The following is a 55,871-nucleotide window of genomic DNA, read 5'->3' as shown; positions in this document are numbered from 1 at the left end:
AGCCAGATGATGGGGGAGCTGAGGTTTTGCAGCTGCAGGTTCATGGCCTGCAGAAGAATCAGTGCCAGTGCCAGCAGCACCCTGCCGCTGAGAAAGGCCTGCCACAGGCGCACGAAGGGGGCGTTGAGACTGGCATCCGCGCGTTTGCTGATGGCGGTATCCAGCGGTATGGCTGTGTGCTGCCAGGGGGAGGCGGAGTTTTCCATACGTGCTCAGTGAGAGGCGCTGCTTTGCGGGCCCATGCGCTGATGCTGCGCACAGCAAAAAACATGGCCAGATGTGCTTGTGACGGCGTCAGCCAGCGGCAGATGGAGGCCGCAATGAGCGCAGGCGACCATGGCCTGTGGGTTTTTGAGAGCAGCCGCAGGTCGGGTGCGCGCAGTTGTCGCAGCCACAGCTCGGCGCTTGCTGCGCCAGATGCCGAAGGCAATGACTACAACCAGCAGGACGAGCAGGTATTTCATGCAACGCGCTCCAGCAGCACTTCAATCACAAAGCGGGAGCCGACATAGGCCAGCAGCAGAAAGATGGCACCGATGTAGAGCACGCGCACAGCGCTTTGTCCGCGCCAGCCGAACCGCTTGCGGCCAAACAGCAAGACTGCGAAGGCCAGCCAGGACAGCAGCGAGAACACGGACTTGTGGCTCCATACCCAGGCGCGACCATAAATTTGCTCGCCAAATAGCCAGCCGGCGGCCAAGGTAGCGGTGAGCAGGACGAAGCCAGCGCCTACAAAGCGGAAAGTCAGCCTCTCTAGGGTCAGCAGGGGCAGACCGCCCTCATGCTCCGATCCCAGTCGCATCTGTCGCTCGGCATGGCTCATCAGGGCGGCATGAACTACGGCTGCGGCAAACAGGCCGTAGGATGCAATTCCCAAGGCCAGATGCAGCGGTAGCCAGGGTGAGGCACTGATGTGCAAGGGAGTACCGGGAAATACCACGGCCAAAAGCACGGCGACACTGCCAAGTATGGACAGCGGCCAGCGTGAGCGCAGTTGTGGATAAAGCTGCTGCTCTACTGCATAAACAGTCAAGACCAGCCAGGCAGTGATGGAAAGAGCCGGTGCAAAACCGAAGTGGGGTGTACTACCCAGCAGGCCCCATGCCAGCAACAAGGCATGCAAGGCCCAGGCCAGACGCAGGCAACGGCGTGCCCCCGCCTCTTGCAGGCGCTGCTGCGTGGCAAGTGCGGGGAGGGCATAGGCAATGGCTGCCGCAATGGCCAGAATCCAGCCTATGGAGCTGGCTGCGGTGAGCGGTTGGGAAAGCATGCTTTCTATGATAGTGCCGCTGGCTGACACTCGCCCTCTGTGGGGTGCTGTCCTTCGTCAATTTTGCGCATAAAGCGCAGCCTGAACCTGATTGCGTCCTTGAGACTTGGCTTTGTAGAGCAGCTCGTCCACTTTCTGCAGCCAGTCTTCAAAGGCGTCCGGCGCAGGCTGGGTAATGGTCAGAACGCCACAGCTGACAGTTAGGTGTGCAGCCGTTCCAGACGAGGCATGGGCTATCCCCAGTCCGGCAATGCTGGAGCGAAGCTGCTCCACCAGCGCCTGCAGCTCAGTATGACCGGGCAGGATGAGGGCAAATTCCTCGCCGCCAAAGCGGGCTGCGATGTCAAACGAACGCCGCGCATGGAGCGCTAGCGCTGCTGCGACAGATTTAAGAGCTTCATCCCCTTGAATATGGCCGTAGTAATCGTTGTACTGCTTGAAGTGATCGATATCTATCAGTGCCAGACTCAGGGCTTCGCCCGTGCGCATGCAGCGGCGGCTGGTGCGTTGCAGCATGTCATCAAAATGGCGCCGGTTGGAGAGCCGGGTTAGACCATCGACATGGGCCAGTTTCTCCAGCGCACGACGCTGTTGGGCCATTTGAATCTGGTTGCGCACGCGCACACTTACTACGGCGGGACGTATGGGCTTGGAGACATAGTCCGCAGCGCCCAGGCGCAAGCCGTACTCCTCGGCTGCTGCATCGCTTTGCCCGGTGATGAAGATGATGGCGATGCCTGCCGTGGCTTCGTTGTTGCGCAACTGAGCCAGGACTTCGTAGCCGTCCATGCCCGGCATGCTGACATCGAGCAGGATCAGCATCAGTCGGTGAGCTTCACGGTTGGCAATCGTCAGGGCGCTGGGACCATCCTTGGCCAGCAGAACCCGGTATTGCTGTCCCAGCAGTTCGGCCAGCATGGTGCGGTTGAGGCGCTCATCGTCCACGATGAGCAAAGAGGGCAGGTCTTGTTCCAGTTCTTCCAACATCAATGGCGCTTCACAGGTAGAGGGACAGGCGACAAGCGGCTGCAACAGGGTGTGCTCTAGGACAGTTGCTGACGAAGTTGATCAAGGTCATGAAGTGCGGCATCGGCCTCCAGGTCTTCTATGTTTTTGCGAATGCGCTGTAACTGTGCGCCATGTTGACGTTGCTCCAGCAGGCGCTGGAGCTGATCGAACACTCCAAGGGCCGCGTAATTGCCATCGGCAATCAACTGGCGTAGCTCTTGAATGATGGACTCAATGTCCGCAAGGCTGTGCGCTGGTACAGGCGTCCCGGACTCGCTCACGGCCTTAAGGGCGGTCGGCAACTGATTCAGTAGCTGCTGCAGATGTTCGGCAAAGACAGGCACTTGCTGCTGCAGGTGATGCAAGGCCTGCGGTGGCAGGCTCATGATTCCGTGAGGCGTGCGGCACGAGGCTTCCAGTTGGGCGGCCTGCTCCATGAGCGCGGGTGCACCCAGGTAGCCCAGAGAGCCTTTGAGCGAATGGGCCAGCATGCCCAAGTCTTGCCAGCGGCTCTGGGCCAGGTACTCTCGCAGCTGTGCAGGCGCTGGGGAAAAGTCGCGTACAAAACCATGAAGGACGCGGTTGATCAGAGGTGCGTTGTAGCGAAAGCGGCGCTGCATTTCCCGGAGGTCAAAAGCAGCTTCGCTTTTCGGCTGGGCATTGGATTGAGGGGGAGTGGGCGCTCTGGGCGCAGCACAGTCGCCTGCGCACATCCACTGGCACAGCGTCTCATAGAGCAGTTGGTCGTCAATGGGTTTGCTCAGGTGTGCATTCATGCCTGCGGCCTCAATGGCATCGCGGTCTTCGGTACGGGCCTGGGCGGTCAGAGCAATCACAGGCAAGCGACTCAGCGCGGGTTGCGCCCGTATGGCGCGAGTGGCCTGCATGCCATCCATATTGGGCATGTGCACATCCATCAGTACCAGATCAAAGGGCTGCCTGCTCAGGGCGTTCAAGGCTTGTACACCGTCGGCGGCCAGCTCCACCTTGATGCCGACCAGCTCAAGGAAGTCAGCTGCAACCTCGCGGTTCAGTGCGTTGTCATCGACCACCAGCACGCGCTTGCCTTTGAGTTGCGGGTAATGGCTGGCCGAGTCCTGTATCTGGCCCTGCGCATGCGCAGGACTTGGAGCCTGTGTCTGCAAGATCTCCAGAATCGAGTTGAACAGCACGGACTCGGTCACCGGCTTGGTGAGCAGCCCCTGCAGGCCCAACTGCTCTGCCTGTCTTTGTACTTCGTCGCGGCCGTAGGCTGTGACCATGAGCACTGCGGGAATGGACGCCAAATGCTCGACTTCGCGAATGCGGCGGGCCGTCTCCAGCCCATCCATGCCTGGCATACGCCAGTCCATCAGCACAAGGCTGTAGGGGTTGCCGCTTTGGGAGGCAGTATGCAGCGCTGCCAGCGCCTTGGCACCGCTGTCCACGGCATCGGTGCGCATGCCAAAACTAGTCACCATGGTGCTGAGAATATCGCGTGCACTGGCGTTGTCATCGACGATGAGAACCCTGTCGACTGCACCCACCCGGTAGATCTGAGGTCGTTTGACGGGCTGCTGGGCAACCTGCATTTCCACCGTGAAGCGGAAGGTGCTGCCACGACCAGGGGTGCTTAGCACATCGAACTGGCCATTCATCAGCTGGACCAGCCGGTTGCAGATGGCCAACCCCAGGCCGGTGCCGCCATAGCGGCGCGTGGTCTGGCTGTCGGCCTGAGAGAAGGGGCGAAACAGTTGCTGAACCTGAGCCTGATTCATGCCGATGCCGGTATCGCGCACAGAAATGAGCAGGGTTTGTGGCTCGTTTGCATCCGCATCGCTGCGGGCGATGGCTGGACGCTCTTTTTCAATGGACACCACCACTTCCCCCTGATGGGTGAACTTGATGGCATTGCTCACCAGATTGTTGAGGATCTGGCTCAGGCGCAAAGAGTCGCCACGCAGTTGACGCGGCACTTCCGGTGAAACCGAATAGATGACTTCAATCCCTTTTTCCTCTGCACGCAAGGTGGTGACGGCCGAGACGGTTTCCAGAATATCGTCGAGGGCAAAGTCCACACTCTCCAGTTTGAGCATGCCGGCTTCGATCTTGGAGTAGTCAAGAATGTCATTGATGATGGACAGCAGGGCATTGGCCGAGAGCTCCACCTTTTCCAGGTAGTTGCGCTGCTTGGGGGACAGTAAGGTCTGCTGCACCAGACGTGTCATGCCGATCACCGTGTTCATGGGCGTGCGGATTTCATGGCTCATGGTGGCCAGAAACTCGGACTTGGTGCGCTCGGCGGCTTCGGCGGCTTCCTTGGCGGCCTGCAGTGCCTGCTCCGCCTCGTATTCTTGGGTCACATCAAGCATGATGCCATCCCAGGTGGTACGGCAGCCCTCGCCGTCCATGCGCCTGGGGGCTGAGCGGCAATGCAGCCAGCGGATGCGGCCATTGGGCTGGATGATGCGAAAGCGGTGGTCAAACATGCCGCGTGACAGGTGCACGGCTTGGGCGTGGGCCAGGTAGCCAGACCGGTCTTCCGGATGGATGGCATTTAGGTAGACATTGCGGTCCGCCATGATGGCGGCGGCGCTGATGCCTATGAGCTTTTCTATACCTGCACTCACGTAGGACATCCGGATGTCCTCGGCCTCACCTTCAATGCTGTAGATCGCTCCGTTGGGGAGGTTATCGGCCAGGGCTTCAAGTCTGCGCTTGGCATTCACGCGCTCGGAGAGATCCTGGACGGTGCCGCTGATGCTTACGATGCGGCCACTGGCATCCCGGTCTGCCTGACCCAGAATGCAGGCAGGAAAGCTGCCGCGCTCTTTGGTGGAATGGGTAACGTCGAGTGAGTAGGACTGGCCGGTCTGGGCACAAAGATTGATGGCTTCCACGACCCGGGCGTGATCGTGGGCAGGCATCAGGCGGCCCAGATCATCCGGTGTCAGCTGCGGACCCTGGGGGTCGGCACCGTTCATTTCGTACATCATCGCGGACGCCCAGAACTCTCCGGTGTCCAGGCTTAGGCGCCAGCTGCCGATGCGCGAGAGCTTTTCTGCCCGCTGAAGAGATTCGTAGCTTGCGCGCAGCTCTTGCTCTGCCTGCCGCTGTGCGGTGATGTCGCGGGCAATGCCCAGCAAGCCGATGACCTCGCCGTGTTCATTCTTGTAGGGGCTTTTGATGGACTGGAAAAGCACCTTTTTTCCGGCCACCATGGCGTAGCTCTCCGCAATGACGGGCTGGCTGCTCTGCATGGCCAGGGCGTCGTCGTCGGAAAAGTTGTTTTTTCCTCCCCAGATCTCGCGGTCGGTCTTGCCGATGACTTCACCTGCGGGCAGTCCTGCGATGCGATCCGCAGCCGGGTTGGAGAAAAGATAGCGTCCTTTAAGGTCCTTGACGAAGACGATGTCGGAAGTACCCCGCATGACCGAGTTGAGCAGCAGGGTGGAGTCTTTCCAGCGGCGCTCCAGCTCGGTGTTGAGCTGGCGAATCTCTTCTTCGCGGCGCATGCGCTCCGAGATGTCTCTGGCCATGGTGTAGAAGAGCTTGCGTCCCTCCACCTGCTGGCAGGAGATCTTGATCTCGACAGGGAGTGCCGCACCGCTTTGGTGGCGGTGCAGGCTTTCCACCATGGTGTTGACGCCTGGCGCGATGCTGCCCCATAGCGCCAGCAACTGAGGCTCGTCATGGCTCAGAACGAAGTCTTGAACCTTGCACTTCAGCAGTTCAGTACGGCTGAAGCCCAGTGAGTCGCAGGCCTGGGTATTGACATCCAGCAGCAGTCCCTGATCGTCGTGCAGGAAGAATGCATCGGCAAAGTGATCGAGGAAATTCCGGAACAACAACTGGTCAGACATGGAGTGCCTTGGAAAAGGTGGAGGCCGCTGTCAATTCGGCCCTCTTGGAAGCCGCACGATGTTTTCATGTTACCTGTGTAGCCACTAGTAGCAAGCTCGTCACAACCCTGCGAAAGTGTGCTTTTGGGTGTCTCTCATGGCCCCCGCTTTGCGGGCCAGCACTGCACAAGCGGCAGAGCAAGCCGGCAACAAGCTTCGGATAAGGCTAGCGGGTAAAATGGCAGGTTCACGCAGCCTGAATGGCCAATGACGATGGGCACTTGGTCATCTATGCTGGCATGCGTGGGGAGCCACATGGCTGGCTCGCGTATGTCCTTGTCTGTCCAACTTCGAATGCTTTTTGCTTATGGCCTCCGCACTGACCGATAAACTTTCGCGCCTCGTCAAGGAGATGCGTGGCCAGGCCCGCATTACCGAATCCAACGTGCAGGACATGCTGCGTGAAGTGCGCATGGCCTTGCTGGAAGCCGACGTGGCTCTGCCTGTGGTGCGTGACTTCATTGCCCGCGTCAAGGAAAAAGCGCTGGGTCAGGAAGTCATCAGCTCGCTGCAGCCCGGCCAGGTACTGGTCTCCATCGTCAACAAGGAGTTGGCGGCGACCATGGGCGAAGGCATTGCGGACATCAATCTCAATGCCCAGCCGCCCGCCGTCATTCTGATGGCGGGTCTGCAGGGTGCGGGTAAGACCACCACCACGGCCAAGCTGGCCAAGCACCTGATCGAAAAGCGCAAGAAGAAGGTGTTGACCGTGTCGGGCGACGTGTATCGCCCTGCGGCCATCGAGCAGCTCAAGACCGTGACCGCGCAGGCCGGTGCCGAGTGGTTCCCTTCCTCGCCCGACCAGAAGCCCCACGACATCGCCGTGGCCGCGATTGATTACGCCAAAAAGCATTTCTTTGATGTGCTGCTGGTGGACACGGCCGGCCGTCTGGCCATCGACGAGTTGCTGATGGCCGAAATCAAAGATTTGCACGCCACACTCAAGCCCGTCGAAACCCTGTTCGTGGTCGATGCCATGCAGGGTCAGGACGCGGTGAATACCGCCAAGGCCTTCAAGGAAGCACTGCCGCTCACGGGTATCGTGCTGACCAAGCTCGACGGCGACTCGCGCGGTGGTGCGGCGCTGTCCGTGCGCCAGATCACGGGTGCGCCCATCAAGTTTGCTGGTGTTTCGGAAAAGATCGATGGTCTGGAGGTCTTTGACGCGGACCGCCACGCACAGCGCGTGCTGGGCATGGGCGACATCGTGGCCCTGGTCGAGCAGGTCACCAAAGGCGTGGACATGGAAGCCGCGCAGAAGATGGCCGAGAAGCTCAAAAGCGGCGACGGCTTTGATCTGAACGACTTCCTGGCGCAGCTGCAGCAGATGAAGCAGATGGGCGGTCTTTCCCAGCTGATGGACAAGCTGCCTGCCGAGCTGGCAGGCAAGGCCGGTCAGGTCGATATGGACAAGGCCGAGCGTGAGATCAAGCGCAAGGAAGGCATCATCTGCTCCATGACGCTCAAGGAGCGCAAGCACCCCGCCCTCATCAAGGCCACGCGCAAGAAGCGCATTGCCGACGGCGCTGGCGTGCAGGTGCAGGAAGTCAACCGCCTGCTCAAGGAGTTCGAGCAGATGCAGACCATGATGAAAAAGTTCAAGGGCGGCGGTCTGATGAAGATGATGAAGAAGATGGGCGGCATGAAAGCCATGAAGGGGATGATGGGCGGCGGGATGCCAAAGTTGCCCTTTTAACTCCCCCTGAGGCGCTGCGCGCCTTCCCCCTCTCTCTTCGGGAGGGGGACGACAGCATCGCTGCGGGACGTCCCTTGCTTGCTGTCCCTGAGTTGAGGTCTGCTTGGTTTGAGATCAGTGATCTATAAAAAGTGAGCTGCTTGCGTTTGTTGCTGATGGATTTGGATGCGAAATGCATCTGAAGCCAAGGTTTCATGAGCGCAAGCAGCTCACTTTTTTGTAAGAAAGCGCAGAAGGGCAGGGCTAAAGGTAGATGCGCCACGGGCTTTCTGAGAACATGCTGCCTCATGAAGCGAGAAGACAGGACTTTGGTCGAGGCAGGTCGGCCTCTTGATCTGGAGCGCCGCGGTGCGCTGTTGCTGGCGGGTTCTCTGATGGCGGTGCTGGCCGGCTGTTCCACCACCCGGCACAAACCCAAACCTGCTGCGCAAAGCGGCACCGGGGCCAATTCCGCGAGTGCGCTGAGCCTGGATGGCGAGTTGCGCGAGTCCCTGCTGGCGCGCACCATGCTGGTGGTCAACACGCCTTACACCTATGGTGGCAATTCCCCCGAGGGCGGCTTTGACTGCAGCGGCCTGATTCAGTGGGCGGTGGGCGGCATTACCGAGCAGCGCTTGCCACGCACCACGGCGCAATGGGCCAAGGCCAGCAATCCGGTGGGCAGACGCGATCTGATGCGCGGCGATTTTGTGTTTTTCAACACGCTGGGCGGGCGCTATTCGCACATGGGGATTTTTGTGGGCAACGGCCAGTTTGTGCATGCGCCGTCCAGCGGCGGCACCGTACAACGCGTGCGCATGGACAACGTGTACTTTGCCAAGCGATTTACCGAGGCTCGCAGCATTTTTGCCTGAGCGGCATGGCGTCGATAAAAAAGGGACTGCTAGGCAGTCCCTTTGTTTTTGATAGCGGCAAGCGCTTTATGCGCGCTTAGGCAGCAGCCATTTTTGCTGTCGAATTAGAGGAGGCTGCCTCTGGCGCATCCAGTGGCAGATTCCAGTCCATCGCATGCCATGGGTGCTGCTCTTCGGTCACCCATTGCGCGACTTCCTCGGCGGTAAAGCCGATGCCCAGCACATCACTGCGTCCGGTGGCGGTCCATTGCGCCCGGCCCTGGGCATAGGCCTGGCCAAAGGCCAGCCAGCTGTCAAAGCATTGCTGGGCACGCTGGGCGTTGAGCATCAGCACCTGCCACTGTGCTTCTTCATCAATCCAGTCCAGCAGGCGGGCGCAGCGCACAAAGAAGGTCACACGGGCACAGGCAAAGGCCATGGCGGCACGCGGATCGTCGCTGCGCTGCAGGCGTTGCAGGTCCAGCATGAACCAGCGCTGGCGCAGGGCGTCAGGCAATTGCTGGCGCACCTGCTCGTCGCCGAGGTCGGTGCGCAGGCCCAGGTGGTGCAGGATCATGGGGCGCAGCTGTTTGGCCAGCGCATCAGAGGCACCATCGAGGTCGCTGGCAAAGCCGCCCTGCATGGCGTGATAGGCCATGGGGTGGGCCAGGGCCAGTGCCCAGTTGTGCTCTGGGCTGCCGGCCTGGTAACTGACCATGTCGCCACGGGCTTTGGCGGCGTTGATGCGCTTGAGGCTGCTGCGCACAATCCAGAAGAGCAGCGCCACCGCTATGGCCAGCTTGGTCCAGCCATTCCAGATCAGCGTGAGCACGAGGATCAGCATCAACCAGCTGCTCATATCCTGCTCCTGGTGCGGGCGGGCCGCTTGCGGGCCAGCTGCAAGGTTTGCTCAAGGGCGCTTGACTTGGGCATGCGCTCGATCACTTCACTGCCCAGCGACTCCTTGCGGGCGGCGGCCATCCATTGCATCAGTGGCGACTTCAGCTCGAGCTGGGCCAGCAGGCTAGGGTGCTGCTGCATCAGCCACAGCTGCTCGGCATCGCTTTGAAGCTCCTGCACCGAGCACCATGGCGTCAGTTCTGGATGGGCCTGCAGCACATCGGCAGGGCGGCGCACAATGCCCATGGCAATGGCGTCGCTGGGGACTTCGTCGTTGAGCGGCAGGTGGTTGAGCAAGGCCACCACATCGGGCGCATAGCGTGCAATGGGGGGACGGTTTTGCTTGCCCTTGATCTGTTCGATCTGCAAAGCGCCGTCTTTTTGCACATAGGCGTTGACGGTGATGCGCGGCTGGGCCGTGCCCGTGCGGTAGCTGAACAGGCGCATGCGGCCCGCTTCCAGGCCTTCTGCGTAATGCTCGCCATAACCGCCGCTGAAGGATTTGCGATTGGCAAACTGCCCCACGCAGTGGCCCATCATCTGGCTCTCATAGGCCATTTCCTGGCGCACTTGTGGGCTTTTGCCATCAAACTCCACAAAGGTGCCGTGCTGGCCGCGCAGCAGTCCGTGCACGGCTTCCTTGCTGTGCTCCACGCGGCCGCTGCTTTGCTTTTTCTCGAAGGCCAGGTGCTCCAGCGTCCAGCGTGCCAGTGCCTGCGGGGCATTCACACGCTGCAGCTTGCCTTCCAGCGAGGTGCCCTTGCGGGTGGAGAGAAACTCCACAAGGCGCGTCTCCAGCGCCAGCACGGCGGCGCTGTCGGGTTGTACCCACCAGAGGTCGGGCAGCTCAAACCCGGCGCGCTGGCGGGCCAGGCGCTCCAGTGCCCAGGCGGGTGGCTCCTGGCGGCCCAGCAGCTCCTGCAATTGCTGTGCATCGGCAATGCGCTGTACCGCAGGCTCGTCGGCCTGCAGGTTGCCCACTACATGGCGATAGAAATGGTTGCCCAGCCAGGCGGCGACATCGGGGGCGTCTTCGCGCGCGGCGCTACGCTCTTTGATGCGCTGCTTGATCGCCGGGGCGTTGACCACATCACGTGCCTTGTACGCGGGGGCAGGCTGGGATTTGTCGACGGTCTGATTCACCAGAATTTCCACCAGGGTTTGCGGCCGGATGCAGGAGCGCTGGCCGCTGCATCGCGCTCGGCAATTTTGCGCTGGGCGCGCTCAACGCCTTGTGCGGTCATGCGTCGCTCGTCTTCGTCATCATCCTTGTCCAGATAGCTTTGGGCCTGCTGATGGAGGGCGAGGGACTCTTCCAGCAGTTCGGGGTAGGCTTCCAGCGCACAGGCCAGGCGGCGCAGCGGGTAGCAGTCGCGCAAGGCGATGACTTCATCCTGGTGCGCACGCAGGCGCGGCAATACCAGCTCGGGTCGGGTGCTGGAGAAAAAGTCCAGCATGGACATCAGGGATGCCAGGTAGTTGCGTCGGTTGTCGGGTTGTTCGTCTTCATCGAGGTCGTTGAACCACTGATCCAGACGCTCCATCCAGATGCTGATCTCGTCGTCACGGTCGAGCTTGTACAGCGACAGCGCGACGGTGGAGAAGTAGGTGGTCGGCTCATGGCGGCCGTAGCCGTACTCTTGCGAAAAGTGCCACAGGCGCTCGGCCTGCGCGACGATCTCGGCATCATCGTCCTTGCCGATGGCGCACCAGAGCAAACCATCCTGATGCTCGGCAAACGGGCTGCTGTCCAGCCCCTTTTGGTGCAGCGCTGCGGCTTCGTCGTAGCGACCCATGAAGCGGTATTTGATGGCCAGGTTGTTGCAGAGCATGGAGTACACATGCAGGTCGGCATCCTTGAAGCGGCCCTGACCAGTGGCCCAGAAGTTTTCGAAGCGGCGCAGGCCTTCTTCGTAGTAACGCACCACCAGCGGGTTGCGCACTTCTTGCGAAGGCACTTTTTTCTTGCCGCCCATCAGCCGTGCCAGATCGTCCTCATCATCAAGGACGACACCTGCTGCATAGCACCAGTGGCCGCCATGGGACTCGGGGAAGGGGCGGGCCAGCGCTTCTTCCAGAGGCAAAACTGCAAAGCGGGCGGCCCACAGGGCGGGCAGCTTGTCGGTGTCGGCAAACTCGGGGTGCTGGCCTACCGACTGCTCCAGCAGCGGCAGGGCCAGTTCCATCTTGCGTTTTTGGGCCCACTTCATGCCTTCGATGGCCGCCAGCACCGGGTGCTGAGGCTGGGCGGCGCGCACCATATTCATGTAGAACTCTGGCGGGTGGGCGGCCAGCTCTTCTTGCGCCAACAGCTGGCGCATGTCTTCGTCGATGCCGCCCATGGCCAGGATCAGTGCCCAGGTGATGGAGCGAGCCGGGTCGGTATCAATACGCTGGCGGGCCAGGTGGTAGGCGGTGACGGCGACAACGGGGCGGGCGTGCAGCGTGTTTTCCAGCGCCAGATCAGCAGCTTCATCAAGGCGCCCGGCCTGCACCAGCCATTCCAGATACTGGGAGGAGAAGGGGCATCCCTGGTCATCGGTCAGGCCAAAGTGCCCTTGCGGCGCCAGTTGCAGGGCCGCTTCGATCTGGCCGGCCTGCGCACAGGCCTGCGCCTGCAGGCGCACGATCCTGACCTGGCGATGGGCCTTGACGGCCTGGGAGGGCGGCGGGTCTTCCTGGCGGCTCAGTTGCTGCTCGCACGCCATGAGCAGTGCGGGTAGGCTTTGCGGTGCCAGAGGCAGCACATGGTCTGCCAGCGTCATCCAGCGGTCAAAGTCCACGTGCTGATCGGGGGCGGCATCACGCAATGTGTTGATGGCGTTTTGCGCCAGGCTGGCGGCCTCGCTGCTGCTGCCGCCTTTGTGAGCCAGCTCTGCCTTGCGCGCCAGCAAGATGGCGTCGAGATAGGCGGCATCTTCTGCCAGATCGGGATTGCGGCGCTCTTGCTCGCGCTGCAGTTGCAGGCCGGTGGCAGCAGCTTGCCAGGCCTGCAGCTGCGAGGCCATCCAGTGCCAGCCGTGCCAGTAGTTGTCGCTATCCACCTCTTCGGGCAACTGCGCAATGGCTTGGGCCGTGGGAGCCAGCAAGGTGCGGGCACCTTCCGGGTCAAAGCCCATGCGGCTTTGAATATCGCTCAGGCTCAGGCGCAGCGCGGCCTCGTCTGTGCCCAGATCATCGGTGCCGGATACTGCGGCGTCCCTGTGTTGCTGCAGCAGGGCATTGGCGGCTTGGGGCTGCTCCAGAAACAGCCAGAAATCATGAACCCGCTCCAGCTCCAGCACATTGGCCGGTGCAAAACTTTGCTGTCCCATCAGCTCGGTGGCTGCCGCCACGCGCTCTTCCCGACTGATGTGGGTGGAGTCGTCTTCGTCGTAGTTGTTCAGCAGCTCTTGAGCCTGGTCGAGCAGGGCGTACAGTGCGTCGCCCTGAAGTGCAGCAGTTTGGTTCATGGTGTCCAGATCAAAATCCGAGGCAGCTTGGCCCCAATAGACCGCCATCCTAGCGGGGGATTGGGCCAGTTTCAGGCAAGCAACGGGGAGTCACTTCTTGTTACGCACTGCGCAGTCGGGCACAAAAAAGCCTGCCGCAGCATTGCAGGCAGGCTTGACAGGAGCCGCTATTTTGAACGGCTGCGTATTCAGTCCTTGACGAGCACTTCGCCGCGCAGGGTGTAAGCCTTGGCTTCGGTGATCTTCACATCCACCATCTGGCCAATCAGGCGCTCGTTGCCGGGGAAGTTGACCACGCGGTTGCAGAAGGTACGGCCCATCAGCTCGCTGCCGTCGCGCTTGCTCACGCCTTCGACCAGCAGGCGCTGCACCGTGCCCACGCGCTCTTCGCTGATCTCGCGCACGTTGTTGTTGATGACGGCCTGCAGCTCCTGCAGGCGGCGCAGCTTGACTTCGTGCGGCGTGTCATCGTGCAGATTGGCAGCAGGCGTGCCGGGGCGGGGGCTGAAGATAAAGCTGAAGCTGTTGTCAAAGCGCACATCGTCGATGAGTTTCATCATCTTCTGGAAGTCTTCCTCGGTCTCGCCGGGGAAGCCCACGATGAAGTCGCTGCTCATGGCCAGATCGGGGCGAATGGCGCGCAGCTTGCGGATCGTGCTCTTGTATTCCATAGCCGTGTAGCCGCGCTTCATGGCCATCAGAATCTTGTCGCTGCCGTGCTGCACGGGCAGGTGCAGGTGGCTGACCAGCTTGGGGATCTTGGCGTAAGCCTCGATCAATCGCGGCGTGAACTCGTTGGGGTGGCTGGTGGTGTAGCGAATGCGTTCGATGCCGGGAATCTCGGCCACGTATTCCAGCAGCAGCGCAAAGTCGGCCATCTCGGTGGTGTCGCCCATCTTGCCCAAGTAGGCGTTGACGTTCTGGCCCAGCAGCGTGATTTCTTTCACGCCCTGGTCGGCTAGGCCGGCGACTTCCACCAGCACGTCTTCAAACGGGCGGCTGACTTCTTCACCGCGTGTGTAGGGCACGACGCAGTAGCTGCAGTACTTGGAGCAGCCTTCCATGATGGAGACAAAGGCCGATGCACCTTCCACGCGCGCGGGCGGCAGATGGTCGAACTTTTCGATCTCGGGGAAGGAAATATCGACCTGGGGCTTGGCCTTGGCGGCGCGCTGATTTAAAAGCTCGGGCAGGCGGTGCAGGGTCTGGGGGCCGAAGACCACGTCCACAAACGGTGCGCGCTTGATGATTTCGGCGCCTTCCTGGCTGGCCACGCAGCCGCCCACGCCGATGAGCACGCCTTTTTCCTTGAGGTGGCGAATACGGCCCAGATCGCTGAACACTTTTTCCTGCGCCTTTTCGCGCACCGAGCAGGTGTTGAACAGAATCAGATCGGCCTCTTCCACGTCCTGCGTGGGCTCGTAGCCCTGGGCCGCGCCCAGCACGTCGGCCATCTTGTCCGAGTCGTACTCGTTCATCTGACAGCCAAAGGTTTTAATGAAGACTTTTTTGCTCATGGGGGGCTCTTGTATCTTGTAGGGGGTGTATGGCTTGCAGCAAGCCAGGTACAAATTCATTGCAAAGTCATAGCGGCTAGCGCTTGTCAGACTTTGATTTGGAATAGAAAAGGCATTGAAGTGCCTGCGCCACGTGCGCAAGCAGCTTTGAAATCAATAGCAATCAGCGGGGCTGAACTCAGCTGCCAAACACGCGCTGCAGCAGGGTGCGCGGCTGAATCGGCTTGTATTTTTCGATCTCGGCGGGCGTCAGAATCCAGGCCGTGTGCAGACCCTGGGTCTGCGGCTCGATCACATAGCCGACCAGCATCTTCTGGCCTGCGTAGTTGTGCGCAAAGACGACCGTGCGTTCCTGGCTGAACAGGCGAAAGCCGGGCGTGGTGCGGATGGCCGTGCCGTTGATGGCCACTTCCGGGAAGTTGGTGATGGTGAGCTCGCCAAACATCGCCGAGGGCGGAAAGTTGCGCGTGTCGTTGGATGGCAGGCCTTGGGCCAGTGTCACCTGTGCCTGCAGGCTGGCGCTGGCGGCCGCAGCCAGCAGGGCTGAGCCGAGAAGGCGGCGGCTGAGAGAGGGGCGCAGAGAAGAAGTGGTGCAGCGATTCATGGTGTATATCCAGGGGCTGGAGCCGGGATTCTACGAAGTTCTGTCGCCATCATCGCCGCACTCGACCATTTCAACTGGGATTGTCTTCGGGCAGGCGATTGCCGCAGTGCGGGCAAAAGCAGTAGTGATGGCGCTTTTCCGCCAGGGCCTGCTCTTTTTGCTCACGAATCAGCTGCAGCACGATGTCCTGGGTTTGCTCGGGCGTCAGGCCCACTTGCAAGCGAATTTCTTCGATGTGCTCTTTGTCGCTGAGCAAATCAATTTTCTGGCTGTGAAGCAGCTCCTGAAATTTCAGAAATATCTCCTGCTTGCGCGTCTCCAGCTCATTGGCAATACCGGTGGCCAAAATACCGGCCGGCAGCGCTGCCAGACCCAGGCCCAGGATGGTGATCACCGCACCCAGCGCCCGCCCCAGCGGGGTAATGGGCGTGACATCGCCATAACCCACGGTGGTCAAGGTCACCACGGCCCACCACATGGATGCGGGAATGGAGCTGTACACATCGGGCTGGGCCTGGTTCTCGACCACATAAACGCCAGCGGCGGCCATGACGATCAGGATGCTCAGGATGAAGATCACCGCCTGGAAAGAGCCTTTTTCTCTTTCAATCACGCGCAGCAGCATTTGCAGCGAGGTGAAATAGCGCGTGAGCTTGAGCAGGCGCAGCAGCCGCAAAATGCGCAGGAATCTCAGGTCGATGTGGACAAAGAAGTTGAGGTAAGCGGGCAGGATGGCCAGCAAATCAATGATGGCGCCGCCGCTGGTGACCCACTGCCAGCGTGTCTTCCAAGCGGGCTGCTGTGGCTTTTCTTCGACTACGCACCAGAAGCGCAAGATGTATTCCGTCGAAAAAATGACGATGGAAATATTCTCGAAAAGATCAAAAAACCGCTGGTTGGATTTGTAGATGTCGTTGACGGATTCCAGCAAGACCGCAATGACATTGCCAATGATCAAGGCAATCAGCAGGTAGTTGAAGGTCTTGCTGAGGCGGGTCTCGTTCTTTTCGTCGTGGAGATAGTCGTAGAAGAATTTACGCAGCGACAGCCACGGGTTCCCATGCAGATGGAGAGTCATAGGAGTTCAAGCGGTCGTGGAGGGGTTAAGAGTGTCAGGGCCGGCTGCATACAGCACCGCCTTGGGCGGGCGGCACAGGCCCCAGAAGCGCAGGCCGGTCAGCTCGGCCATGCGCACGCCCATGGCCGTGGGCGCGGAAATGGTGGCCAGCGCCGCAATGCCCACCTTGGCGCACTTGCGCACCAGCTCGTGGCTGCCGCGGCTGGACAGCACGACAAAGCCCGGCTCGCCCAGTCTGCCGGTGCGCGCCAGGCGGCCGATCAATTTATCCAGCGCGTTATGGCGGCCCACGTCTTCGAGCACATCGGTGATTTCGCCGTTCAGCGTGGCCCAGCCTGCGGCGTGAATCGCTCCGGCTTCGGCGTTCAGAATCTGGTGGGGCGGCAGGGCGTCAATGGCTTTGAGCACGGTGGCTGCATCCACGCGCTGCACCCAGTCATGGGCGGGCAGGGCATCAAACGACAGATCCAGTGCCGCAAAGCTCTCCACGCCGCAGACGCCGCAGCCCGTGCGCCCCGTCATGCTGCGGCGCTTGTCTTTGAGGCGTGCAAAGCAGCGTGAGGCAATGTCCAGCTGCACTTCCACGCCGTCCATGCCTTCGGGCAAACCTGCGGCGGCAGCGGAGACGGTGTGCGATTCGATGCCGTAGCAATCCGCAGCGCTGTCGATGATGCCTTCGGTCAGCGCAAAGCCCAGAGCAAAGTCCTGCACATCGCCGGGCGAGCCCATCATCACGGCGTGCGAGATGCCGTTGAAGACCAGCGCAATCGGCACTTCCGCAGCCAGCACGCGCTGCTGCGCCTCTGTCTGCCCACCGTTGTGAAACTCCACGGCATGGCTTTGCAGCGCTGGCAGAGGTTCAAGCGAGGGCAGAGGGCAGGCAGATTCGGTCATGGGCCGATGATAGTGATCTGTCTAAGCCAAAGCGCAAGCGCGGCTAAAACTGTCGCAGCGCATAGGCGAGTGACGTCGAGCAAGCGCCGCCGCGCAGCGAGGACGTCGTCCCCCTTAGGGGGAAGCGGCGAAGCCGCTCAGGGGGCTAATCTAGCAACGCCATACCCTTGATCTGCGCATAGACCAGCATGCCGGCCTGCAGTTGCAGGGCCTTGGCGGAATGCTGGGTGATGCGTGCCAGCAGCCGGGTGCTGCCCGCCTGCAGCGACACCATGGTCTGGCCTGGACCGTCCTCGCGCAAGGCCAGAATCTGTGCGGGCAGGATATTGAGAATGCTGCTGCCCTCGGGCTGGCTCAGGCTCAGGCTGACGTCACGAGCCTGCACGCGCAGCTGAACCTGGGTGCCGATCTCGCGGGGGCGGGCCATGACCAGTTGAAGCTGCCCGCCATCAAAGCTCAGCGTGCTCAGGTGGTCGCTTGCATCGTGGCTTTGCACTGTGGCGTGGACTACGCTGGAGGCGATGTCGCCATGGGCCAGTGGCAGATCCAGGCTGGACAGCAGCTCAGTGACCTGGCCTTGGGCCTGAACCCGGCCGGCACTGAGCAGCACCATGTGCTGCGCCAGTCGCGCGACTTCGTCCATGGAGTGGCTGACGTAGATGACGGGAATCTGCAGGTGGCGCTGCAACTGCTCCAGATAAGGCAGAACCTCGGCCTTGCGCTGGGCATCGAGCGCGGCCAGCGGCTCGTCCATCAGCAGCACTTCTGGGCTGGTGGCGAGAGCTCGGGCAATGGCTACGCGCTGGCGCTCGCCGCCCGAGAGTGTGATGGGCATGCGATCCATGAGGTGGCCTATGCCCAGCAGCTCCACCGCTTTTTCTTTGGAGACCTTGCGGCGGACGTCAGGGGTGCGCTTCAAGCCATAGTCGATGTTCTTTTGCACCGACAGGTGAGCAAACAGGCTGGCTTCCTGAAACACATAGCCGAGGGCGCGCTGATGCGTGGGCACCCATTGCCTGTGCTCGTCGTCCTGCCAGACTTGCTGGTTGACGGTAACGCGGCCCTGTGCACGCTCAAGGCCCGCCAGACTGCGCAGACAGGTGGTCTTGCCGCAGCCGGAGGGGCCGAACAAGGCAGTCACGCCATGGCCGGGCAGTTTCAGGTCGACATCGAGAGAAAAGTCGGCGCGGGTGAGTTGCAGCCGCGCTTGTATGAAGTTCAGAGTGCTCATGATTACCCGATGTTTTTGCCGCCGGGCCGCCCCAAGGCGAAAACCGGCGCAGCCGGTCGGGACCCCTTGGGGGGGGCAGCAGCTACACGCCAGTGAAGCAAGCGTGGGGGTCATTTTTTCGGCTGCAGCCAGTTCAAGGTCAGAAGAATGAGGAAGGAGAACACCACCATGCCGGCGGCCAGCAGATGGGCGTGGCCGTACTCCATGGCTTCCACGTGGTCGTAAATCTGCACCGAGACCACGCGTGTGACGCCGGGAATATTGCCGCCCAGCATCAACACCACGCCAAACTCGCCCACGGTGTGCGCAAAGGTCAGCACGGCAGCGGTGATAAAGCCAGGGCGCGCCAGCGGCACGGCCACGGTAAGAAAGCGATCCAGGGGACTGGCCCCCAGGCTGGCGGCCGCTTCCATAGGGCGAGAACCCAGGGCTTCGAATGCGCGCTGCAGTGGCTGTACGGTAAAGGGCAGGGAGTAAATCAGTGAGCCGACGACCAGTCCGGCAAAGGTAAAGGGCAGATTGCCCAGGCCCAGGGCCTGTGTGAGCTGGCCGATGGGTCCGTTGGGGCCCATGGTGACCAGCAGGTAAAAGCCGATCACGGTAGGCGGAAGTACCAGCGGCAGCGCAACGATGGCACCAATCGGACCGCGCCAGCGTGAGCGGGTGTGGGCTAGCCACCAGGCCAGCGGCGTGCACAGCAGCATGAGCAGCAGCGTGGTCACGCTCGCAAGCTTGAGCGTGAGCAGAATGGCTGCGTAGTCTTCGGCGTTCAGTTGCATGAGGTCAAAAAAATCCCTTGGTGTCCCAGCTTAGCCGAGTGGCACCAAGGGCAGAGCGGACGATTGAGACGAAAGGCTTGAAGCTAAATCAGCCTCAAACCAATGGGAAACAAGAGTTAGAAGCTATAGCCGTAGGAGCGAATGATCTCGTGCGCCTTGGGGCTGCGCAGGTACTTCATCAAGGCGGCAGCGGCTTCGTTGTCCTTGGCGCTGTTGAGCACGATGGCATCTTGACGGATGGGCTCGTGCATATTGGCAGGAACCTGCCAGGCCGAGCCTTCGCGGATCTTGCCGTTTTCCATGACTTGCGACAGCGCCACAAAGCCCAGCTGGGCATTGCCCGAGGCCGCGAACTGGTAGGTCTGGGCGATGTTCTCGCCCATGACGACCTTGGGCTGCAGCTGCGCGGTCAGGCCTTGCTTCGTTAAAACTTCCATGGCAGCCGTGCCGTAGGGGGCCAGCTTGGGGTTGGCGATGGCGATATGTTTGTAGTCGCCGGTCTTGAGCACTTCTCCCTTGTCGTCCACATACCCGGCCTTGGGGCTCCACAGCACCAGCGTGCCAATGGCGTAGGTAAAGCGCGAGTCGGCCACGCCCTTGCCTTCCTTTGCGATTTTTTCGGGTGTGGTGTCATCGGCCGCCAGCAAGATGCCGAACGGCGCGCCGTTGTTGATCTGGGCGTAGAACTTGCCAGTGGCACCAAAGGACAGCTCTGCCTTGTGGCCAGTGTCCTTTTCAAACTCGGCTGCGATCTTCTTCATGGGAGCCGTGAAATTGGCGGCCACGGCAACCGTCACTTCAGCGGCCTGGGCCTGGGTGGCCCACAGGCTCAGCACAGCCGAACTGGTCACGGTCGCAATCACGGCTACGGAGCGAACCTGTTGAAACGAAAAGCGTGTGTAACGGGCAGTGAACTGAGTCATTGAAGTCTCGTTATTCATTAATGGAATAGCGAGTGTAGCGTGAATGAACAACTGAGGTCGAGCGAGGCAATTGCTTGTCAGGGCATGATGGCGGCCTATGTCAGATACAGAAAATTTCGAACAAGAACAATTGGATATCTCCCGCGACGAAGAGGCGGCGCAGGGGAGCGGGCTGTCGTCCGATTCGGTTTCTCAGGCGCTGGGCTATGACATGGCCGACCGTCGCATCGCCATCCTGCGCGGTATTGCGCAAAGCGGCTCCATCTCCCAGGCAGCCCGTGACGTGGGGGTGAGCTACAAGGCGGCCTGGCAGGCGATTGATACTCTGACCAACCTGGCTGGGGTGCCCCTGGTCGAGCGCAGTGTGGGCGGCGCGGGAGGCGGTGGCGCACAGATCACCTCTGCGGGCGAAGAGTTGCTGTATGCCGCAGAAGCCATGATGCGGCTGCGCACGGAGCTGCTGCAGCGCATGCAGTCAGGCACGCCAGGGGGCACGCACCCCAACCTGGGTCTGATGACCAGCATGCGCAACCAGTGGCCCTGTGTGGTGCTCAAGGTGGAGTCCATCGGCGGACAGATTCGGGTCTGGCTGCGCGCGGCAAGCGATGCGGGCTCTGACTGGACCATTGCTGCGCGCATCACGCCCGAGAGTTATGAACTGCTGGGGCTTGCGCCCGGCGTCCCCGTGCTGGCGCTGTGCAAGGCCACGGCTGTCAAGGTCTGGCTGGGGCAGGAAAAGCCTGCCGCTTCAAGCCAGAGCATCAATCTCTGGCCAGCCGTGGTGCAACGTGCCACTTATGGAGCAGCACCCGCGGTGGGCGATACGAATGCTTCGGATGAGGCCATCTGCAAGCTGGGCTGGGGAGCGCAGATTGTCGGCTTTGCTCCTGCCATGAGTGGTTTGGTGGCCGACGATCAGGTCTGGCTGGAGGTGCCAGAGTCCGCTGTGGTGGTGGCCGTGGCTTCCCAGTAAAAAAAGACCGCCAGTCTTTGCAGACGGGCGGCCGAAAGGGAGTGCCCGGAAACCCCGGACTCCCACGTTGAGACGATGATTTTTCAGTCCACCTTCAGGCCGATCTCCTTGATCAGCGGCGCAAAGCGGGTGCGCTCCTTGGCATGGTGGTCCACAAACTCCTGACGGCTCATGCGGGGCTCGGGCGTGGAGCCCAGGCCTTGCAATACATCGATCACATTCTTTTGCTCCAAGGCCTTGAGCACGCTGGCGCGCACTGCATCGATCACGGGGGCGGGGGTGCCTGCAGGTGCGTAGATGCCGAACAGCGTGTCCGCATCAAAGCCGGGCAGCCCGCTTTCAGCCAGCGTGGGGACGTTGGGATATAGCGGCGAGCGCTGGGGGCTGCCAATGGCCAGCAGCTTGAGCTTGCCGGCTTCCACCTGCTTGAGGCCGGGGCCTGGATCGAACCAGTACTGGAGCTGACCGCTGAGTACGTCGGTCAAAGCCGGGCCGGCACCCTTGTAGGGGATGTGGGTGGCATTGACCTTGGCGGCACGCTTGAACATTTCACCGGCCAGGTGGGGCGAGCTGCCGGGGCCGGGCGAACCATAGGAGAGCTTGCCGGGATTGGCTTGCAAATGCTTGATGAAGTTCTGCACATTGCTCACGGGCAGGCTGGGGTTGGTCTCCAGAAAGACGTGCACCCGCGCCACCGCAGCGACAGGAATCAAGTCCTTTTCGGGGTTGAAGGGCAGCTTGCTGTAGATCATCGGATTGATGCTGATACCGCCGCCGCTGCTCAGCAGCAGCGTGTAGCCATCTTTGGGCGAGCGCACGGTCTCGGCAATGCCGATGTTGCCGTTGGCACCAGGCTTGTTGTCCACGACCACGGATTGACCCAGGACCTGGCTCATGGTGGGCGAAATCGCACGGCCCATCACATCGGCCGCACCGCCAGGGGCGAAGTTCACGATCAGGCGGATGGGGCGCTCCGGCCATTTGTCCGCTGCCGCAGCAGGCAGGGCAAAGCTGCTTGCCAGCAAAGCTGGAATGGCGGCCAGGCCGATGCGGCGCAGGCGGTTGATGGAAGGCTTGGGGGCCATGTTTGTCTCCTTGTTTATTGATGGTTGCTGACGGTGCCATGCCCCTTCAAGGGGACATCCAGCAAGAGCCGCCTCGAAGCAAAGATGTCGTTCCCTTTGGGGGAAGGCGCGAAGCGACTCAGGGGGAGCTTGTTACTCCACTTCAACTTCGACGACGATGGGGCGAGGGTGAGCAATAGCGTCTTGCAGCACCTGGGCCAGCTGTGCGGCATCTTCCACATGGATGCCGTCGCAGCCATGGCCCTTGGCCAGGGCCACAAAGTCGATGTCCGGAAGCTCTGTGCCCTCGACTTTTTCACCTTCGCGGTAGCCAAAGACCTTGGAGAAATCCTGCAGTGCCGCATAGCGGCGGTTCTTGAGAATCACAAAGGTGATGGGCAGGCGCAGATGGGCCGCACTCCACAGTGCCTGAATGGCGTACATCGCCGAGCCGTCACCGATGACTGCTATTACTTTTTTCTCAGGCTTGGCCAGGGCAACGCCCACGGCTGCAGGCATGCTGTGGCCCAGGCCACCGCTGCACATGGTGAAGAAGGTCTCGCTATGAAAGATGGGCAGATAGGTCTGGATCGTGGGGCGTGAGCTGGGGGCTTCTTCCACGATGATGCTGTGCGGGTCTCGTACGTTGGCCAGGGTGTGCATGGCGTAGGCCACGGACATGCGCTCGCCGTCTGCGGGTGCTGCAGGCACAGAAGGCGCGGGCTTGCGTGCGGGGGCCGGGCGCTCGGTGACTTTGGGGCGCTCCAGAAGCTCCTCTAGGCCCAGGCGGATATTGCCCACGGCGGCTGTGCCCACAGGAGCCCAGGCGGCAATGGCAGGATCGTCAATCAGCTGGAACAGTTCGGAACTTGTCGGGATGAAGGGACCCGCACCTTCGACGTGATAGGTGAAGGCGGCGGCACCCAGCGCAAAAATCTTGTCATAGCTGCCCAGTAGCTCGACGATGCGCTCGCGCATGGCGGGCAGAAAACCGGCAAACAGCGGGTGGTCTTCGGGGAAGCTGCAACGGCCGCTCATGGGGGCAACAAACACACGCGCTTGATGGCGCTCGGCCAGCGCCACCACGGCATCCCAGGCACCGGCGCGATCGACGGCTGCACCTACGACAAAAGCGGGAGATTGGGCTGCATCGAGCGCATCACCCATGGCCGACAGAACTTGCGGGTTGGGGCGGGCCTCGAAGCCCACCTGGCGCAGCGTGACGGGCTCGCAGGGAACATCCCAGTCATCGGCGGGAATCGAGACAAACACCGGGCCGCGTGGCTCCTGCATGGCGATGTAGTAGGCGCGGGCCAGTGCCTGGGGTACGTCTTCGGCACGTGCAGGCTCACAGCTCCACTTCACATAGGGCTTGGGCAGCTCGGTGGCATCACGTGCGTGCAAAAACGGATCGAACTGCAGCAGCGAGCGGGCTTGCTGACCTGCTGTGATGACCATGGGAGTGCGGTTTTTGAAGGCCGTGAAGATATTGGCCATGGCATGGCCGACACCGGCAGCAGAGTGCAGGTTCACAAAGCTGGCATTGCGTGTGGCCTGGGCATAACCGTCGGCCATGCCCACGACCACGGTTTCCTGCAAGCCCAGCTCGTAAGAGAAATCTTCGGGGTAGTCGCGAAACAGCGGCAGCTCGGTCGAGCCGGGGTTGCCAAAGATGCGCGTCATGCCCAGCTCGCGCAGCATGTCAATGACGGCGTGACGCACGGTGTAGTGCTCGGACGGGGTGGCGGCTTGAGAGGTAGCTTGCACGGTCTGTTTCCTTGAATGGGCACTCTTCACGGACTGGAGCGCTTCTGAAAGTCATCTTGCATGAGGGCATAATTTCCAGCAATTGAATAAATCATCTAAGAGATATTCGTTTTATGGATATATCTGGCCTGGATCTCAATCTGTTGCGTGTCTTTGATGCCGTGTTTCGCCATGGCAGCGTCAGCCGTGCTTCTCAGGAGCTGGGGCTGTCTCAGCCGGCAGCCAGTCAGGCGGTGACTCGGCTGCGGCAAGTGCTGGGTGATCCGTTGTTTGAGCGCATGCATGGCGGGGTGAGGCCTACGCCCAGAGCCGAGCGCCTTGCCATTGCCGTGCGTACCGCCATGGCAACGCTGGAAGTTGCGCTGGCCGAGGCACACACTTTTGATCCCTTACAGGCGCACAAGCGCTTTCGCATCCACCTCAGTGATATTGGAGAGGCCCGGTTTCTGCCGTCATTGATGCAGGCACTGCGTGAGCAAGCGCCCAATGTGCAGCTGGAGACCCTGCCCGTGCCCATGGGCGAGATTGCCGATGCGCTGGACCGGGGCACTCTCGACATCGCGATTGGTTTTTTGCCTGGTGTCACAGGAACGCAGCAAGAGGTGCTGCTGTCGGATCACTATGCGGTGCTGCTGCGCAAGGAGCATCCTGTGCTCAAGGGCTTGGTGGGCCCGCAGCTCAGCCACAAGCATCTGCGCCGTCTGGACTATGTGGCAGTGAGATCGCACTCGGAGACTTTGCGCATTCTGCGCACGCTGGATTTGCAGCAAAGAGTGCGCTTGTCTGCGGCCCACTTCATGGCCGTGCCCACCATCGTGCGCCAGACGGATCTGGCCGTCATCATGCCGGCCGAGATTGCCGAGACCTTTATGCGCCAGGGCGGCTATGTGATGCTGCAGGCCGATCTGCCAGAGAGTGCTTTTGATGTTTCTCTGCACTGGAGCTGGCGCTTTGCGCAGGAACCGGCCAATCAATGGCTGAGAGCTTTGGTCAGCGCAGTTTTTCAGCAGCGCTGTGAAAACTAAAAAGCGCTAGGCTTTTAAGGCTCTGGCGCTTTTATAGTCTGCGGTTGAAGCTATCTTTATTGAAGCTCTTTGCCCTTGAGTTCGGGAATCAGGAAGGCGGTTGCCAGCATGTCCAGCACATAGATGGCGGCCAGCAGGGCGATGGCGACCTGGAAGGAATAAGCCATGGCCAGCGCACCAATGACGACAGGGCCCAGACCACCCACGGCGCGGCCGATGTTGAACAACACGTTCTGTGCCGTGGCGCGGGCTTCGGTGGGGTAGGCCTCGCTGATGACGGCGCCGTAGCCGCCCATCATGCCGTTGACAAACATGCCCATGAGTGCGCCGACCCACAGCATGGCGGTGGCATCGGTGAGCTGTGAATAAGTCAGCACGGAGATGACGGAGCCGACCTGGAAAAGCAGGAACGTAGGTTTGCGACCGATGCGGTCTGCCAGCTGGCCAAAGACCCAGATGCCGATGGACATACCGACGATGGTGACGGCCGTCCACATGGAGGACTTGGTCAGGCTGAAGCCCATTTGCTTGGACAGAAAGCTGGGCATCCAGATCATGATGCCGTAGTAGCCGAAGTTCTGAACCGAGGTCAGCACGATCACGCCCAGGCTGATCTTGCGCGTGGCCTTGTCCTTCATCAGCAGCTTCAGGCAGTGCATGGCCGAAGGCTGCTCCTTCTTGCTGCGGGCCACAAATACTTCGGGCTCATGCAGCTTGTTGCGGATGACCCAGGCCACGACGGCGGGGATCACGCCGACCAGGAACATGCCGCGCCAGCCGATGTAGGGCAGCAGCAGCGGCGTCAGCAAAGCGGCACCCAGCACGCCGAGCTGCCAGCCCAGGGCGACATAGGAGGAGACGCGGGCGCGGTGGCGTGCGGGCCAGGCCTCTGCAGCCAGCGCCATGCCAATGCCGAACTCGCCGCCCAGGCCAATACCAGCGATGGTGCGGAAGATCAGCAAATCCCAGTATCCCTGAGCAAAGGCGCACAGGCCCGTGAAAACGGCAAACAGCACAATCGTCCAGGTCAGCACGCGGATGCGACCGTACTTGTCGCTGAGCATGCCGAAGACGATGCCGCCGAAGACGGCGCCGATCAGCGTCCAGGTCACCAAGGAGCCTGCCTGACCGGGTGTGAGATTGAGGTCGGCTGAAATTGCCGAAAGCATGAAGCCCAGAATCAGCAGGTCAAAGCCGTCCATGGCATAGCCGACGGCCGAGCCCATGAGTGCTTTCCAGCTGTATCCGTTGACTTCTGTTGGAGCGGCGGGCGCGGCTGTGCCTGCCACGGTGCCTGTGGTTTGTGTGGTCACGGGAGAGTCCTTGAGCGAAGACGAACTTTTGGAGCCAGTGCACCTGCTTTTGCAGAAAAAAGCAGGCCCTCGCTGGGCGTAAGACCAGCGCGCGGGCACGCAGCGTGCGTGCAGCATCCTGGGGGTGCAACGGGCACGAAAAAGTCCTTGAAGGGGAGAGTTGAGCGGCGGGAGCATGGCGCGGCGCGATCTGCGCGGGTTTCTGCAGGGCAGAAAGGGCAGGGCGGCGCAATGTGGCCTCTGTAAAAAGCGAAAACCCCAGCTGCGTGAGCAACTGGGGTTTGTATTTGGTGGTCGTAGCGGGACTCGAACCTGCGACATCAGCATTATGAATGCTGCGCTCTAACCAACTGAGCTATACGACCGACAGTCCGCTATTGTATAGGAAAAAATTACCTCGGATGCCGAACTGGGATGTTTATGCACGGTGCATGACGCATCAGGCATTTCATCGGTCCAAAGAAAAACCGCAGTGTTTTTGCAAACACTGCGGTTTTTTTGTTTGGTGGTCGTAGCGGGACTCGAACCTGCGACATCAGCATTATGAATGCTGCGCTCTAACCAACTGAGCTATACGACCGAAGACAGCGATTATATGCAAAAAATCACAGGTTCAGAGAAATTCCGGATTTTTTGCGAAAAAACCTTTGCCTGACTGCAGTGCGAATCACTGATGGGTGAACTGGGCGGGGCGCTTGTTCACAAACGCATCCATGCCTTCCTTCTGGTCTTGTGTGGCAAACAGGGCGTGGAACAGGCGACGCTCGAACATCACGCCGTCGGACAGGCCGCTTTCAAAGGCGCGGTTGACCGACTCCTTGGCGGCCATGACGGCCAGCTGAGAGAAGCCGCTGATGATGATGGCGGCGCCGAGAGCCTCATCCATCATCTTGTCAAAAGCGACAACACGGCTGACCAGGCCGGCACGCTCGGCTTCCTGGGCGTCCATCATGCGACCGGTCAAGGCCATGTCCATGGCCTTGCTCTTGCCCACTGCGCGTGGCAGGCGCTGCGTGCCACCGGCACCGGGGATCACACCCAGCTTGATTTCAGGCTGGCCGAACTTGGCATTGTCGGCGGCAATGATGAAGTCGCACATCATGGCCAGCTCGCAGCCACCGCCCAGTGCAAAGCCGCTTACGGCGGCAATCACGGGTTTGCGGATGCTGCGAATCGCTTCCCAGTTGCGGGTGATGTAGTCGTCGCCGTAGGCATCGGCAAAGCTGTACTTGGCCATGGCGCCGATATCGGCACCTGCGGCAAAGGCGCGCTCGCTGCCGGTGATGATCATGCAGCCAATGCTTTTGTCGGCGTCGAACTTCTTGAGCGCATCGCCCAGCTCGTCCATGAGCTGGTCGTTCAGGGCGTTGAGCTGCTTGGGACGGTTCAGAGTGATGACACCGACTTTTTCCGCTTCCACGCGGACTTCAATGGTTTCGTAGGCCAAGTTTGTCTCCTGCTAAAGAATGAATCGTTGTCGCCAAGAATAACCGCTGGCGCAGAGGCTGGGCTGGGCCCCTGCGACGGCGGCTGGCGTATGTGTTTAGGCGAAAGAGCCCGTCAGCCAGCGCTCTGCGGCGGCTTTGTCGCTGATTTCCAGGCCCATATTGCTGATGGTGCTGGCGCTATCTGCACCTTCGCTGGCGGCTTTGGCGAGCGGGCCTGACAGGCTCAGCGTCAGCTCCAGAATCTGTCGGTCCCGTGCCACCCAGGCTTTGATCTGCTTGGCATCGGCGGCGTACAGCGGCACATCATCCAGCTTGGTAATGCGCCAGCGCTGCTTGCCTGCTTCGACGGCCAGCCATTCGTCGCCAGCCATCATGCCGGCTTGCTCGGCGGCTCCGCCGCGCAACACGGTCTTGATCTGCACGCTATGGCTTTCCTGAACGCGCAGGCCCAGCTTCTGCGCCAGTTGCGCAGGTTCGACCTTGGCGTTGATGCCGTGCTGGGCGAGCAGCTCGCGCAGTGGCAACTCGTCCCGGCCATGCACCCAGCCATGCAATTGGTCTGCAATCTCGGCATTTCCCAGCTCGCTCACCATGGCCAGCACATCGGCTTCACTGATGGGGCCGCCATCGGTCTTGCGCCACAGCCCGCGCATCACATCGTCCAGACTGCTGCCCTTGTTGCGCAGTGCCAGATCCAGACACAGGGCCACCAGCGAGCCCTTGGTGTAGTAGCTGACCGTGTGGTTGGCCGTGTTTTCGTCCTGACGGTAGTACTTGACCCAGGCATCAAAGCTGGCCTCAGCCACGGACTGCACATGGCGGCCCGGCGTCTGCAGCACTTGATTGATGGTGCGTGTGATGAGCTTGAGGTACTGGGCGTTGTCCAGCAGGCCCGCGCGGCGCAGGAAGAGGTCGTCGTAGTAGCTGGTAAAGCCTTCAAAGAACCACAGCAGCTCGGTGTAGTTCTCCTGCTCGTAGTCATAGCGCGCGAACTCGGATGGGCGCAGGCGCTTGACGTTCCAAGTGTGAAAGTATTCGTGGCTGATCAGGCCCAGCAGGGTGTTGTAGCCCTCGGTCGCCTTGGCTTCATCCTTACGGGGCAGGTCGCGGCGGCCGCAGATCAGCGCCGTGCTGTTGCGGTGCTCCAGTCCGCCATAGTTGTCGTCCACCACATTGAGCATGAAGACATAGCGGTCCATGGGCGGCTGGCTGCCGTCGGCGTGCCAGAAGGCGATTTCGGCTTCGCAGATTTTTTTTGTATCGGCCAGCAGGCGTTCGCCATCAAAGCTGGGCGCGGCACCTGCGACCACAAACTCATGGGGTACGCCGCCAGCGGTAAAACTGCCGCGCCAGAACTGGCCCATTTCCACAGGGCAGTCCACCAGCTCGTCGTAATGGGCGGCGGTGTAGAGGCCAAAGCCGTTGGCATCGGTTTTGGCAGCCGTCAGTCCGGTCGCCACTTGCCAGCCTTGCGTGGCGGGGCTGCTCAAGACCTCCAGCGCATGGGGCTGCTCTTCCTGGCCATGCACGCGCAGGCACAGGCTGGTGCCATTGAAAAAGCCACGGCGGCGGTCCAGCCAGGCGGTACGCACCGAGGTGTCGTATGCGCAAACTTGATAGCTGATGGTGCAGGCTGTATCTGAACTGCAGCCGATTTTCCATTGATTTTTACTGCGTTGCTCCACGGTCAGGTTCTGGCCGTTCTGGGTGGCCGTCAGCCCCTGCAGGTTTTTGGAGAACTCTCGCACCAGATAGCTGCCTGGAATCCACACGGGCAGGGACAGCAATTGCTGGGCGGCAGGCTGGGCGATATGCAGCTCTACATCAAAAAGATGGGCATCGACCGCACTGGCCTGAACGATGTAGCGGATGTTTGGCTGAATGCCGGATGCGTTGAGAACAGAGGACATGGCAGCTCCAGAAATGCGGGCCGGAGCATGCGAGGCTGTCGCAGCACGACTGAAGGGCTTCAGACTCGTGCTGCTCCGGCAATAAAACAGAGATTACTTGGCAGCGGCCAGATGCTTTTCCACCTCGGCGGCCGAGATGGCGCCAGGCACGCGCACATTGTTGGAAAAAATCACAGTGGGCGTACCGGTGATCTTGTACTTGCGGCCAAATGCCAGATTGCGCTGGATGGGGGCAGGGTCGCATTGCGCGGCCGGTGCATTCTTGCTGTTCAGCATCTGATCCTGCCAGGCCTTGGCCTGGTCCTTGGCACACCAGATATTGCGCGACTTCTCGGCCGAGTCCGCGCTCAGGATGGGATAGAGGAACACGTAGATAGTGACGTTGTCCACGCTTTGCAGGTCTTTTTCAAAGCGCTTGCAGTAGCCGCAGTTGGGGTCTTCAAACACGGCCATCTTGCGCTCGCCCTTGCCGTGCACGATGGTGATGGCGTCCTTGATGGGCAACTGCTTGAAGTCCACAGCCGTCAGCTGGGTCATGCGGTCTTCGGTCAGATTGCGCTTGGCCTTGGTGTCGATCAGCTCGCCCTGAATCAGATAGTTGCCCTTGGCGTCGGTGTAGAAAATGTCGGTGCCTACACGCACTTCGTAGAGACCGCTCATGGGGGTGGAGCGCACCTCGTCGATTTTTTCGAGCTGGGGAATGCGCTCGGTCAGTGTTTTCTTGAGGTTGGCATCCTGGGCATGGACGCTCAGGCCGAAGGTCAGGCTGACAGAAGCCAGCAGGCAGGCAATAAGTTTCATGGGGGATTTGCAAGGCCGCAGCAGCGGCAAGATGAGACTATCGGTTTCCGTCATCCCGGCTGAGTCGGGGCGACAGGGCTGAGGGTTGGAGCTTTCTGGGCGCCAGGGGTTCCCTTAAAGCAGACCCATGGCTTGTCGGGCCATCCATGATTTGAGCGGGCCGCTGCGCTCAAAGCCCTTCATGCCCCAGTTGCGCAGCAGCCGAACAGGCACTTCAGGGCGGGCAAAAAGCTGCTGCAGACCGTCCATGGTCAGCCCCATGGGAGCGAGCGAGGCTTTGCGTTCGCGCTCGTACTGGCGCAGCAGCTTCAGATCGGCGGGGCTGCGCCAGTAGTCACGCTCTCGCAAAATGCGCGCCAGTGCCTGTACATCGCCCAGACCCAGGTTCAGCCCCTGGCCTGCCAAGGGGTGGACGTTGTGGGCTGCATCGCCTGCCAGCACCCAGCTTTGGCCGTTGTTGTGCGCAGATGGGCCGCACCAGCGGTCGGCCACAGCTTGCTGCAGCGGCCAGGTAGCGCGCTCGGCAATAAGTTGCAGCTGGCCCAGAGCGTTCTGGCTGATGGCTTGCAGGCGGGTGGTAAAGCTTTCTTCGTCGCTGTCGAGCCAGTCAGGGACCAGGGCTTTGTCCAGCGACCAGACCACCGCCACTTCATAGCCCTCAGGGCCGCCCATGGGCAGGAAGGCCAAAATGCCTTCGGGCGTAAACCACTGTCGGGCAATGCCGCCATGGGGCAGTTCGCAACTCAGCCGGGTGGCAATGGCGTGCTGGGGATAAGGCGTGACCGAGAAGTCCACGCCAAACTCGGAGCGTGTGCTGCTGGCGCGGCCTTCGCAGATGGCAGTGAGGGCGGCTTCCACCGGCTCCTTGACGATCTCGACCTGGGGCTGATAGCGCACAGCCTCGGACAGGCGTTGCTCCAGCGCAGGCACGTCGACAATCCAGGCCAGCGCTTCCACTTCCTGAGAGGCCGCGTCAAACTCGACTTGACCGTCGAGGTCGCCAAACACCTGCATGCCGGTGGTGGGCGTGGCATCCTCATCATCAGGCCAGCAGCGCAGCGACTGCAGCACGGCTCTAGAGCTGGTATTGAGTGCATAGGCCCGCACATCCTTGTGCTGCTGAGAGCGCGGCTGTGGCGGCGCAACCAGCGCGACACGCAGACGCTCGCGCGCGAGCAAGAGAGCCAATGTCCGGCCCACAATGCCGGCTCCACGAATACATACATCAAAGGTTTGCGCCATGCCCGGCATTGTAGGAGGCGCGGGCAGGGCCTGCGGTCATAGAGGAAACCTGGGCGTGTCTGGCTGTAGGCTGCGTGCAACTATTTTGTTGATAGCGGCCTGCGCAGGATTTATAAGGGGTTGAGGCCAAAATGACCATAAATCCTAGATCAAAGGACAGCGATGACTGACTCTCTTTACGACGTGCAAGGGCAGATTGCCGAGCTGTGGATCTATCCCGTCAAATCCTGCGCCGGCATCGCCGTGCAGCAGACAAGGCTTTCGCGCCATGGCCTGCAGTGGGACAGGCACTGGATGGTGGTGGATGCCCGTGGCGATTTCTTGACCCAGCGCAGTCATCCGCGCATGGCGCTGATTCGCCCTGAGATCACAGATGATTCTCTGCTGCTGCATTTGCCTGGACAGGACAGTCTGCAGATTCCTTTGCTAGCGCAGGGTGAGCAGTGTCGTGCCAGGGTCTGGAAGGATACGGTGGCGGCCTGGGATCTGGGGGAGTGGGCCGAGCCTGCACGCCAGTGGCTGAGCCGGGCTTTGGGTGAGGACTGCCGGCTGGTGCGCTTTGATCCTGCCCAGCCGCGCCAAGCCAGTGAGCGCTGGGTAGGTGACAAGCAGGCCCCGGTGCACTTTGCCGATGGCTACCCTTTGCTGGTGCTCAGCCAGTCAGCGGTGGATGAACTCAATCAGCGGCTGAAGCAAGCCGGCGAGGCGGTGGTGGATGCGCGACGCTTCAGGGCGAATATCGTGCTTGATGGCCTGGAGCCGCATGATGAGGACAGGGTCGATCAATTGGATGTGCTGGAGTTACCGGGGCTGAGCCTGATCCCCTGCAAGCCTTGCACGCGCTGCCCCATTCCTGACATCGACCCGGATACCGCCGTGCCGGGTGTGGCGGTGGGGCAGGCCATGGGCCGCTACCGCCAGGATGCCCGTGTCGATGGTGCTCTCACTTTTGGCATGAATGCCATTGTTCAGGGGCTGGCACCTGATCCATCCGCTTTTGCCGAGCTGCGCTTAGGCCAGCATTTGGCGGGCAATCTGCGCTTTGGTGAATAGAGGCGCAGTTGTAAGACTTTGTCTCTCAGTTGCTTGAGGTGCGCATGTAATAGTACGGTGATACACGCAGTGTCCAATAAGGGGTACTGACAGCAGCATGACAGGGAGGACCTCATGGCTGATTTCCAAGTGGGAGATTTCGTCGTTATCACGGGCAACAGCGCTTTTGCAGGAAAGATTGCCCGTCTTGCGTCTCGCGCACCTGACAAAGACTTCCGGCTGCCAGACGGGCATGGCCATATTGCCTGTCAGGCTGGCGACTGGGTGCTGGAGTTTGCGCAGAAAGTGCCTGCACTGATGCGGGGCTGCCAGACGCCCTGCATGACCAAGTACCTGTGCAGCTCGCAGGCTCAGTTTCGTCGGCTGGAGCAGACAACCGGGCTGGACTTGCTGTTTGGCCCCATGAACGCTGACCTCTCTCAGGCCATGGCCTGATCGAGCATCTATCGCAGTTCTCTGCCCATTAGCCTTGATCCAGCCTGCCTTTGTGCAGGCTTTTTGCTGAGCTATGGAAACTGCGGCGCATTCTGCCCAAGATGAGCAGAGATTGCCGGGTCATTACAATCTGTGGCTTTGCGAGCCCAGATCGCATCACCTCTTTGCTCCAGCAGAGTGCGTCTGAGCCACCTCTTCAAAAGAACACCGAACACGCCCCAATGCGGATCGGGCACTTCCATCACGCAGGTGTGGTGCCAGGCAAGTGCATTGATATCAAAGGAAATTTCCATGAGCCTCAAATGCGGCATCGTGGGTCTGCCCAACGTGGGCAAGTCCACTCTTTTCAACGCGCTGACCAAGGCTGGCATCGCCGCCGAGAACTATCCCTTGTGATGGCGTTGTAAGGAAGTCCTTACATATCAATTGGATCCGATGGGTGGAAGCATCGGCCTCCTAAAAATCAGAACAAAGATGTGACTCAGCCGCAGAGTCTAAACACTTCCACAAAGTCCTGTCCGAGGCTTTAAATGGGCCGCTGTGAGGTTTTTCAACAGAGGGGTGGGTAGAGCTAGGCAAGGGCCTATGGCTTCGCCATAGACCCTTTAAGCCATTTGCCGTTCGAGCTTCTTTAGCCGAGGATAGGGGAGCGCAGCGACCCGCATCCGACAGTGACAATAGTCCTAACCGTGGACTAGAAATTTCCATACTTTTGAGAATTTTTTGGGGGAGCGGAGCTCCCCCAGCGCAGCCGCGAAGCGGCGAGCACTCCTAACCAAAAGTTTTAGAGATTTTTCGTTGTTATGTTATGTTGTTATGGCGGAGTTGTTTTTGTAAGACATTGATTTTAATGGTGAATTTTGAATGGTGTGCCCAAGAGTTGCCCTTCTCATACACCTGATTCATGCCAGAAACTACGTGCCGGTATTCTTCAGAAGAGTCTTCAACTGAGTCATAACTGTCTTCGGATCTTTTCTTGGCTCACCGAGCGCCATAGCCAGAAGTTCGCTGAGCATTCGGCCGCTTAGGGAAGGGCCGAGGACCATGTATAGCTTCCAAAGTGCTTGGTAAGTTGCACGATGTTTTTTTACTGAGGCGGAGCGCTTTTCCCATGCCGACAGCTTGCGCTCAAAGTTCGATTGTGGGGATGGTAGGCGCTGTTTTTCCCCCTTCATCGCCTCACTTAACCGGTGAATGCGCATCTTCATATCTGAGCTTTGCAGGGCAGCCAATTGGAACTGCTGAAAGTCTGTCAGCCGCAAGCACTCCAGAACACGGTTATCCCGTTTCCATTTTTTTGCCGCGAATTCATCGCAAAGAGCAAAGTCAAATGGTGAATGGAGGTCGAAGATGTCTGCAAACTCATCGTCTTTCTCATTGATGTTGACATCTTCGTTCTGACAATAGAGCCAATGGCAGTCGATGGTGATCTGATCGCGGTGAATTTGAAAAAAGATCGGGTCGTTGAGTTTCTTTCCCGTTTGAAGCTCTTTTCGAAAAGCTGGGGCTAATCGGCGATGCGCATTGAGCTCAAAAGAGCAGAACCTATAATGGCCGCGCGATGACTTGTAATCGCCCGTAGCTTTGATCTGTTTGCAGACCGCTTCATAGTTCTCTAGAGCTTCTTCGTATTCGAACAGCGGCTGGCGGTTGGCATGATGCTCACTGATTAGATCGGTGATCGACTCCGCACCTGACATATCAAACTGTGTGCCGTCAGCCAAGGTAAGGTCAATCTCAAAATCTTCACTGATCGCATCGAGTTCGGAAGATGTTTGGGGGCGGCTGTTTTGTTCGTATGGGGATTGATGCATGCTTGCGCTATCAATAGGTTGTGAATTCACTTAGTCGGATTGCCTGGTGGTCAGCAATACCGAAAAGTAAGGGTCACGCCCCAGTATAGAAAGTGCGCTACTTAGGTATTGCTGGAAAATGAATTGCCAATACCCAAGTCTCAATTGATAGTTGATGGCTATGAGTTGCGAGTGTTTAGCGAACTGACTCTAGTGAGTAAGCGCTGAACTTGATATAGCGACCACTGCCCACCGCGCGGAGTTTTGATGCCAAGCTGGTTCAGCTCCATGGCTATAGCGCGCTGCGACAGTCCGCGATCTTGCATGGAGTGCATGGTGTAGCGCAGCCGCTCAGCAAAGGCGTCAGCAGCCTTCTGGCGCTCTTCAATATTGGGGCGTAGGTTGTCTATGCCCTTGCTTCCTAGAACGCGGCCACGTGCCTTTGCTGCCGCTAGCGCAGCCTTGGTGCGCTCACTGATACGGCGCGCCTCAAACTCCGCGAAGTTCGCCATGCTGACCAGCACCATGCGACCCTCGGCCGTTGATGGATTGACGTCCGGCAGATCAGCGAATGCGATGCTGACTTTGCAGGTGTCGATCACTTCCAAAAAGAACCGCACGTCGCGCGCCAGTCGGTCGAGCTTGCCGATGACCAGTGTGCAGCGATGCTTGCGGCAAAAGGCTAGCGCCTTCTCAAGCTCTGGTCGCCCCTTCATGCCTTTGCGGCCACTCTCAACTTCCTTGAACTCTTGCACCAAGGTGCCTCCATGCTCTTTGGCATACCGCGCTACGGCTGTCTGTTGGGCTTCAAGGCCTAGACCGCTGTGACCTTGCTTTTGTGTGCTGACGCGGAGGTAGCTGACGTATGGAGTGTTGCGTTCCTGTTGCATGACCAAATCTCAAGACGACCGTTTAATACTTTGTCAGATGCAGTATAGGAAGGAGTCGGCTTAAAAATGGCTGGTTCAGTGAAAAATTCTTTGTTTTTTGTGAATGCTCACTTTTTTGAGTGTTGTTTTCAATAGGGGTAATGGATTGAGAGGAGATGAACTTAATTTGACGCCTATGAGATGCGTATGAGATGCAACAGATTTCGCGTGTTTTTGTTGCATCGGAGTGAAGTCCTAGAAAACGAGGAAAAGCGGCTATGTGATGCATTCACAAAAATCCGCTGTCCTCAGAATGTCTTATATGTCACTCGTTTTTTGGGCATGCCTCAAACGAACCGTTGCTTCTTGGTTCCAATTGCTGACGCTGATGACCTAAAACGAACCTGTTCAAGCAAACCATCTATAACGAACCAAAGCATGTTTGTCCGCGCCTATCTCCGAGCCTCAACCCAAGAACAAGATGCAAGCCGCGCCCGTGCAGCCCTGGAGACCTTTGCTGCTGAGCGCGGCTTGGCAGTGGCTGCGTGGTATATCGAGAATGATTCAGGAGCCAGCCTGAAGCGTCCGGAGCTGTTTCGGCTGTTGAGTGACTGCAAGCCTGGAGACGTGCTGCTGATTGAGCAGGTTGACCGCCTGTCGCGGTTGAATGATGCGGACTGGGAGGCGCTGAAGAGAGAGATTGGCGCGCGCGGCGTGCGTATCGTGGCGCTAGACCTGCCCACGTCCTGGCAGAGCATCACCACCACGGACGAAACCACGGCACGCATACTGGCCGCAGTGAATGGAATGCTGCTGGATATGTTGGCCGCGATTGCACGCAAAGACTACACAGACCGCCGCCGCCGTCAGGCTGAGGGAATCGCCAAGGCAAAAAACGAAGGAGCCTACAAGGGCCGTAGGGAGGATATCCAGCGCAATACTGCCATTGTGTCTATGTTGTCTAAAGGCATGACGTGGAGCGAAATTCAGGCAGCTACAGGATGCAGTCGTAGCACCCTGAGTAGGCTGCGTGAGCGAGCGCAAACTAAAGAAATAGACTCTCCACATGTAAGACGTGGAGTGAACAGTTGAGCAGTTAAGAAAGAGAGCCGTTAAAGAAGCGGCTCTCTTTGTTAACGATATGCTTCACAGAGAGCTGTGATCTGTTGCCGTATTCTGGCAGGAGTCTCATACCGACCGTCTGTATAGACATATTTCAAGAAAAGTATCGATTGGTCAAAGTCGTTTTGATCAATCTTCCCCGCCCTGCGCAACTGCAAAAAACCGGCATAAACATCTTCGTATGGCTTTCCATTATCACGTGTTTCAGCCATCTTGAATCCAAGTAGGCCCACTGATTTACATGGAGCTGCCTCTGCGAAGCTTGTGGCAGGAATCGCCGCTATAACAAGCCCAAGCGCAATTGCTCCCTGAAATGCAAGTAGCTTCTTACCTAGACTTAATTTCATGGTTGCTATCATTAATTTTAAAAATATGTTTGTAACATAATTTTTTGTTACTAATTCTCTGCTCGCTGAGTTTCTGTAGGCAGGAAATTTGATCAAATTAAGGACATGCATCATGGCCGATCGGATGGGCTGCGCATAATTGTCGAGATTGATGAGGAGCAGCCGGCCTTTGTTCCAAAGGCATGTGACACAAGCCCTAGGCATTCGTTTAGGATTCGCCCTGTCACAGATGCTGTCAGAGTGGCGCAAAAGTGTGTGCCACCTCCCTTCATCCGCTCCACGGCCTCTCTAGTTTGCTGATTGCACAGCAGTCTGAATTCTCACTAGTTCTGCCGAAACCTCTGCTAGCTCCACAGCAACATAGTGGCGGTTGAGCGTATCTGACTTGGGCGGTGTGTGGTTGAGGATTCGACGTAGCACTGCATCCGGCATGTCTTGTGCTTTGCCGATGGATGCATGTAGCTTCCGAAGATCATGCAGCATGAATTTAGGTGCTCCGGCACGCATAGCCATTTCAGCAAGGTGCTCCACGCTGACACCCTTGAAAAGCTTTTGTGGCGCAGCTAGACCCTCGCAGCGGCGGCGCAAGATGCTCTCCATCAGTGGAGTGATAGGGAGGCTATGAGGCTTGCCGTTCTTGGTCATAGGTATCGTGATCAGCCCCTTCTCAAAATCAATCTGATCACGGGTCAGCCCCGCACATTCACTACGCCGCAGGCCGGTATAGAGCAGTAGCATCAAGCAATCCCGCTGCGGCTCTGGCAGGGTATCTACGGCACGCTTCCACGCAGGTAGGTCGCTGATCTCAAGCGTCCGCGGCCTTGGCTTGGCACGCTCAGGCATCAGCCCAGCAGCGGCCAGCTTGGTGAATGGAGTAGCCAAGTCCAAGCCATGCACCGCATTCACATACTTAATAACCGCGCCCATAACACCACGGCCAAGCTCCACCAGCGCAGCACCCTTGGTCTGTGCGAACTGGTGGCAGTGCTCGGCAAAGCTGCGGTGGCGCAGGTCGTCCACAGGCCGGTGCAGCCACTCTGCGAAGTGCGTTCGGAAGAACGAGTCATAGCGCTTGCGGCTGGCCTCTTTAAGCTTCTTGGCCGCACAGTAAGCCGGTAGCACTTCTGCAAGCGTAGGAAGGGCTTTAAACGCTTTTTCAGGGCGTTCAGGCATTACCCCGCGTCGGCAGTCTCTGAGCAGCGCCATGGCCCGATCACGGGCCTCCTCAACACTTATCAGCGGCCAGCGCCCCAAGGTGCAGCGGAACTGCTTACCGCGCACGCTGGTAGCCACTTGGAAGGTCTTGGTCCGAGCGCCGACCCGCACACAGAACCCACAAAGCACACGGTCACGCAGGATCACCCCGCACGGCAATCTGCCCCGCGCCAGCAGAGATTCGCTGATCATTACAATCGGCATAGTTTTTCGTGACAAAACGAGCACAAAACTCTGCCCATGCAGAGCGCTTGTTGTCACATCTCTTCAGAACACCGAACACGCCCCAATGCGGATCGGGCACTTCCATCACGCAGGTGTGGTGCCAGGCAAGTGCATTGATATCAAAGGAAATTTCCATGAGCCTCAAATGCGGCATCGTGGGTCTGCCCAACGTGGGCAAGTCCACTCTTTTCAACGCGCTGACCAAGGCTGGCATCGCCGCCGAGAACTATCCCTTCTGCACGATCGAGCCCAATACCGGCGTGGTGGAAGTGCCCGATCCTCGTCTGGATCAGCTCTCCGAAATCGTCAAGCCCGAGCGCGTGGTTCCTGCCATCGTGGAATTTGTGGACATCGCCGGTCTGGTGGCAGGCGCTTCCAAGGGGGAAGGTCTGGGCAATCAGTTTCTGGCCCACATCCGTGAAACCGACGCCATCGTCAACGTGGTGCGCTGCTTTGAAGACCCCAACGTGATCCACGTGGCCAACAAGGTGGACCCGATTGCCGATATCGAAGTCATCCAGACCGAGCTGTGCCTGGCTGACCTGGCGACTGTGGATAAGGCCCTCAATCGCTATAGCAAGGCCGCCAAGTCCGGAAACGACAAGGAAGCCGCCAAGCTGGTGTCCTTGCTGACGCCTATTCAGGAAGCGCTGAACCAGGGCAAGCCCGCACGCATCGTGCCTGTGTCCAAGGAAGACGCCCCTTTGCTCAAGCCTTTCTGCCTGATCACAGCCAAGCCCGCCATGTTTGTGGGCAACGTGTCGGAAGACGGTTTCGAGAACAACCCTTTGCTGGACCAGCTCAAGGCCTATGCTGAAGCCCAGGGTGCCCCTGTGGTGGCCATCTGCGCCAAGATCGAAGCTGAAATGTCCGAAATGGACGACGAAGACCGCGATATGTTCCTGCAGGAGCTGGGTCTGGAAGAGCCGGGCCTGAATCGCCTGATCCGCGCCGGCTTCAAGCTGCTGGGTCTGCAGACCTACTTCACCGCAGGTGTGAAGGAAGTGCGTGCCTGGACCGTGCGTGTGGGCGCTACGGCACCTCAGGCCGCAGGCGTGATTCACGGTGACTTTGAGCGTGGCTTTATCCGTGCGCAGACCATCGCCTTCGAGGACTACATCGAATACAAGGGCGAACAAGGTGCCAAGGACGCAGGCAAGATGCGCGCTGAAGGCAAGGAATACATCGTCAAGGATGGCGATGTACTGAACTTCCTGTTCAACGTCTAAGGACAGCCAGCCGTTGAGCGATACCGAGCAGCATTCCGTACAGGCGGATCTGGTGGCAGTGCTGGTTGCCGTCACCGGTGGTCAGCCCCGCATCCTGACTACCCGGTCGGGGCTGGCCCTGCCTGCCGGGCCGTTCACCAGCAACCACCGCTCGCTGCAGGCTAGCCTGAGGGCCTGGGTGGAGACGCAGACCCACCATCCGCTGGGCTTTGTCGAGCAGCTCTACACCTTTGCCGACCGTGATCGTTCGCAAGAGCTGGGCATGCGCGCCATCTCCATCAGCTATCTGGCGCTGACGCGTGAGCTGGATGAAGCGGGGCAAGCCCAGCCCGGCTGGCAGGACTGGTATCGCTACTTCCCTTGGGAGGACTGGCGCGATGGCATGCCTGCCGTGGTGCAGGAAAAGATTGGCCCCGCTTTGCATGACTGGAGCGAGTCTGCTTCAGATAGTGTAGCTAGAAGCGCTCGCTGGCAAAGGGCTTCAATGACTTTTGGCTTGGATGGCCATGAGTGGAATGAAGAGCTGGTATTGCAGCGTTACGAGTTGCTGTTCGAGGCCGGTTTTGTGGCTGAGTCCTGGCGTGACGGAGCGCCCGCACCTGTTGCGCAACTGCTACCAGGCATGGCCATGAGCAATGACCATCGCCGCATTCTGGCCACGGGAATGGCGCGGCTGCGGGCCAAGATCAAATATCGACCCGTGGTGTTTGAGTTGATGCCCGAGGAGTTTTCGCTGCTGCAGCTGCAACAGGCGGTTGAGGCCTTGGCAGGGCGCTGCTTGCACAAGCAGAACTTTCGCCGCCTGATCGAGCAACAGGCCCTGGTCGAGGAAACCGGGCAGATGACGGCCGCCGGTGCCGGCCGACCAGCCAAGCTGTTTCGCTTTCAGCGCAATGTGATGCTGGAGCGTGCCATTGCTGGCAACAAGCTGCCTCTGGCCAGAGGTCACTGAACTTTTCCACCCTTGCTTATCTGATGACCAGGTTGACGGTCCAGGGCTTGACCTGATTAATGCTCAGGTTTAGCATAAGTGCATCTAATCCATTACCACGCGATGCCTGAGACAAGCATCGCGTTTTTACACTATACAAATACTCAAAATGAGCATTAATAAAGCTGCTGCCTTGCCTGTTTCTCCCTTGCCCGATGTGATGCTGGAGCCGCTGGTGCGCATGGCCTTGCTGGAAGACCTGGGCCGTGCAGGTGACCTGACCACGGACACCATCGTGCCCGCAGATGCGCAGGATGAGCTGCGCTTGGTGGCACGCCAGGATGGCGTGCTGGCGGGGCTGGATCTGGCGCGATTGGCGTTCACGCTCATGGATGGGCAAATCCAGTTCGAAGCCAGTTGCAGCGATGGCACTTTGCTCAAGCCGGGCACGGAAATCGCTCGCATCCGTGGCAAAAGCCGCGCCATGCTCACGGCCGAGCGCACGGCTCTCAACTACCTCTGTCACCTCAGCGGTGTAGCCACGGCCACACATTCGATTGCAGAAGCCATCAAGCCTTTCGGCACGCGCGTGACCTGCACACGCAAGACCATGCCGGGCCTGCGCTCGCTGCAGAAATATGCGGTGCGTGTGGGCGGTGGCAGCAACCACCGCTTTGGTTTGGATGACGCCGTGCTCATCAAGGACAACCACATTGCGCTGGCGGGCGATCTGGCTACCGCTGTGGGGCGCGCGCGTGCCGGTGTCGGCCATATGGTCAAGATCGAGCTGGAAGTGGATACGTTGGCCCAGCTGGATCTGGCCTTGTCACTGGGCGTGGATGTGGTGCTGCTGGACAACATGAGCCTGGACGATCTGCGCGCCGCTGTGGGCATGTGCAAGGGCAGGGCGATTACTGAAGCATCGGGTCGGATTACGCCTGAGACTGCGCCGGCAGTGGCAGCCACTGGGGTCGATCAGATCGCCGTGGGCTGGCTCACGCACAGTGCCAAGGTGCTGGATATTGGCCTGGATGTATGAAAGCCCCCTGAGCCGCTGCGCGGCTTGCCCCGAGGGAGACGACAGCTTCGCTGCGCGGCGGCGCTTGCTTGCTGTCTCTGGGTTGGGTCGTGCTTCGTTTGAGATTTGCCGGTTAGAGGGAGGGTGTGATGTCATCGACATCTAAGCGTCGTGGGCTTGTCGTGTTGGCTGCGGCGGTTGTGGCAACGGCTTGTGCTGGCCTTTGGCAGGCCAGCACGGGCACTGCCGCTATGCGCTTTGAAAAGCCCATCACCATTGTTGTGACCTTTCCGCCGGGGGGCGGAACGGACTTGCTGGCGCGCAAGCTGGGGGCGGAGTTGCAGCAGCGCATTGGTCAGCCGGTGGTGGTGGAAAACCGCCCGGGGGCGAGTGGCAACATTGGTGCGCGTGAGGTGGCCCATGCCAGAGCAGATGGCAGTGTGCTGTTGATGGCCAACAGCTCTTTTTCGATCAATCCAGGGGTGTATCGGCATCTGGACTTTGATCCCCGCCATGACTTCAAGGCCGTCTTCAACGCAGGCACGATTGCTTCGGTATTGGTCGTTCCTGCGCAAAGCAGCATTCATCGCCTGAGCGATGCGCTGGAGAGCACTTCGGAGCAGGCTCCATTGGCTTTTGCCAGCTGCGGCAATGGCACGCCTCAGCATATGGCGGGTGAAATGCTGGCTCAGGCGCAACAGGTGCGTCTGCTGCACATCCCGTTCAAAGGCTGTGGGCCAGCTGTTACCGCGGTGGCCGCAGGTCAGGTGCCGTTTGGGGTGGTGACGGCCAGCAGTGCGGCTCCTTTGCTGGAGGCGGGGCGTGTGCGCGCCATAGCCATCACGGCTCCTCAGCGCATCGCACAGCTGCCCGAGGTGCCTACGGTGGCTGAACAAGGTGTCAAGACCTTTGCTGTAGAGCAATGGCATGGTCTGCTGGCACCTGCAGCTACCCCGGACCCGGTAGTTAAGCAGCTGCATGAAGTTCTGGCGCAGATTCAGCTTGATCCACAGATGCAGCAGTCGTTGAAGCAGCAGGGCTACACCTTGGTCCAGCAGTCACCTGCCCGGTTTGCTGAGGAGATCCTGAGCGATATGGACCGTTATGCAGTGGTGACCCGGAGTCTGGGCCTGAAGGTGGATTGAGGCTGCTGCCAGAGGGAAGCTTCACTGCCTGTCGATGAATCGCCCAGTGACTTCGGGCGATTTTTTTTGCTCATTTATTTATAGCTTAAGCGGCTTTTTATACAAGGGTTGAAGGTTTAAAAATCCTGAAATTGCCGGCCTGGAAAAGCTGTGTCAAAGTGCGGCGCTAAAGTCTTGCTCAGTGCCTTGCCGGCGTAGAGCGCCACCTCTGAAAAACGCACATAACAGGGAGGAAACCCATGTCATTTCACAAACTGCTGCTGGTGTCTGCCGCCGCCTTGAGCACAGTGGCGCATGCCGCACGCCCCATGAATACCGATGATGCGAGCATCGTTGATCCCAAAGCCTGCCAGCTGGAGAGCTGGGTCAAGCATCCCAAGGGGCACACCGAGTTCTGGGCCCAACCCGCCTGCAACTTCACGGGAAATCTGGAGCTCACCGTGGGTGGAGCCTTGAATCGCGAAGACGGCCGTACACGTGGCAGTGCACAGATGCTGCAGGGCAAGACTCTGTTCAAAACCCTGGAAAGCAATGGCTGGGGGTGGGGGCTGGCTGCAGGCATGTCACGTGATCCACGCCGTGAGGCGGGTGGAGGCCATGATATGTATGCCTATGTGCCTGTGAGTTGGTCTCTGGCCGATGACAAGGTGGTTCTGCACACCAATCTGGGGTGGCTGCGAGAGCAAGGCACGCGCAGTCACCATCTCACCTGGGGGCTGGGAAGCGAGACCCAGTTGCAGGAGCGTACCTGGCTGATTGCCGAGACCTATGGTCAGGGCTCGGGCAAGCCGTTCATGCAGGCCGGTGTGCGTTACTGGCTGGTGCCGGATCGCGTGCAGGTCGATGCCACCTACGGCAACCGTATGGGTGAAGGCAGCCAGCGCTGGTTCTCGCTGGGCTTGCGCTTGCTGACACCTTCGTTTCTGCCTTGAGAAGGACTCAGAAAAAGCGCTGAATGATCTGGTGCAGTCCGGCAGTCATCAAGGTGTAGCGCAGGAATTTTCCAATCGCCATGTAGGCCACGCAAGGCCAGAATGGCAGTCGCACCCAGCCTGCCACAGCGCAAAGGGGGTCGCCTACGATGGGCAGCCAGCTCAGCAAACAGGCCTTGGCACCATATTTGCGCAGCCAGTAGCGCGCGATGCGGTTCCAGCGCGACTTGTGATGCATGTTCTGCGGCACAGGCTCGCCATGCTGGCGCAGCTTCTTGGCCTGCCTCCAGGCTTGATTGGCGGCTAGGCCCATCCACCAGCTGATGGCGCCGCCCAACGTATTTCCGGCTGTGGCGACAAAGATCGCATGCCAGAACAGGTCGGGGTTGGCCGAGACCAGAGCTGCGACCATGGGCTCTGAGCCCAGAGGCAGCAAGGTTGCAGACACCAGAGCGACGACGAACACGGTACTCAGGCCCATTTCAGGCAGGGCCAGCCATTGCAGCAACTGATGTATCCAAGCTTCCATAGGGCGGCTAGTTTAGGCTGCTCGCTCAATTCCCTTGAAATTTGCAGTCGCTGGTCTGTCTAGATACTGCATGCTGTTGTATGGTTTCTTTTCCAAATGCATGTGCAGGTGTGTCTGGGTAACGTCAGATCAATGGGAGTAAGAATGGTTTTCAGGCCTGTGACAAAAAAAATGCGATGGGGGCAGGTGGTGGGGCTGGGCGTTGCCGTACTTTTGATAGCAGGGTGCGCCCAAGGAATAAAGACAGAATCCTCGCCAGACAAGAAAACCGGTCAGTCGCAGTCAGCTGATCTGGTGGCGCTGGCCACGCTGGCGCCGGGTATCAGGCAGGACATGCGCTATGCCGGTCGGCATAACTTCATGGGGCGGCCCGTGGCAGGGTACGAGGCGGGTGTCTGCTGGCTCAGCCGTACGGCGGCACAGTCCTTGGCTTCGGTTCAGCAGGAGCTGCAGGAAAAGGGGCTGAGTCTGAAGGTTTACGACTGCTATCGCCCTCAGACTGCAGTGAATGACTTTGTTCGTTGGAGCAAGGATATGGCTGACCAGAAGAACAAGGACATGTACTACCCGCGTGTGCCCAAGAACGAGCTGTTCAAGCGTGGCTATATTGCCGAGAAGTCCGGACACAGCCGTGCCAGTACAGCGGACTTGACGCTGATGGTGGTGGATGCCCAGCGCGCCAGCAAGTGGGTGCGAGGCCCGTTGGCCGACGGCATTGAGGTGGATATGGGTACTCCTTTCGACATGTTCGATGAGCAGTCGCACACCGACAACGCCAAACAGTCCCCGGATGTGCAGCACAACCGCCGCTGGCTGCGCACCCTCATGCAGCGCAATGGCTGGAAGAATCTGCCTGAAGAGTGGTGGCACTACACCTTGATTGCAGAGCCTTACCCCGATCAGTACTTCGATGTGCCGGTGCGCAAGAACTAGAGTGTTGTGCAACCGCCCTGGATAGTGATTTGCACTGCAGGGTAATGGTCAGGGCTTGAACTGCTGAAATTTTGGGCAGGTATAATCCATCCCTCTTTTCCTGCACCCGGTCAGTTTCAGGCATGCACAGCCTGCAGCGACCCCAGAACCCCTTTCATGCCCGCCCTGCACATTGGTCATATTCCATTGGCAAATCGTTTGTTTGTCGCTCCCATGGCGGGTGTGACGGACAGGCCGTTTCGCCAGTTGTGCAAGGCCCTGGGCGCGGGCTACGCGGTCAGCGAGATGGTGACATCGCGCAAAGACCTGTGGAACAGCCTCAAGACCAGCCGCCGCGCCAACCATGAAGGCGAGCCTGGCCCGATCTCGGTGCAGATTGCGGGCACCGATGGTCCCATGATGGCCGATGCGGCCATCTACAACATAGAGCGCGGCGCGCAGATCATCGACATCAACATGGGCTGCCCGGCCAAGAAGGTCTGCAACAAATGGGCGGGCTCCGCCCTGATGCAGAACGAGCCGCTGGCCGTGGAGATTGCCCGTGCTGTGGTCGAGGCTGCTCGCCCCTACAACGTGCCCGTCACGTTGAAGATGCGCACCGGCTGGTGCGATGCACACAAGAACGCTATCGCACTGGCCCGCCAGTTTGAAGACGTGGGCATTCAGATGCTGACGGTGCATGGCCGCACGCGTGAGCAGGGTTACAAAGGCTTTGCCGAGTACGACACGATTGCCGCCGTCAAGCAGGCGGTGAGCGTGCCCGTGGTGGCTAATGGCGATATCAACAGCCCTGAAAAAGCCCGCGATGTGCTGGCCTACACGGGGGCGGACGCCATCATGGTCGGTCGTGCAGCGCAAGGCAGGCCATGGATCTTTCGCGAAATCGCACATTTCTTGGCGACAGGCGAGCACATGGCGCCGCCGCTGGTGGCCGAGCTGCGCCGCCTGCTGCTTGAGCATCTGCAGGATCACTACAGCCTGTACGGCGAGGGAGTTGGCGTACGCAGCGCGCGCAAGCATATTGCGTGGTATCTGCGGGCCCTGCCGGGCGGGGAAGAATTCAGAAAACACATCAACACTATTGAGGACTGCGCGGTGCAATGGCAGGCCGTGGCCGATTATCTGGATGCCCTGGGGCAGCAGATGGAGCGGATCCCGGCAGTTGCGGCCGCTGCTGAAACCAGCAGCGAGTTGAAAGAACCCGTAGAAATGTCTGCATGAGCAATCAGAATTTAGAACAAGTCGTGCGCGATAGCCTGGAGGGCTACTTTCGCGATCTCGAGGGCGAGACACCGGCCAATGTCTATGACATGGTGATTCGCTTGGTCGAAAAGCCGCTGTTGGAGGTGGTGATGGGCCAGGCCGATAACAACCAGTCGCGCGCTGCCGAATGGCTGGGCCTGAACCGCAATACCTTGCGCAAGAAGCTGGTCGATCACCAGCTGCTCTGAACCGATAAAGCTACCGAATCCATAGCTGCAAGCGCTTGATAGATATGTGTTTGCAGCTTGTTTTTATCCAAACTTTGAATTGACGCCCATGAAAGCTCTGATCTCCGTCTCTGACAAGACCGGCATCGTTGAATTTGCGCAAGCCCTGCATGCCCTAGGCGTGCAGCTGCTGTCCACCGGTGGCACGGCCAAGCTGCTGGCCGACAAGGGCCTGCCCGTGACCGAAGTGGCCGAAGTCACCCAATTCCCCGAAATGCTGGATGGCCGCGTCAAGACCCTGCACCCCATGGTGCACGGCGGCCTGCTGGCCCGCCGCGATTTCCCCGAGCACATGGCGGCTCTCAAGGAGCATGGCATCGAGACCATCGACCTGCTGGTCGTGAACCTCTACCCCTTTGAAGCCACCGTGGCCAAGGCGGGCTGCACACTGGCTGACGCCATCGAGAACATCGACATCGGTGGCCCTGCCATGGTTCGCTCCGCCGCTAAGAACTGGAAAGACGTGGGCGTGGTCACCGCTGCCGATCAGTACGACGCCGTGCTGGCCGAGTTGAAGGCCAACGGCAAGCTGAGCAATAAACTGCGTTTTGAGCTGTCTGTGGCAGCCTTCAACCGCATCAGCCAGTACGACGGTGCCATCAGCAACTACCTGTCGAGCGTGAAGTTCGAAGAAGAAAAGCTGAGCGAAGAGTATGTGCCTGAGCGCGCTGCCTTCCCCGGTCAGTTCAACGAGCAGTACCTGAAGGTGCAAGACCTGCGCTACGGCGAAAACAGCCACCAGCAAGCCGCCTGGTACCGCGACGTGAATGTGGCCGATGGCTCGCTGGCCACCGGCGTGCAGCTGCAGGGCAAGGAACTGAGCTACAACAACATTGCCGATGCCGATGCCGCCTGGGAATGCGTCAAGAGCTTTGACGTGCCCGCCTGCGTCATCATCAAGCACGCCAACCCCTGTGGTGTGGCCGTGGGCGCTAACCCTTTCGAGGCTTATTCCAAGGCCTTCCAGACCGACCCCACCAGCGCGTTCGGCGGCATCATCGCCTTTAACCGCCCTGTGGACAAGGCCGCAGCCGAAGCCGTTTCCAAGCAGTTCGTGGAAGTGCTGATGGCCCCTGAATTCAGCGCCGAAGCGCTGGAAATTTTCAAGGCCAAGGTCAATGTGCGCCTGATGAAGATTGCGCTGCCCGCCAACTACGGCGCCGTGCGCAACGCGCTGGAAACCAAGCGCGTGGGCTCGGGCCTGCTGCTGCAATCGGCTGACAACCACGAACTGAAGCTGGAAGAGCTGAAGGTCGTGACCATCAAGCAACCTACTCAGGAAGAGCTGCAAGACCTGCTGTTTGCCTGGAAGGTGGCCAAGTTCGTCAAGTCCAACGCCATCGTCTTCTGCAAGAACGGCATGACCATGGGCGTGGGTGCTGGCCAGATGTCGCGTCTGGACTCGGCTCGCATCGCCTCCATCAAGGCCGAAGCAGCCAAGCTGTCGCTGCAAAACACCGTCGTGGCGTCGGATGCCTTCTTCCCCTTCCGCGATGGTCTGGACGTGGTGGTCGATGCAGGCGCAACCTGCGTGGCCCAGCCCGGCGGCTCCATGCGCGACCAGGAAGTGATCGATGCAGCGAATGAGCGTGGCGTGGCGATGGTGTTCACCGGCGTGCGCCATTTCAGGCACTAAAAACTCCCCCTGAGGCGCTACCGCGCCTTCCCCCTCTCTGCTTTTCGCGGAGGGGGACGACACCTTCGGTGCGCGGCGGCGCTTCCTCGGTGTCCCTGGCTTGGATCGCGCCAGTTTTTGCTCCGCGTTCTATGGCCAGCCTCTGCTGGCCATACTTTTTTGTGAATCTGCTTGCTATGACTGACCCTATCGACGATGAAGAAACCTACCCGGATCGGCCGCGCTGGATTGGCTGGCTGATTGGGCTGGTCATACTGGCCAGTGCGCTGGGGGTGGCCAATATCGGCTGGCGCATCATGCGAGTCAGCACGGCTGAAAAGGCAGCGGATGCGATGGTGGCATCTCAGCCCGAGCTGGCGCAGGCCCGCAAGCTGGTGGAGGGCGCTGACTGCATGCGTTGCCATGGGCTGGATCGCAAATTTGTGGGTCCGGGCTTTACCGAGATTGCGCAGAAGTACGCGAAGGAGGCCGATGCCCAGAGCTATCTGGCAGGCAAGATTCGCGGCGGCAGCGTTGGGGTGTGGGGTAATGTCATCATGCCTCGCCACCCACAGGTCAGCGAGGCGGATGCCTTGCAAATGGCGCGCTGGGTGATGTCGGCCAAGTCATTGGATACATCAGACACATCAGACAAGTAAGCTGCGAGAGATGCCCAAAGGCCCAAGGCTCAGTGCTTTGGGCCTTTGTCTTTGCTTTTTACCTTTCAGACTGCGGAGCAGTTTGCACGGCTATTTCATAATCCACGCATGACCAAGCCCGTGACCGCTGCTCCTCACCATCACAAAGCCCAGCCTCATTCCGCGCAAAAGCAGCGCGGCTTTGTGTTCTGGGCGGTCTGGGTGTTGATCGCTTCCTATGCGGTGTATCCCACGGCCAACTGGCTGGCCAGTCTGCGTGAGCAGCGCTATGACTTTCTCACACCCTGGGACGCCATGATTCCGCTGGTGCCGGAATTCATCTTTGTCTATTTCTCCTTTTTCCCCTTTCTGGTGCTGCCGCTGTGGCTGGTGCAGCAGCCCGTGCTGTCGGCGCTGGGCAAGCGCCAGATTGCAGGCACGCTGATCTGCGGGCTGGTCTTTGTGCTGTTCCCGGCCAATCTGGCATTCGAGCGCGTCATCCCCGATGTTGAGCCGTATCGCAGCATCTTCTCGGCCATGTTTTTTGTGGACAAGCCTCACAATCTGCTGCCCTCGCTGCACATCGTCTATACCGCGCTGACTTGCCTGGCCATCTGCCAGTGCCAGTGGCCCAAGGGCAGGGTGGGGCTGTGTCTTGGCATCGTGCTGTGGAGCGTGGCCATCTGCGCTTCCACCCTGCTGGTGCATCAGCACCATGTGCTGGATGTGGTCACAGCGCTGGTGCTGGTGGCGTTTCTTTGCGGGCTGATTCGCCCGGCACCCGCAGCGCAACCGCTGCCGCAGGCCCAAAGCCCCGATCGCGCATGACCCAGAGACGCGCTGGGATATTTTTGAATCCTGCTTGAGTGCTTGCTTACTTGCAGGAGTGCAGCGTCGATCAATAGGTGCACGCAGGCTTCGTGAATCGCGATGCTGGCTAGTCTTTTTTGATAAATCCGTGTGACCAGGTCCGCACAAAACATGCGGCTATGGCGGTGATGTTGCAGGGAATCTGCAAGCGCCGGGTGAAAACCCTAGGATGCATTTTTGACCAAAACAACGGGCCACCGCCGCTGCGCCACAAGCGCTGTGCGAAAGAGCCCGCGGATATGCATGCAGTGGCTGAAAACCAAAACCATTGAACAGGCGCTGGCCGATTCGGACGAGCCGGGCCGCCAGCTCCAGCGCACGCTGGGGATTTTCGATCTCATGATTCTGGGGCTGGCCGTTGCCGTAGGCGCAGGCATCTTCTCGGTGGGCGCGCGCGCGGCGGGTAGCTTTGCCGGGCCGGCGGTGATCTTCTCCTTCATCCTGGCCGCCGCCACCTGCGCGCTGGCCATCATGTGCTATGCGGAGTTTGCTTCTACCGTGCCCGTTACGGGCAGCGCTTATACCTATACCTATCTCACGCTGGGCGAGGGGCTGGCCTGGATCATTGGCTGGAATTTGCTGCTGGAGATGATCTCGGCCGCTGCCGTGCTGGCCAAATACTGGGGCATTTATCTAGCGGCGGTGTTTTCCACGGCGGGCATTGATATTGCGCAGGCCGTAGAAGTTGCTGGACTGCATCTGAACTGGGGGCCTTTCTTTATCGTGGCCGTGTTCACCGCCTTGCTGATTGCGGGCACGCAGATCTCGGCCCAGGTCAACAATGTGTTCACCATCATCAAGCTGGCGATCACCGTGTTTGTGATCGTGGTCGGCTTTACCTATATGAACACCGACAACTTCACGCCTTTTATCCCGGCAGCGCAGCCGCCGGTGGTGGCGCATGGTGTGACGGGTGATGCCTGGGGGCAACCCATGCTGGCCTGGCTGTTTGGGGCCGAGCCCAGCCAATACGGCTGGCTGGGTGTGATCTCGGGCGCATCGCTGGTGTTCTTTGCATTTCTGGGCTTTGACGTGGTGGCCACATCCGCAGAAGAAGTCAAAGACCCGCAGCGCACGCTGCCACGCGGCATTCTGGGTGGGCTGGCGCTGGTGACAGTGCTCTACATTTTGGTCACGCTGGCGCTGACCGGCATGGTGCCGTATACCGAGCTGGCCAAGGCGGAGAACCCGTCGCTTGCCACCGCCTTCATCGCCGTGGGCGCGGGGTGGGCGGCGCAGGTGATTTCGGTGGGCGTGCTGATCGGTATGACGACTGTGGTCATGGTGCTGCTGATGGGCAGCTCGCGCGTGCTGCTGGCCCTGTGCCGCGACGGCCTGCTGCCGCGCAGCTGGGGCGTGACATCGGCCAAGCGCAAGACGCCTGTGCGCCTGCAGCTGGCCGTGGGCGTGATCGTGGCCGTGCTGGCGGGCTTTACCAAGGTGGAGCTGCTCGAAGAGATGATCAACATCGGCACGCTGTCAGCCTTTGTGCTGGTCAGCATTGGCGTGGTGGTGCTGCGCAAAAAGCGCCAGGGTGTTGGAGCAGTTTCAAGCGCTGGTTACCGCGTGCCTTTTATGCCGGTGCTGCCTGTGCTCTCGGCCGTGCTCTGCTTTTATCTGATGCTCAACCTCACCACGCTGACCTGGCTGCGCTTTCTGGGCTGGATGGCGCTGGGGGCGGTGATTTACATGCTCTATGGCGTGCGCCATTCACGGCTGGCACAGGCTGATAAAAAGTGAGCTGCTAGCGCTTTATATACCTGGATTTCAATATGTTTCATGCCTGAAATCATTGGATTGAAAGCGCAGGCAGCTATCAAAAAAGCCCTGCAGCGAAGCCGCTGCAGGGCTTTTTCGTGGCGGTGATGGCATTGGTTAGAGTGCAACGTATGACTACTGAATCCCTTGAGACAACACAGACCCGCTCGCCCATAGAACCCGCCGCAGATGGCCTGCCACGCTGCCGCTGGTGCCTGGGCGCGCCGGAGTATGTGCACTATCACGACCACGAATGGGGCTTCCCGGTGGGCAGCGACCAACGGCTGTTTGAAAAACTGTGTCTGGAAGGCTTTCAGGCTGGCCTGAGCTGGTGGACGATTCTGAGCAAGCGCGAGAACTTTCGCGCCGCCTTCGCGAACTTCGATTTTGAAAAGGTGGCCCAGTTTGAGGAGGCCGATGTGCAGCGCCTGTTGCAGGATGCAGGCATTGTGCGCCACCGCGGCAAGATCGAAGCCGTGATCAACAACGCCCAGCGCGCTATCGAAATGGTGGAGGCAGAAGGGTCGCTGGCTGCTTTCTTCTGGCGCTATGCGCCTAAGCAGCCATCTACCGGCACCGACATCCAGGCGCAGACCACTGAGTCGCTGGTCTTGTCCAAAGAGCTGAAAAAGCGCGGCTGGAAGTTTGTTGGCCCCACCACCATGTATGCACTGATGCAGGCCATGGGTATGGTCAACGATCATGCGCCGGGCTGCACCACGCGTGCAGCGGTTGATAAAGCACGCAAGGCTTTTAAGCTGCCCCAATAAGAAACGCCCCGGCAGAGCGGGGCGTTTTGTCAGGTAGCGTGCTTACAGTGTTTTAAACACTTCACGAGCCGCTTCAATCGTGCGGTCGATATCCTCGTCGGTGTGGGCTGCGCTCACAAAACCTGCCTCGTACAGTGCAGGTGCAAAGTAGTGACCGCGCTCCAGCATGCCGTGGTAGAACTTGTTGAAGATCTTGCCGTCGGTCTTCATGACTTCGGCGTAGGTGGTGGGCAGCTCGGGCAGGAAATAGAAGCCAAACAGGCCGCCTTGCCAGTCCACACTGAAAGGAATGCCTGCGGCCTTGGCTTCAGACTTCAGGCCTTGCATCAGGTGGCCCGTCTTTAGGTGCAGATCGGCGTGGAAGCCGGGACGGCTGATCAGCTCCAGAGTCTTCAGGCCGCAGGCCGTGGCAATGGGGTTGCCCGACAGCGTACCGGCCTGATAGACAGGGCCCAGCGGCGAGAGCTTTTCCATGATCTCGCGGCGTGCGCCAAAGGCTGCCATGGGCATGCCGCCGCCGATGACCTTGCCCATGACGGTGATGTCGGGCGCAAAGCCTTCAATCTCCTTGGCGTAGACGCTTTGCGCGCCACCCAGGGCGACGCGGAAACCGGTCATCACCTCGTCGTAAATCATCAGCGCGCCGTGCTCCTTCGTCAGCTCGCGAATGCGGCGAGTGAAGTCCACGCTGGCGCGCACAAAGTTCATGTTGCCGGCAATCGGCTCCATGATCACGCAGGCGATCTCGCTGCCCATCTTGGCGAAGGCTTCTTCGAGCTGGGCAACGTCGTTGTACTCCAGCACCACGGTGTCCTTGGCTACATCGGCGGGCACACCGGCAGACGAAGACGCGCCAAAGGTGGCGAGGCCCGAGCCGGCCTTGACCAGCAGTGCGTCGGCATGGCCGTGGTAGCAGCCGTTGAACTTGATGATCTTGTTGCGGCCGGTGTAACCACGGGCCAGGCGCAGCGCGCTCATGCCGGCTTCGGTGCCGGAGCTGACCATGCGCACCATGTCCATGCTGGGCATGAGTTCGCGGATTTTTTCGGCCAGCACCACTTCACGTTCGGTGGGGGCGCCGTAGCTAAAGCCTTCGAGCACGGCAGCTTGCACAGCTTCGATCACTTCGGGGTGGCCGTGGCCCAGAATCATGGGTCCCCAGCTGCCGATATAGTCGGTGAACTGCTGATCGTTCTGGTCCCAGAAATAGGGGCCTTGGGCACGCTTCACAAAGCGGGGCGTGCCGCCCACTGCGGCAAAGGCGCGCACGGGAGAGTTCACGCCACCAGGAATCACGCCTTTGGCGCGTTCGAACAATGCAATATTCAAGTCAGTGTTTTGTGTCATGTGAGGGGATCACGAAGCCTTCAATCGGCTTGGGATCAGGTTCATCATCAGTGGATTCTTCGACCGGGTCGTCTTCGGACTCTTCTTCCTCGACGGGCTGAGCCCAGAAGAGGCGGTCAGGCAGATAGTGGCCCATGCCGGGGCGAAAGCCTGCATCCAGACTGTGATCCAGATATTCCAGCGCTTCCAGGGTTGCAGCGCCCAGGTCGTTGCCAGTGGCAAGCAGGGCTGTAATTGCAGCAGACAGCGTATCACCGGCCCCGGTGAAAGTGGCGTCAAACATCTCGTACTTGCTGTTGCCCAGTACAGACTGGGCAGTGGTCAGAACGTTGTCCACGAACTGGTCGGGCAGGGGGATGCCTGTGACCAGTACATAAGGCACTTCCAGTGCCTCGGCTGCCATGGCGATATCGCGGGCGCTCGGGGAGCGACTGCTTTCCCAGTCGGGCAGCAGCCAGCGCCATAGGGTGTTGTGGTTTCCAACCAACACAGATGTTTGAGGCAGAACAAGTTCCTTGAAGGCATCAAGGTACTGATCCTGCTTGTCGTCCTCCCACCAAGACAGGTCCGGCATGTAGCTGATGATGGGGATGTTGGGGTAGTCGGACGAAATAGTGGCGATTGAAGCGAGGTTGGCAGGGCTGCCTACAAAGCCCACCTTGATGGCGGTAACCGCAATGTCTTCCAGCACGGTGCGGGCTTGCTCGGTCACCGCTTCATCATCGAGCGAAAAGTGCTCGTAAATGCGGGCCGTGTCTCTGGCATAGGCGCCGCAGGTCACGGGCAGGGCATGACCGCCAATGGAGGAAATGGTGGCGATATCGGCCGACAGCCCGCTGGCTCCGCAGGGGTCACTGCTGTTGAAAGACAGCACGCAGACAGGCGCGGATTCTGTCGCTTCTTCCTGACTGGTTCGGCGTGGGGGAGTAGAGGAGATGGGGTTCAATGCCATGGCGCACCCCAGTTTGCACCCGGGAATGCAAGGGTGGGAGCCGGGGTTGTGACTAGATACAATCGTTGCATTCTATGTGATGCCCCTTTAAGCTGTGACTGACCCTAAGACTTGGATGTGTTTGACCTGTGGCTGGCTTTATGACGAATCCGAAGGCTGCCCTGAACACGGAATCGCCCCGAACACCCGCTGGGAAGATGTTCCTATGAACTGGACCTGTCCAGAGTGTGGTGCCCGCAAAGACGATTTTGAAATGGTGGAAATCTGAGTGCAAGAGACGCTCAATTCCATTGAAGAATGAATTTGGAGGAATTTCAACGTGACAGCATCTAGTGCGCCTTTGCGCATCCTGGTGGTGGATGACAGCAATACCATCCGCCGCAGCGCTGAAATCTTCCTCAAGCAAGGTGGGCATGAAGTTCTTCTGGCCGATGATGGCTTCGATGCACTTTCCAAGGTCAATGACTACCAGCCGCAGCTCATCTTCTGCGACATTCTGATGCCCAAGCTCGATGGTTATCAGACCTGCGCCATCATCAAGCGCAATGCACGTTTCGCGAACACACCTGTCGTGATGCTGTCATCGAAAGACGGTGTATTTGACAAGGCGCGTGGACGCATGGTGGGCTGTCAAGACTACCTGACCAAACCTTTTACCAAAGATCAACTGCTGCAGACTGTCCAACAGTTTGCGCTGCAGGCGGCAGATGTGGGAGCTGCATGATGACAATTCAAAAAGTACTAGTCATTGACGATTCCAAGACAGAACTGATGGTTCTGAGCGATATTTTGCAAAAGCAAGGCATGCAAGTGCGCACGGCAGAGAATGGCGAAGAGGCCATGCTGCGCCTGGCCGAAGACAAGCCTGATCTGATCTTGATGGACGTGGTCATGCCTGGGCAAAACGGCTTTCAGCTCACGCGAGCCATCTCGCGCGATCCACAGTATGCCGATGTACCCATCATCATGTGTACCAGCAAGAACCAAGAAACGGACCGGGTTTGGGGTATGCGCCAAGGTGCGCGTGGCTACATCACAAAGCCCGT

Annotated in this window: 54 protein-coding genes, 2 tRNA genes and 1 pseudogene (2 of these 57 only partly in view); 24 read left to right on the top strand and 33 right to left on the bottom strand. The window is 59.6% G+C overall.

What is annotated here, in order from left to right:
- The 5 genes in view from AC2I9W_RS06510 to AC2I9W_RS06490 are tightly spaced (at most 57 nt apart) and all read right to left on the bottom strand, a layout consistent with a single transcriptional unit that may run on beyond the window.
- Positions 1-206: the start of a sensor histidine kinase gene (locus AC2I9W_RS06510; protein WP_486409193.1), read on the bottom strand. The gene continues 1,600 nt to the left of window position 1, outside the view; the window shows 206 of its 1,806 coding nt (coding positions 1-206); its start codon is at positions 204-206; its stop codon lies off the left edge, out of view.
- 6 nt (positions 207-212) lie between these two features.
- A complete protein-coding gene (locus AC2I9W_RS06505; protein WP_486409192.1) occupies positions 213-464 on the bottom strand; it encodes a PP0621 family protein in 252 nt (83 codons plus the stop codon).
- Positions 461-1,270 (bottom strand): cytochrome c biogenesis protein CcsA, encoded by an 810-nt coding sequence (locus tag AC2I9W_RS06500; RefSeq protein WP_158393484.1) that lies wholly within the window; start codon positions 1,268-1,270, stop codon positions 461-463. The genes AC2I9W_RS06505 and AC2I9W_RS06500 overlap by 4 nt, the downstream gene beginning before the upstream one ends.
- 57 nt (positions 1,271-1,327) lie before the next feature.
- Positions 1,328-2,257, bottom strand: a complete 930-nt coding sequence (locus AC2I9W_RS06495; RefSeq protein WP_486409191.1) for a diguanylate cyclase — start codon at positions 2,255-2,257, stop codon at positions 1,328-1,330.
- 56 nt (positions 2,258-2,313) lie between these two features.
- Positions 2,314-6,120: a response regulator gene (locus AC2I9W_RS06490; RefSeq protein ID WP_486409190.1), complete on the bottom strand. Its 3,807-nt coding sequence runs from the start codon at positions 6,118-6,120 to the stop codon at positions 2,314-2,316.
- 346 nt (positions 6,121-6,466) lie between these two features.
- Between AC2I9W_RS06490 and ffh the strand changes: the two genes are divergently transcribed.
- Both ffh and AC2I9W_RS06480 read left to right on the top strand, forming a co-directional pair.
- A complete protein-coding gene (gene ffh / locus AC2I9W_RS06485; RefSeq protein ID WP_486409189.1) occupies positions 6,467-7,855 on the top strand; it encodes a signal recognition particle protein in 1,389 nt (462 codons plus the stop codon).
- A gap of 287 nt (positions 7,856-8,142) precedes the next feature.
- The gene (locus tag AC2I9W_RS06480; RefSeq protein ID WP_486409188.1) at positions 8,143-8,709 is read left to right on the top strand and encodes a C40 family peptidase; all 567 of its coding nucleotides are present in this window, start codon (positions 8,143-8,145) and stop codon (positions 8,707-8,709) included.
- Between the two features lie 76 nt (positions 8,710-8,785).
- Here AC2I9W_RS06480 and AC2I9W_RS06475 read toward each other — a convergent pair whose 3' ends face one another.
- The 10 genes from AC2I9W_RS06475 to modA form a co-directional block, all read right to left on the bottom strand.
- Positions 8,786-9,547 carry a DUF1266 domain-containing protein gene (locus AC2I9W_RS06475; protein WP_486409187.1) on the bottom strand — a complete coding sequence of 254 codons (762 nt, stop codon included), beginning with the start codon at positions 9,545-9,547 and terminating at the stop codon, positions 8,786-8,788.
- Positions 9,544-10,746, bottom strand: a complete 1,203-nt coding sequence (locus tag AC2I9W_RS06470) for a hypothetical protein (RefSeq protein ID WP_486409304.1) — start codon at positions 10,744-10,746, stop codon at positions 9,544-9,546. Before AC2I9W_RS06470 ends, AC2I9W_RS06475 begins: the two co-directional genes overlap by 4 nt.
- Positions 10,728-13,040, bottom strand: a complete 2,313-nt coding sequence (locus tag AC2I9W_RS06465; RefSeq protein ID WP_486409186.1) for a hypothetical protein — start codon at positions 13,038-13,040, stop codon at positions 10,728-10,730. The genes AC2I9W_RS06470 and AC2I9W_RS06465 overlap by 19 nt, the downstream gene beginning before the upstream one ends.
- 188 nt (positions 13,041-13,228) lie before the next feature.
- Entirely contained in the window at positions 13,229-14,557 is a 1,329-nt protein-coding gene (gene miaB, locus AC2I9W_RS06460) for a tRNA (N6-isopentenyl adenosine(37)-C2)-methylthiotransferase MiaB (protein ID WP_486409185.1), read from the bottom strand.
- 178 nt (positions 14,558-14,735) lie between these two features.
- Positions 14,736-15,161 carry a hypothetical protein gene (locus AC2I9W_RS06455; RefSeq protein WP_486409184.1) on the bottom strand — a complete coding sequence of 142 codons (426 nt, stop codon included), beginning with the start codon at positions 15,159-15,161 and terminating at the stop codon, positions 14,736-14,738.
- Between the two features lie 70 nt (positions 15,162-15,231).
- Positions 15,232-16,239: an ion transporter gene (locus tag AC2I9W_RS06450; RefSeq protein WP_486409183.1), complete on the bottom strand. Its 1,008-nt coding sequence runs from the start codon at positions 16,237-16,239 to the stop codon at positions 15,232-15,234.
- A gap of 6 nt (positions 16,240-16,245) precedes the next feature.
- On the bottom strand, positions 16,246-17,133 hold the full coding sequence (gene fdhD, locus AC2I9W_RS06445) for a formate dehydrogenase accessory sulfurtransferase FdhD (protein WP_486409182.1): 888 nt from the start codon (positions 17,131-17,133) through the stop codon (positions 16,246-16,248).
- 145 nt (positions 17,134-17,278) lie between these two features.
- Positions 17,279-18,364, bottom strand: coding sequence for a molybdenum ABC transporter ATP-binding protein (gene modC, locus AC2I9W_RS06440; RefSeq protein ID WP_486409181.1), 1,086 nt, complete (start codon positions 18,362-18,364; stop codon positions 17,279-17,281).
- A gap of 110 nt (positions 18,365-18,474) precedes the next feature.
- Complete coding sequence (modB, locus tag AC2I9W_RS06435; protein ID WP_486409180.1) at positions 18,475-19,143, bottom strand: molybdate ABC transporter permease subunit; 669 nt, start codon at positions 19,141-19,143, stop codon at positions 18,475-18,477.
- Between the two features lie 116 nt (positions 19,144-19,259).
- On the bottom strand, positions 19,260-20,066 hold the full coding sequence (gene modA, locus AC2I9W_RS06430; protein ID WP_486409179.1) for a molybdate ABC transporter substrate-binding protein: 807 nt from the start codon (positions 20,064-20,066) through the stop codon (positions 19,260-19,262).
- 97 nt (positions 20,067-20,163) lie between these two features.
- On the opposite strand from modA, the gene AC2I9W_RS06425 reads away from it, so the two are divergent.
- Positions 20,164-21,039 (top strand): TOBE domain-containing protein, encoded by an 876-nt coding sequence (locus AC2I9W_RS06425; protein ID WP_486409178.1) that lies wholly within the window; start codon positions 20,164-20,166, stop codon positions 21,037-21,039.
- A gap of 83 nt (positions 21,040-21,122) precedes the next feature.
- Here AC2I9W_RS06425 and AC2I9W_RS06420 read toward each other — a convergent pair whose 3' ends face one another.
- Together AC2I9W_RS06420 and mdlC are read right to left on the bottom strand one after the other, a co-directional pair.
- Positions 21,123-22,124: a Bug family tripartite tricarboxylate transporter substrate binding protein gene (locus AC2I9W_RS06420; protein WP_486409177.1), complete on the bottom strand. Its 1,002-nt coding sequence runs from the start codon at positions 22,122-22,124 to the stop codon at positions 21,123-21,125.
- Positions 22,125-22,256: 132 nt separating this feature from the next.
- Positions 22,257-23,804: a benzoylformate decarboxylase gene (mdlC, locus tag AC2I9W_RS06415; protein ID WP_486409303.1), complete on the bottom strand. Its 1,548-nt coding sequence runs from the start codon at positions 23,802-23,804 to the stop codon at positions 22,257-22,259.
- 179 nt (positions 23,805-23,983) lie between these two features.
- On the opposite strand from mdlC, the gene AC2I9W_RS06410 reads away from it, so the two are divergent.
- Positions 23,984-24,895 (top strand): LysR family transcriptional regulator, encoded by a 912-nt coding sequence (locus AC2I9W_RS06410; RefSeq protein ID WP_486409176.1) that lies wholly within the window; start codon positions 23,984-23,986, stop codon positions 24,893-24,895.
- Positions 24,896-24,951: 56 nt separating this feature from the next.
- On the opposite strand, the gene AC2I9W_RS06405 is transcribed toward AC2I9W_RS06410, so the two are convergent.
- The 7 genes from AC2I9W_RS06405 to AC2I9W_RS06375 form a co-directional block, all read right to left on the bottom strand.
- Entirely contained in the window at positions 24,952-26,121 is a 1,170-nt protein-coding gene (locus tag AC2I9W_RS06405) for an MFS transporter (protein ID WP_486409302.1), read from the bottom strand.
- A gap of 375 nt (positions 26,122-26,496) precedes the next feature.
- Positions 26,497-26,573: transfer RNA gene (locus AC2I9W_RS06400), tRNA-Met, on the bottom strand.
- A 138-nt stretch (positions 26,574-26,711) separates the two neighbouring features.
- Positions 26,712-26,788, bottom strand: a tRNA-Met gene (locus AC2I9W_RS06395).
- Between the two features lie 87 nt (positions 26,789-26,875).
- A complete protein-coding gene (locus AC2I9W_RS06390; RefSeq protein ID WP_486409175.1) occupies positions 26,876-27,655 on the bottom strand; it encodes an enoyl-CoA hydratase in 780 nt (259 codons plus the stop codon).
- A gap of 96 nt (positions 27,656-27,751) precedes the next feature.
- The gene (locus tag AC2I9W_RS06385; protein ID WP_486409174.1) at positions 27,752-29,566 is read right to left on the bottom strand and encodes a M61 family metallopeptidase; all 1,815 of its coding nucleotides are present in this window, start codon (positions 29,564-29,566) and stop codon (positions 27,752-27,754) included.
- 93 nt (positions 29,567-29,659) lie between these two features.
- Entirely contained in the window at positions 29,660-30,367 is a 708-nt protein-coding gene (locus tag AC2I9W_RS06380) for a DsbC family protein (RefSeq protein WP_486409173.1), read from the bottom strand.
- Between the two features lie 114 nt (positions 30,368-30,481).
- Positions 30,482-31,609, bottom strand: coding sequence for an FAD-dependent monooxygenase (locus tag AC2I9W_RS06375; protein ID WP_486409172.1), 1,128 nt, complete (start codon positions 31,607-31,609; stop codon positions 30,482-30,484).
- Positions 31,610-31,771: 162 nt separating this feature from the next.
- On the opposite strand from AC2I9W_RS06375, the gene AC2I9W_RS06370 reads away from it, so the two are divergent.
- Both AC2I9W_RS06370 and AC2I9W_RS06365 read left to right on the top strand, forming a co-directional pair.
- On the top strand, positions 31,772-32,662 hold the full coding sequence (locus AC2I9W_RS06370) for an MOSC domain-containing protein (protein ID WP_486409171.1): 891 nt from the start codon (positions 31,772-31,774) through the stop codon (positions 32,660-32,662).
- Positions 32,663-32,776: 114 nt separating this feature from the next.
- Positions 32,777-33,097: a hypothetical protein gene (locus AC2I9W_RS06365; protein ID WP_486409170.1), complete on the top strand. Its 321-nt coding sequence runs from the start codon at positions 32,777-32,779 to the stop codon at positions 33,095-33,097.
- A 71-nt stretch (positions 33,098-33,168) separates the two neighbouring features.
- Here AC2I9W_RS06365 and AC2I9W_RS06360 read toward each other — a convergent pair whose 3' ends face one another.
- A complete protein-coding gene (locus AC2I9W_RS06360; protein WP_486409169.1) occupies positions 33,169-33,390 on the bottom strand; it encodes a hypothetical protein in 222 nt (73 codons plus the stop codon).
- Between AC2I9W_RS06360 and AC2I9W_RS06355 the strand changes: the two are divergent.
- A pseudogene (locus AC2I9W_RS06355) lies at positions 33,389-33,487 on the top strand (GTPase); the annotation flags it as partial. The gene AC2I9W_RS06360 and the pseudogene AC2I9W_RS06355 sit on opposite strands and share 2 nt — an antisense overlap.
- 524 nt (positions 33,488-34,011) lie before the next feature.
- On the opposite strand, the gene AC2I9W_RS06350 reads toward AC2I9W_RS06355, so the two are convergent.
- On the bottom strand, positions 34,012-34,911 hold the full coding sequence (locus tag AC2I9W_RS06350) for a hypothetical protein (protein ID WP_486409168.1): 900 nt from the start codon (positions 34,909-34,911) through the stop codon (positions 34,012-34,014).
- Positions 34,912-35,069: 158 nt separating this feature from the next.
- Positions 35,070-35,780: a recombinase family protein gene (locus AC2I9W_RS06345; RefSeq protein ID WP_486409167.1), complete on the bottom strand. Its 711-nt coding sequence runs from the start codon at positions 35,778-35,780 to the stop codon at positions 35,070-35,072.
- Between the two features lie 417 nt (positions 35,781-36,197).
- Here AC2I9W_RS06345 and AC2I9W_RS06340 point away from each other — a divergent pair, with 417 nt between their 5' ends.
- A complete protein-coding gene (locus AC2I9W_RS06340) occupies positions 36,198-36,851 on the top strand; it encodes a recombinase family protein (RefSeq protein ID WP_486409166.1) in 654 nt (217 codons plus the stop codon).
- Positions 36,852-36,892: 41 nt separating this feature from the next.
- On the opposite strand, the gene AC2I9W_RS06335 is transcribed toward AC2I9W_RS06340, so the two are convergent.
- The 3 genes from AC2I9W_RS06335 to AC2I9W_RS06325 all read right to left on the bottom strand — a co-directional run bounded on the left by AC2I9W_RS06335 (position 36,893) and on the right by AC2I9W_RS06325 (position 38,804).
- On the bottom strand, positions 36,893-37,228 hold the full coding sequence (locus AC2I9W_RS06335; protein WP_486409165.1) for a hypothetical protein: 336 nt from the start codon (positions 37,226-37,228) through the stop codon (positions 36,893-36,895).
- A gap of 288 nt (positions 37,229-37,516) precedes the next feature.
- On the bottom strand, positions 37,517-38,635 hold the full coding sequence (locus AC2I9W_RS06330; protein WP_486409164.1) for a tyrosine-type recombinase/integrase: 1,119 nt from the start codon (positions 38,633-38,635) through the stop codon (positions 37,517-37,519).
- Positions 38,577-38,804 carry a hypothetical protein gene (locus AC2I9W_RS06325; RefSeq protein WP_486409163.1) on the bottom strand — a complete coding sequence of 76 codons (228 nt, stop codon included), beginning with the start codon at positions 38,802-38,804 and terminating at the stop codon, positions 38,577-38,579. The genes AC2I9W_RS06330 and AC2I9W_RS06325 overlap by 59 nt, the downstream gene beginning before the upstream one ends.
- Here AC2I9W_RS06325 and ychF point away from each other — a divergent pair.
- The 5 genes from ychF (at position 38,803) to AC2I9W_RS06300 (ending at position 43,923) form a co-directional block, all read left to right on the top strand.
- Positions 38,803-39,897 (top strand): redox-regulated ATPase YchF, encoded by a 1,095-nt coding sequence (gene ychF, locus AC2I9W_RS06320; protein ID WP_486409162.1) that lies wholly within the window; start codon positions 38,803-38,805, stop codon positions 39,895-39,897. The two genes, AC2I9W_RS06325 and ychF, sit on opposite strands and share 2 nt — an antisense overlap.
- 13 nt (positions 39,898-39,910) lie before the next feature.
- Positions 39,911-40,849: an NUDIX hydrolase gene (locus AC2I9W_RS06315; protein WP_486409161.1), complete on the top strand. Its 939-nt coding sequence runs from the start codon at positions 39,911-39,913 to the stop codon at positions 40,847-40,849.
- Positions 40,850-40,997: 148 nt separating this feature from the next.
- A complete protein-coding gene (gene nadC / locus AC2I9W_RS06310) occupies positions 40,998-41,867 on the top strand; it encodes a carboxylating nicotinate-nucleotide diphosphorylase (RefSeq protein WP_486409160.1) in 870 nt (289 codons plus the stop codon).
- Positions 41,868-41,995: 128 nt separating this feature from the next.
- The gene (locus AC2I9W_RS06305; RefSeq protein WP_486409159.1) at positions 41,996-42,991 is read left to right on the top strand and encodes a tripartite tricarboxylate transporter substrate-binding protein; all 996 of its coding nucleotides are present in this window, start codon (positions 41,996-41,998) and stop codon (positions 42,989-42,991) included.
- Positions 42,992-43,230: 239 nt separating this feature from the next.
- On the top strand, positions 43,231-43,923 hold the full coding sequence (locus AC2I9W_RS06300; protein ID WP_486409158.1) for a hypothetical protein: 693 nt from the start codon (positions 43,231-43,233) through the stop codon (positions 43,921-43,923).
- A gap of 7 nt (positions 43,924-43,930) precedes the next feature.
- Here the strand turns inward: AC2I9W_RS06300 and AC2I9W_RS06295 are convergent, their stop codons facing one another.
- Entirely contained in the window at positions 43,931-44,452 is a 522-nt protein-coding gene (locus tag AC2I9W_RS06295) for a YqaA family protein (protein WP_486409157.1), read from the bottom strand.
- Positions 44,453-44,611: 159 nt separating this feature from the next.
- On the opposite strand from AC2I9W_RS06295, the gene AC2I9W_RS06290 reads away from it, so the two are divergent.
- From AC2I9W_RS06290 to AC2I9W_RS06255, 8 genes are all read left to right on the top strand, one after another.
- Positions 44,612-45,385 carry a M15 family metallopeptidase gene (locus tag AC2I9W_RS06290; RefSeq protein ID WP_486409156.1) on the top strand — a complete coding sequence of 258 codons (774 nt, stop codon included), beginning with the start codon at positions 44,612-44,614 and terminating at the stop codon, positions 45,383-45,385.
- A gap of 156 nt (positions 45,386-45,541) precedes the next feature.
- A complete protein-coding gene (dusB, locus tag AC2I9W_RS06285) occupies positions 45,542-46,606 on the top strand; it encodes a tRNA dihydrouridine synthase DusB (protein WP_486409155.1) in 1,065 nt (354 codons plus the stop codon).
- On the top strand, positions 46,603-46,836 hold the full coding sequence (locus AC2I9W_RS06280; protein WP_158393409.1) for a Fis family transcriptional regulator: 234 nt from the start codon (positions 46,603-46,605) through the stop codon (positions 46,834-46,836). Before dusB ends, AC2I9W_RS06280 begins: the two co-directional genes overlap by 4 nt.
- Positions 46,837-46,924: 88 nt before the next feature.
- Positions 46,925-48,511: a bifunctional phosphoribosylaminoimidazolecarboxamide formyltransferase/IMP cyclohydrolase gene (gene purH / locus AC2I9W_RS06275; RefSeq protein ID WP_486409154.1), complete on the top strand. Its 1,587-nt coding sequence runs from the start codon at positions 46,925-46,927 to the stop codon at positions 48,509-48,511.
- 176 nt (positions 48,512-48,687) lie between these two features.
- Complete coding sequence (locus tag AC2I9W_RS06270) at positions 48,688-49,149, top strand: c-type cytochrome (protein WP_486409153.1); 462 nt, start codon at positions 48,688-48,690, stop codon at positions 49,147-49,149.
- Between the two features lie 108 nt (positions 49,150-49,257).
- Positions 49,258-49,956 (top strand): phosphatase PAP2 family protein, encoded by a 699-nt coding sequence (locus tag AC2I9W_RS06265; RefSeq protein WP_486409152.1) that lies wholly within the window; start codon positions 49,258-49,260, stop codon positions 49,954-49,956.
- Positions 49,957-50,241: 285 nt separating this feature from the next.
- On the top strand, positions 50,242-51,738 hold the full coding sequence (locus tag AC2I9W_RS06260; protein WP_486409151.1) for an amino acid permease: 1,497 nt from the start codon (positions 50,242-50,244) through the stop codon (positions 51,736-51,738).
- Between the two features lie 149 nt (positions 51,739-51,887).
- Positions 51,888-52,526 carry a DNA-3-methyladenine glycosylase I gene (locus tag AC2I9W_RS06255; protein WP_486409150.1) on the top strand — a complete coding sequence of 213 codons (639 nt, stop codon included), beginning with the start codon at positions 51,888-51,890 and terminating at the stop codon, positions 52,524-52,526.
- Positions 52,527-52,568: 42 nt separating this feature from the next.
- Here AC2I9W_RS06255 and hemL read toward each other — a convergent pair whose 3' ends face one another.
- Both hemL and thiD read right to left on the bottom strand, forming a co-directional pair.
- Complete coding sequence (gene hemL / locus AC2I9W_RS06250) at positions 52,569-53,873, bottom strand: glutamate-1-semialdehyde 2,1-aminomutase (RefSeq protein WP_486409149.1); 1,305 nt, start codon at positions 53,871-53,873, stop codon at positions 52,569-52,571.
- Positions 53,857-54,825 carry a bifunctional hydroxymethylpyrimidine kinase/phosphomethylpyrimidine kinase gene (gene thiD, locus AC2I9W_RS06245; protein ID WP_486409148.1) on the bottom strand — a complete coding sequence of 323 codons (969 nt, stop codon included), beginning with the start codon at positions 54,823-54,825 and terminating at the stop codon, positions 53,857-53,859. Before thiD ends, hemL begins: the two co-directional genes overlap by 17 nt.
- Positions 54,826-54,940: 115 nt before the next feature.
- Here thiD and AC2I9W_RS06240 point away from each other — a divergent pair, with 115 nt between their 5' ends.
- The 3 genes in view from AC2I9W_RS06240 to AC2I9W_RS06230 are tightly spaced (at most 51 nt apart) and all read left to right on the top strand, a layout consistent with a single transcriptional unit that may run on beyond the window.
- A complete protein-coding gene (locus AC2I9W_RS06240) occupies positions 54,941-55,093 on the top strand; it encodes a rubredoxin (protein ID WP_486409147.1) in 153 nt (50 codons plus the stop codon).
- A gap of 51 nt (positions 55,094-55,144) precedes the next feature.
- Positions 55,145-55,549 carry a response regulator gene (locus AC2I9W_RS06235; RefSeq protein ID WP_158393393.1) on the top strand — a complete coding sequence of 135 codons (405 nt, stop codon included), beginning with the start codon at positions 55,145-55,147 and terminating at the stop codon, positions 55,547-55,549.
- A protein-coding gene (locus AC2I9W_RS06230) for a response regulator (RefSeq protein ID WP_486409146.1) crosses the window boundary here: on the top strand, positions 55,549-55,871 show its 5' portion. It continues 40 nt past the right edge of the window; 323 of the gene's 363 nt are visible here — the first part of the coding sequence; the start codon lies at positions 55,549-55,551; its stop codon lies off the right edge, out of view. Before AC2I9W_RS06235 ends, AC2I9W_RS06230 begins: the two co-directional genes overlap by 1 nt.

Source organism: Comamonas sp. FUJ_7 (assembly GCF_057369555.1).
This window is presented reverse-complemented; position numbering and strand designations above follow the sequence as displayed.

Coding starts and splice junctions, on each gene's coding strand:
- AC2I9W_RS06280 (WP_158393409.1), top strand. CDS start 46,603: ATGAGCAATCAGAATTTAGAACAAGTCGTGCGCGATAGCCTGGAGGGC.
- AC2I9W_RS06345 (WP_486409167.1), bottom strand. CDS start 35,780: ATGCAACAGGAACGCAACACTCCATACGTCAGCTACCTCCGCGTCAGC.
- AC2I9W_RS06255 (WP_486409150.1), top strand. CDS start 51,888: ATGACTACTGAATCCCTTGAGACAACACAGACCCGCTCGCCCATAGAA.
- AC2I9W_RS06325 (WP_486409163.1), bottom strand. CDS start 38,804: ATGGAAATTTCCTTTGATATCAATGCACTTGCCTGGCACCACACCTGC.
- AC2I9W_RS06465 (WP_486409186.1), bottom strand. CDS start 13,040: ATGAACCAAACTGCTGCACTTCAGGGCGACGCACTGTACGCCCTGCTC.
- AC2I9W_RS06365 (WP_486409170.1), top strand. CDS start 32,777: ATGGCTGATTTCCAAGTGGGAGATTTCGTCGTTATCACGGGCAACAGC.
- ychF (WP_486409162.1), top strand. CDS start 38,803: ATGAGCCTCAAATGCGGCATCGTGGGTCTGCCCAACGTGGGCAAGTCC.
- AC2I9W_RS06385 (WP_486409174.1), bottom strand. CDS start 29,566: ATGTCCTCTGTTCTCAACGCATCCGGCATTCAGCCAAACATCCGCTAC.
- AC2I9W_RS06455 (WP_486409184.1), bottom strand. CDS start 15,161: ATGAATCGCTGCACCACTTCTTCTCTGCGCCCCTCTCTCAGCCGCCGC.
- miaB (WP_486409185.1), bottom strand. CDS start 14,557: ATGAGCAAAAAAGTCTTCATTAAAACCTTTGGCTGTCAGATGAACGAG.
- mdlC (WP_486409303.1), bottom strand. CDS start 23,804: ATGCTGCGCGAGCTGGGCATGACGCGCATCTTTGGCAACCCCGGCTCG.
- AC2I9W_RS06495 (WP_486409191.1), bottom strand. CDS start 2,257: ATGTTGGAAGAACTGGAACAAGACCTGCCCTCTTTGCTCATCGTGGAC.
- AC2I9W_RS06240 (WP_486409147.1), top strand. CDS start 54,941: ATGTGTTTGACCTGTGGCTGGCTTTATGACGAATCCGAAGGCTGCCCT.
- AC2I9W_RS06475 (WP_486409187.1), bottom strand. CDS start 9,547: ATGAGCAGCTGGTTGATGCTGATCCTCGTGCTCACGCTGATCTGGAAT.
- dusB (WP_486409155.1), top strand. CDS start 45,542: ATGCCCGCCCTGCACATTGGTCATATTCCATTGGCAAATCGTTTGTTT.
- AC2I9W_RS06265 (WP_486409152.1), top strand. CDS start 49,258: ATGACCAAGCCCGTGACCGCTGCTCCTCACCATCACAAAGCCCAGCCT.
- AC2I9W_RS06375 (WP_486409172.1), bottom strand. CDS start 31,609: ATGGCGCAAACCTTTGATGTATGTATTCGTGGAGCCGGCATTGTGGGC.
- AC2I9W_RS06420 (WP_486409177.1), bottom strand. CDS start 22,124: ATGGCCCCCAAGCCTTCCATCAACCGCCTGCGCCGCATCGGCCTGGCC.
- AC2I9W_RS06380 (WP_486409173.1), bottom strand. CDS start 30,367: ATGAAACTTATTGCCTGCCTGCTGGCTTCTGTCAGCCTGACCTTCGGC.
- modA (WP_486409179.1), bottom strand. CDS start 20,066: ATGACTCAGTTCACTGCCCGTTACACACGCTTTTCGTTTCAACAGGTT.
- AC2I9W_RS06490 (WP_486409190.1), bottom strand. CDS start 6,120: ATGTCTGACCAGTTGTTGTTCCGGAATTTCCTCGATCACTTTGCCGAT.
- purH (WP_486409154.1), top strand. CDS start 46,925: ATGAAAGCTCTGATCTCCGTCTCTGACAAGACCGGCATCGTTGAATTT.
- modB (WP_486409180.1), bottom strand. CDS start 19,143: ATGCAACTGAACGCCGAAGACTACGCAGCCATTCTGCTCACGCTCAAG.
- AC2I9W_RS06295 (WP_486409157.1), bottom strand. CDS start 44,452: ATGGAAGCTTGGATACATCAGTTGCTGCAATGGCTGGCCCTGCCTGAA.
- AC2I9W_RS06330 (WP_486409164.1), bottom strand. CDS start 38,635: ATGATCAGCGAATCTCTGCTGGCGCGGGGCAGATTGCCGTGCGGGGTG.
- AC2I9W_RS06300 (WP_486409158.1), top strand. CDS start 43,231: ATGTCATTTCACAAACTGCTGCTGGTGTCTGCCGCCGCCTTGAGCACA.
- AC2I9W_RS06405 (WP_486409302.1), bottom strand. CDS start 26,121: ATGGGCTCGGCCGTCGGCTATGCCATGGACGGCTTTGACCTGCTGATT.
- AC2I9W_RS06450 (WP_486409183.1), bottom strand. CDS start 16,239: ATGACTCTCCATCTGCATGGGAACCCGTGGCTGTCGCTGCGTAAATTC.
- AC2I9W_RS06360 (WP_486409169.1), bottom strand. CDS start 33,390: ATGGAAATTTCCTTTGATATCAATGCACTTGCCTGGCACCACACCTGC.
- AC2I9W_RS06350 (WP_486409168.1), bottom strand. CDS start 34,911: ATGCATCAATCCCCATACGAACAAAACAGCCGCCCCCAAACATCTTCC.
- AC2I9W_RS06340 (WP_486409166.1), top strand. CDS start 36,198: ATGTTTGTCCGCGCCTATCTCCGAGCCTCAACCCAAGAACAAGATGCA.
- hemL (WP_486409149.1), bottom strand. CDS start 53,873: ATGACACAAAACACTGACTTGAATATTGCATTGTTCGAACGCGCCAAA.
- AC2I9W_RS06480 (WP_486409188.1), top strand. CDS start 8,143: ATGAAGCGAGAAGACAGGACTTTGGTCGAGGCAGGTCGGCCTCTTGAT.
- modC (WP_486409181.1), bottom strand. CDS start 18,364: ATGAGCACTCTGAACTTCATACAAGCGCGGCTGCAACTCACCCGCGCC.
- thiD (WP_486409148.1), bottom strand. CDS start 54,825: ATGGCATTGAACCCCATCTCCTCTACTCCCCCACGCCGAACCAGTCAG.
- AC2I9W_RS06270 (WP_486409153.1), top strand. CDS start 48,688: ATGACTGACCCTATCGACGATGAAGAAACCTACCCGGATCGGCCGCGC.
- AC2I9W_RS06505 (WP_486409192.1), bottom strand. CDS start 464: ATGAAATACCTGCTCGTCCTGCTGGTTGTAGTCATTGCCTTCGGCATC.
- fdhD (WP_486409182.1), bottom strand. CDS start 17,133: ATGACCGAATCTGCCTGCCCTCTGCCCTCGCTTGAACCTCTGCCAGCG.
- AC2I9W_RS06425 (WP_486409178.1), top strand. CDS start 20,164: ATGTCAGATACAGAAAATTTCGAACAAGAACAATTGGATATCTCCCGC.
- nadC (WP_486409160.1), top strand. CDS start 40,998: ATGAGCATTAATAAAGCTGCTGCCTTGCCTGTTTCTCCCTTGCCCGAT.
- AC2I9W_RS06335 (WP_486409165.1), bottom strand. CDS start 37,228: ATGAAATTAAGTCTAGGTAAGAAGCTACTTGCATTTCAGGGAGCAATT.
- AC2I9W_RS06410 (WP_486409176.1), top strand. CDS start 23,984: ATGGATATATCTGGCCTGGATCTCAATCTGTTGCGTGTCTTTGATGCC.
- AC2I9W_RS06260 (WP_486409151.1), top strand. CDS start 50,242: ATGCAGTGGCTGAAAACCAAAACCATTGAACAGGCGCTGGCCGATTCG.
- AC2I9W_RS06305 (WP_486409159.1), top strand. CDS start 41,996: ATGTCATCGACATCTAAGCGTCGTGGGCTTGTCGTGTTGGCTGCGGCG.
- AC2I9W_RS06370 (WP_486409171.1), top strand. CDS start 31,772: ATGACTGACTCTCTTTACGACGTGCAAGGGCAGATTGCCGAGCTGTGG.
- ffh (WP_486409189.1), top strand. CDS start 6,467: ATGGCCTCCGCACTGACCGATAAACTTTCGCGCCTCGTCAAGGAGATG.
- AC2I9W_RS06500 (WP_158393484.1), bottom strand. CDS start 1,270: ATGCTTTCCCAACCGCTCACCGCAGCCAGCTCCATAGGCTGGATTCTG.